At 72.0% G+C, this 57,671-nt stretch carries 46 protein-coding genes (2 of these 46 cut by a window edge); 26 read left to right on the plus strand and 20 right to left on the minus strand.

The genetic code is table 11. From position 1 onward, the window contains the following. On the minus strand, positions 1 to 284 hold the 5' portion of the coding sequence (locus ACH45N_RS07345; protein ID WP_377228863.1) for a succinate dehydrogenase hydrophobic membrane anchor subunit. It extends 181 nt beyond the left edge of the window; the window shows 284 of its 465 coding nt (coding positions 1-284); it begins with the start codon at positions 282 to 284; the stop codon falls past the left edge of the window. Then, positions 284 to 667: a succinate dehydrogenase, cytochrome b556 subunit gene (gene sdhC / locus ACH45N_RS07350; protein ID WP_285102742.1), complete on the minus strand. Its 384-nt coding sequence runs from the start codon at positions 665 to 667 to the stop codon at positions 284 to 286. Before sdhC ends, ACH45N_RS07345 begins: the two co-directional genes overlap by 1 nt. A 270-nt stretch (positions 668 to 937) precedes the next feature. Here sdhC and ACH45N_RS07355 point away from each other — a divergent pair, with 270 nt between their 5' ends. The 12 genes from ACH45N_RS07355 to deoC all read left to right on the plus strand — a co-directional run bounded on the left by ACH45N_RS07355 (position 938) and on the right by deoC (position 14,032). Further along, complete coding sequence (locus ACH45N_RS07355; protein ID WP_397392586.1) at positions 938 to 2,071, plus strand: mannose-1-phosphate guanylyltransferase; 1,134 nt, start codon at positions 938 to 940, stop codon at positions 2,069 to 2,071. 160 nt (positions 2,072 to 2,231) lie between these two features. Next, a complete protein-coding gene (locus ACH45N_RS07360) occupies positions 2,232 to 3,461 on the plus strand; it encodes an amidohydrolase (protein ID WP_397393817.1) in 1,230 nt (409 codons plus the stop codon). 154 nt (positions 3,462 to 3,615) lie between these two features. Then, positions 3,616 to 4,698, plus strand: coding sequence for a BMP family protein (locus ACH45N_RS07365; protein WP_397392588.1), 1,083 nt, complete (start codon positions 3,616 to 3,618; stop codon positions 4,696 to 4,698). 130 nt (positions 4,699 to 4,828) lie between these two features. After that, the gene (locus ACH45N_RS07370; protein ID WP_397392590.1) at positions 4,829 to 6,358 is read left to right on the plus strand and encodes an ABC transporter ATP-binding protein; all 1,530 of its coding nucleotides are present in this window, start codon (positions 4,829 to 4,831) and stop codon (positions 6,356 to 6,358) included. Next, positions 6,355 to 7,707 carry an ABC transporter permease gene (locus tag ACH45N_RS07375; protein ID WP_397392592.1) on the plus strand — a complete coding sequence of 451 codons (1,353 nt, stop codon included), beginning with the start codon at positions 6,355 to 6,357 and terminating at the stop codon, positions 7,705 to 7,707. The genes ACH45N_RS07370 and ACH45N_RS07375 overlap by 4 nt, the downstream gene beginning before the upstream one ends. Continuing rightward, the gene (locus tag ACH45N_RS07380) at positions 7,704 to 9,002 is read left to right on the plus strand and encodes an ABC transporter permease (protein ID WP_397392594.1); all 1,299 of its coding nucleotides are present in this window, start codon (positions 7,704 to 7,706) and stop codon (positions 9,000 to 9,002) included. The genes ACH45N_RS07375 and ACH45N_RS07380 overlap by 4 nt, the downstream gene beginning before the upstream one ends. An 11-nt stretch (positions 9,003 to 9,013) precedes the next feature. Beyond that, positions 9,014 to 9,451 carry a cytidine deaminase gene (locus ACH45N_RS07385; RefSeq protein WP_397392596.1) on the plus strand — a complete coding sequence of 146 codons (438 nt, stop codon included), beginning with the start codon at positions 9,014 to 9,016 and terminating at the stop codon, positions 9,449 to 9,451. Further along, positions 9,448 to 10,830 carry a thymidine phosphorylase gene (locus tag ACH45N_RS07390; RefSeq protein ID WP_397392598.1) on the plus strand — a complete coding sequence of 461 codons (1,383 nt, stop codon included), beginning with the start codon at positions 9,448 to 9,450 and terminating at the stop codon, positions 10,828 to 10,830. Before ACH45N_RS07385 ends, ACH45N_RS07390 begins: the two co-directional genes overlap by 4 nt. Positions 10,831 to 10,965: 135 nt before the next feature. After that, positions 10,966 to 11,844, plus strand: coding sequence for a hypothetical protein (locus ACH45N_RS07395; RefSeq protein ID WP_397392600.1), 879 nt, complete (start codon positions 10,966 to 10,968; stop codon positions 11,842 to 11,844). A 37-nt stretch (positions 11,845 to 11,881) separates the two neighbouring features. Then, on the plus strand, positions 11,882 to 12,091 hold the full coding sequence (locus tag ACH45N_RS07400; protein ID WP_397392602.1) for a hypothetical protein: 210 nt from the start codon (positions 11,882 to 11,884) through the stop codon (positions 12,089 to 12,091). A gap of 34 nt (positions 12,092 to 12,125) precedes the next feature. Beyond that, positions 12,126 to 13,283 (plus strand): adenosine deaminase, encoded by a 1,158-nt coding sequence (locus ACH45N_RS07405; protein ID WP_397392604.1) that lies wholly within the window; start codon positions 12,126 to 12,128, stop codon positions 13,281 to 13,283. Next, positions 13,280 to 14,032, plus strand: a complete 753-nt coding sequence (gene deoC / locus ACH45N_RS07410) for a deoxyribose-phosphate aldolase (RefSeq protein WP_397392606.1) — start codon at positions 13,280 to 13,282, stop codon at positions 14,030 to 14,032. The genes ACH45N_RS07405 and deoC overlap by 4 nt, the downstream gene beginning before the upstream one ends. 66 nt (positions 14,033 to 14,098) lie before the next feature. Here the strand turns inward: deoC and ACH45N_RS07415 are convergent, their stop codons facing one another. Then, positions 14,099 to 16,825 carry a glycosyltransferase gene (locus tag ACH45N_RS07415; protein ID WP_397392608.1) on the minus strand — a complete coding sequence of 909 codons (2,727 nt, stop codon included), beginning with the start codon at positions 16,823 to 16,825 and terminating at the stop codon, positions 14,099 to 14,101. 206 nt (positions 16,826 to 17,031) lie between these two features. Between ACH45N_RS07415 and ACH45N_RS07420 the strand changes: the two genes are divergently transcribed. Beyond that, the gene (locus tag ACH45N_RS07420; protein WP_397392610.1) at positions 17,032 to 17,571 is read left to right on the plus strand and encodes a DUF402 domain-containing protein; all 540 of its coding nucleotides are present in this window, start codon (positions 17,032 to 17,034) and stop codon (positions 17,569 to 17,571) included. A 26-nt stretch (positions 17,572 to 17,597) separates the two neighbouring features. Here ACH45N_RS07420 and ACH45N_RS07425 read toward each other — a convergent pair whose 3' ends face one another. Continuing rightward, positions 17,598 to 18,398 (minus strand): siderophore-interacting protein, encoded by an 801-nt coding sequence (locus ACH45N_RS07425; protein ID WP_397392612.1) that lies wholly within the window; start codon positions 18,396 to 18,398, stop codon positions 17,598 to 17,600. Positions 18,399 to 18,553: 155 nt separating this feature from the next. On the opposite strand from ACH45N_RS07425, the gene ACH45N_RS07430 reads away from it, so the two are divergent. Both ACH45N_RS07430 and rfbB read left to right on the plus strand, forming a co-directional pair. Further along, on the plus strand, positions 18,554 to 19,720 hold the full coding sequence (locus ACH45N_RS07430) for a nucleotide sugar dehydrogenase (RefSeq protein ID WP_397392614.1): 1,167 nt from the start codon (positions 18,554 to 18,556) through the stop codon (positions 19,718 to 19,720). Positions 19,721 to 19,723: 3 nt separating this feature from the next. Beyond that, complete coding sequence (rfbB, locus tag ACH45N_RS07435; protein ID WP_397392616.1) at positions 19,724 to 20,719, plus strand: dTDP-glucose 4,6-dehydratase; 996 nt, start codon at positions 19,724 to 19,726, stop codon at positions 20,717 to 20,719. Between the two features lie 160 nt (positions 20,720 to 20,879). Here rfbB and ACH45N_RS07440 read toward each other — a convergent pair whose 3' ends face one another. Next, positions 20,880 to 21,512, minus strand: coding sequence for a dTDP-4-dehydrorhamnose 3,5-epimerase family protein (locus tag ACH45N_RS07440; protein WP_397392618.1), 633 nt, complete (start codon positions 21,510 to 21,512; stop codon positions 20,880 to 20,882). A gap of 54 nt (positions 21,513 to 21,566) precedes the next feature. Here ACH45N_RS07440 and rfbD point away from each other — a divergent pair, with 54 nt between their 5' ends. Further along, the gene (rfbD, locus tag ACH45N_RS07445) at positions 21,567 to 22,439 is read left to right on the plus strand and encodes a dTDP-4-dehydrorhamnose reductase (RefSeq protein WP_397392620.1); all 873 of its coding nucleotides are present in this window, start codon (positions 21,567 to 21,569) and stop codon (positions 22,437 to 22,439) included. A 24-nt stretch (positions 22,440 to 22,463) separates the two neighbouring features. Here the strand turns inward: rfbD and rfbA are convergent, their stop codons facing one another. After that, complete coding sequence (gene rfbA, locus ACH45N_RS07450; RefSeq protein WP_397392622.1) at positions 22,464 to 23,327, minus strand: glucose-1-phosphate thymidylyltransferase RfbA; 864 nt, start codon at positions 23,325 to 23,327, stop codon at positions 22,464 to 22,466. Positions 23,328 to 23,571: 244 nt separating this feature from the next. Between rfbA and ACH45N_RS07455 the strand changes: the two genes are divergently transcribed. From ACH45N_RS07455 to ACH45N_RS07480, 6 genes are all read left to right on the plus strand, one after another. Continuing rightward, a complete protein-coding gene (locus ACH45N_RS07455) occupies positions 23,572 to 24,645 on the plus strand; it encodes an LCP family protein (protein ID WP_397392624.1) in 1,074 nt (357 codons plus the stop codon). Positions 24,646 to 24,886: 241 nt separating this feature from the next. Next, on the plus strand, positions 24,887 to 26,836 hold the full coding sequence (locus ACH45N_RS07460) for a glycosyltransferase (protein ID WP_397392626.1): 1,950 nt from the start codon (positions 24,887 to 24,889) through the stop codon (positions 26,834 to 26,836). Positions 26,837 to 26,856: 20 nt separating this feature from the next. After that, complete coding sequence (gene wecC / locus ACH45N_RS07465) at positions 26,857 to 28,116, plus strand: UDP-N-acetyl-D-mannosamine dehydrogenase (protein WP_397392628.1); 1,260 nt, start codon at positions 26,857 to 26,859, stop codon at positions 28,114 to 28,116. Then, on the plus strand, positions 28,113 to 31,184 hold the full coding sequence (locus tag ACH45N_RS07470) for a CDP-glycerol glycerophosphotransferase family protein (RefSeq protein ID WP_397392630.1): 3,072 nt from the start codon (positions 28,113 to 28,115) through the stop codon (positions 31,182 to 31,184). Before wecC ends, ACH45N_RS07470 begins: the two co-directional genes overlap by 4 nt. After that, positions 31,181 to 31,573 (plus strand): glycerol-3-phosphate cytidylyltransferase, encoded by a 393-nt coding sequence (tagD, locus tag ACH45N_RS07475; protein WP_397392632.1) that lies wholly within the window; start codon positions 31,181 to 31,183, stop codon positions 31,571 to 31,573. Before ACH45N_RS07470 ends, tagD begins: the two co-directional genes overlap by 4 nt. An 83-nt stretch (positions 31,574 to 31,656) precedes the next feature. Further along, complete coding sequence (locus ACH45N_RS07480; RefSeq protein ID WP_397392634.1) at positions 31,657 to 35,454, plus strand: CDP-glycerol glycerophosphotransferase family protein; 3,798 nt, start codon at positions 31,657 to 31,659, stop codon at positions 35,452 to 35,454. 90 nt (positions 35,455 to 35,544) lie between these two features. Here ACH45N_RS07480 and ACH45N_RS07485 read toward each other — a convergent pair whose 3' ends face one another. From ACH45N_RS07485 to ACH45N_RS07510, 6 genes are read right to left on the minus strand one after another with little or no spacing between them, the layout of a single operon-like run. Next, positions 35,545 to 37,488 carry an XcbB/CpsF family capsular polysaccharide biosynthesis protein gene (locus ACH45N_RS07485; RefSeq protein ID WP_397392636.1) on the minus strand — a complete coding sequence of 648 codons (1,944 nt, stop codon included), beginning with the start codon at positions 37,486 to 37,488 and terminating at the stop codon, positions 35,545 to 35,547. Continuing rightward, positions 37,485 to 38,660, minus strand: a complete 1,176-nt coding sequence (gene wecB / locus ACH45N_RS07490; protein ID WP_397393819.1) for a non-hydrolyzing UDP-N-acetylglucosamine 2-epimerase — start codon at positions 38,658 to 38,660, stop codon at positions 37,485 to 37,487. The genes ACH45N_RS07485 and wecB overlap by 4 nt, the downstream gene beginning before the upstream one ends. Positions 38,661 to 38,674: 14 nt before the next feature. Then, on the minus strand, positions 38,675 to 39,814 hold the full coding sequence (locus tag ACH45N_RS07495) for an ABC transporter ATP-binding protein (RefSeq protein WP_397392638.1): 1,140 nt from the start codon (positions 39,812 to 39,814) through the stop codon (positions 38,675 to 38,677). Continuing rightward, positions 39,804 to 40,706: an ABC transporter permease gene (locus ACH45N_RS07500; protein WP_397392640.1), complete on the minus strand. Its 903-nt coding sequence runs from the start codon at positions 40,704 to 40,706 to the stop codon at positions 39,804 to 39,806. The genes ACH45N_RS07495 and ACH45N_RS07500 overlap by 11 nt, the downstream gene beginning before the upstream one ends. After that, positions 40,703 to 42,445, minus strand: a complete 1,743-nt coding sequence (locus ACH45N_RS07505; RefSeq protein WP_397392642.1) for a glycosyltransferase — start codon at positions 42,443 to 42,445, stop codon at positions 40,703 to 40,705. The genes ACH45N_RS07500 and ACH45N_RS07505 overlap by 4 nt, the downstream gene beginning before the upstream one ends. Next, complete coding sequence (locus tag ACH45N_RS07510; protein ID WP_397392644.1) at positions 42,445 to 43,755, minus strand: glycosyltransferase family 4 protein; 1,311 nt, start codon at positions 43,753 to 43,755, stop codon at positions 42,445 to 42,447. Before ACH45N_RS07510 ends, ACH45N_RS07505 begins: the two co-directional genes overlap by 1 nt. A 122-nt stretch (positions 43,756 to 43,877) precedes the next feature. On the opposite strand from ACH45N_RS07510, the gene ACH45N_RS07515 reads away from it, so the two are divergent. Beyond that, positions 43,878 to 44,948, plus strand: a complete 1,071-nt coding sequence (locus ACH45N_RS07515) for an LCP family protein (protein ID WP_397392646.1) — start codon at positions 43,878 to 43,880, stop codon at positions 44,946 to 44,948. Between the two features lie 36 nt (positions 44,949 to 44,984). On the opposite strand, the gene ACH45N_RS07520 is transcribed toward ACH45N_RS07515, so the two are convergent. Both ACH45N_RS07520 and ACH45N_RS07525 read right to left on the minus strand, forming a co-directional pair. Continuing rightward, entirely contained in the window at positions 44,985 to 46,694 is a 1,710-nt protein-coding gene (locus ACH45N_RS07520; RefSeq protein ID WP_397393821.1) for a phospho-sugar mutase, read from the minus strand. 77 nt (positions 46,695 to 46,771) lie between these two features. Next, positions 46,772 to 47,611, minus strand: coding sequence for a purine-nucleoside phosphorylase (locus ACH45N_RS07525; RefSeq protein ID WP_397392648.1), 840 nt, complete (start codon positions 47,609 to 47,611; stop codon positions 46,772 to 46,774). An 80-nt stretch (positions 47,612 to 47,691) separates the two neighbouring features. Between ACH45N_RS07525 and ACH45N_RS07530 the strand changes: the two genes are divergently transcribed. Continuing rightward, the gene (locus ACH45N_RS07530) at positions 47,692 to 49,248 is read left to right on the plus strand and encodes an NAD(P)H-quinone dehydrogenase (RefSeq protein ID WP_397392650.1); all 1,557 of its coding nucleotides are present in this window, start codon (positions 47,692 to 47,694) and stop codon (positions 49,246 to 49,248) included. Positions 49,249 to 49,360: 112 nt separating this feature from the next. On the opposite strand, the gene ACH45N_RS07535 is transcribed toward ACH45N_RS07530, so the two are convergent. The 4 genes from ACH45N_RS07535 to ACH45N_RS07550 all read right to left on the minus strand — a co-directional run bounded on the left by ACH45N_RS07535 (position 49,361) and on the right by ACH45N_RS07550 (position 52,758). Next, on the minus strand, positions 49,361 to 49,825 hold the full coding sequence (locus ACH45N_RS07535) for a hypothetical protein (RefSeq protein ID WP_397392652.1): 465 nt from the start codon (positions 49,823 to 49,825) through the stop codon (positions 49,361 to 49,363). Positions 49,826 to 49,834: 9 nt separating this feature from the next. After that, a complete protein-coding gene (locus tag ACH45N_RS07540; RefSeq protein WP_397392654.1) occupies positions 49,835 to 50,335 on the minus strand; it encodes an NUDIX domain-containing protein in 501 nt (166 codons plus the stop codon). A gap of 48 nt (positions 50,336 to 50,383) precedes the next feature. Next, positions 50,384 to 50,854 (minus strand): hypothetical protein, encoded by a 471-nt coding sequence (locus ACH45N_RS07545; RefSeq protein ID WP_397392656.1) that lies wholly within the window; start codon positions 50,852 to 50,854, stop codon positions 50,384 to 50,386. 125 nt (positions 50,855 to 50,979) lie between these two features. Continuing rightward, the gene (locus ACH45N_RS07550) at positions 50,980 to 52,758 is read right to left on the minus strand and encodes an acetyl/propionyl/methylcrotonyl-CoA carboxylase subunit alpha (RefSeq protein WP_397393823.1); all 1,779 of its coding nucleotides are present in this window, start codon (positions 52,756 to 52,758) and stop codon (positions 50,980 to 50,982) included. Positions 52,759 to 53,306: 548 nt separating this feature from the next. Between ACH45N_RS07550 and ACH45N_RS07555 the strand changes: the two genes are divergently transcribed. Then, the gene (locus ACH45N_RS07555) at positions 53,307 to 54,302 is read left to right on the plus strand and encodes a hypothetical protein (protein ID WP_397392658.1); all 996 of its coding nucleotides are present in this window, start codon (positions 53,307 to 53,309) and stop codon (positions 54,300 to 54,302) included. A gap of 56 nt (positions 54,303 to 54,358) precedes the next feature. Here ACH45N_RS07555 and ACH45N_RS07560 read toward each other — a convergent pair whose 3' ends face one another. Then, positions 54,359 to 55,090 (minus strand): Maf family protein, encoded by a 732-nt coding sequence (locus tag ACH45N_RS07560; RefSeq protein ID WP_397392660.1) that lies wholly within the window; start codon positions 55,088 to 55,090, stop codon positions 54,359 to 54,361. Between the two features lie 123 nt (positions 55,091 to 55,213). Next, positions 55,214 to 56,911, minus strand: a complete 1,698-nt coding sequence (locus ACH45N_RS07565) for a DUF885 domain-containing protein (RefSeq protein WP_397392662.1) — start codon at positions 56,909 to 56,911, stop codon at positions 55,214 to 55,216. A gap of 144 nt (positions 56,912 to 57,055) precedes the next feature. Between ACH45N_RS07565 and ACH45N_RS07570 the strand changes: the two genes are divergently transcribed. After that, positions 57,056 to 57,671, plus strand: the start of a protein-coding gene (locus tag ACH45N_RS07570; RefSeq protein WP_397392664.1) for a glycosyltransferase family 8 protein. It continues 2,129 nt past the right edge of the window; 616 of the gene's 2,745 nt are visible here — the first part of the coding sequence; it begins with the start codon at positions 57,056 to 57,058; its stop codon lies off the right edge, out of view.

Genomic DNA, 57,671 nt, shown 5'->3' on the forward strand with positions numbered 1-57,671 from the left:
TTGGTGCCGTGGATCATCGCGAGCCACAGCATGAGGAGGTCCCAGACCTGCCACAGCGGGCTCGCCCACTTGCCGGCCACGAAGCCGAAGTCGATGGCGTGCACGCCGTCACCGACCATCAGGTTCACGAACAGGTGGCCGAAGATGAGGACGATCAGCACCACGCCGGACGCCCGCATGAAGACCCAGGAGTACAGCTCGTAGTTGCCGCGCGTCGTCTTGCGGCGCACGTACGGGGAGCGGGGGGAGTCGATCTTGGCCACCGCAGCGGTTCCGTGTGCCATCAGTGACCCCCGGTGAAGACGTTGATGAGGTGGCGCGGCAGGAAGCCCGCCATCGTCACGACGAACAGGCCGACGACGACCCACAGCATGACCTTCTGGTACTTGGGGCCCTTGGCCCAGAAGTCCACGAGGATGATGCGGATGCCGTTGAAGGCATGGAAGACGATCGCGGCCACGAGCCCGGCCTCGCCGAGCCCCATGATCGGGGTCTGGTACGTGCCGATCGCGGCGTTGTACGCCTCGGGGGACACGCGCACCAGGGCTGTGTCGAGCACGTGCACGAGCAAGAAGAAGAAGATCAGCACGCCGGTCACGCGGTGCGCGACCCACGACCACATGCCTTCGCGGCCGCGGTACAACGTGCCTGCTGGTGCGGTGGGCACTTCGGGAGCCTCCTATGGCTGTCCGGCTGGGGGGTGGCTGGTCCCCACTGTAATGACAAAGGTTCGCCTCGATCGCCGCCCGGCAGCCCTCGCGGGCATCAAGACACGGCATTTGTGACTGATCCCACAGGGGAGATGTCGTGGCTTCGGGCACCCGTCAGGTTGCTCGTGCGTTGGTGCCCGGACCCGCCCCTGGGATCAGCCAGGGTTCGCCCGGAATTCGGCGAGTTCTGGCTGCGGGAACGTGGTCCGGCTGACATCCTGCGGGGCATGACTTCGGCCGCCGCCCCATCGTCCCCGATCGACGACTTCTTCGCAGTGGTACCAGCCGGCGGGTCCGGCACGAGGCTCTGGCCGCTGTCCCGCGGGGGGGAGCCCAAGTTCCTGCACGACCTCGTGGGATCGGGCGAGTCCCTGCTCCAGTCCACGGAGCGCCGGCTGCGCCCGCTGGCGGGGCCCGACGGCGTCGTCCTGGTCACGGGCGAGCAGCACGTCGCCGCCTGCCGCGCGCAGCTCCCCGGCCTGTCGGACGACGCGGTGCTCGCGGAGCCGTCGCCGCGCGAGTCCATGGCGGCGATCGGGCTGGCGGCGGCCGTCCTGGAGAAGCGGCACGGCGACGTGGTGATCGGCTCGTTCGCCGCCGACCACGTGATCCACGGGACGCGCGCGTTCCAGCTGGCGGTGCGGGAGGCCGTGGCCGCCGCGCGCGCCGGGTACGTCACCACCGTGGGGATCGCGGCGTCGCGGCCGTCGACCGCCTTCGGGTACGTGCGCTCGGGCGAGCCGCTCGGCGTCGAGGACGCGCCGCACACGCTGCACGTGCGGGGGTTCACCGAGAAGCCCGACGCCGCCACCGCGCGCACCTACCTCGCCTCCGGCGAGTACCGCTGGAACGCGGGCATGTTCGTCTCGCGGACCTCCGTGCTGCTGGGCCACCTCGCCGAGCAGCGGCCCGCGCTGCACGACGGCCTGCGGACCGTCGCGGCCGCGTGGGACACCCCGCGCCGCGCCGCGGTGCTCGCGGAGGTGTGGCCGGGCCTGGAGAAGATCGCGATCGACCACGCGGTGGCCGAGCCGGTCGCGGCGGCCGGCGGCGTCGCCGTCGTGCCCGGGACCTTCGGGTGGGACGACGTCGGGGACTACAACTCGCTGGCCGTGCTCCTGCCGTCCGACGACGACCGTGGGGCCAAGGTGCTCGGCGACCCCGGCGACGTGCTGCGCATCGAGAGCGCCGGCTCCGTGGTGGTCCCGGCGTCCGGCCGGCTGGTGACGGTGCTGGGGCTGGACGACGTCGTCGTGGTGGACACGCCCGACGCGCTCCTGGTGACCACGCGCGCACGTGCGCAGCAGGTCAAGGACGTGGTGGCCGCGGTCCGCGAACGGGGCAGGGAGGATCTGCTCTGAATCAAGGATCTTTCCCTGATGTCTCACAGTTGTCCGCATGGTGGGACGCATCGCCCGCTGCCGTGTCTCGCGGGGCGGACGGCGCTACCGTGAGTGCGTGAACCCGACCCACGAGCCCGTCAGTATCGCCGACTTCGATCAGATCGTTTCGCACGATCAGATGCCGGTCGGGGACGTGCCCGGGGGGAACGCGACGGACGTCGTCGCAGGCCTGGCGGCCAGGGTCGGCGAGCTGGCCGACGGGTTCGACGCGGAGCTGGTCGCGTTCCGCCGCGACGTGCACCGCCACCCGGAGCTGTCGCGCCAGGAGATCCGCACCTCCGCGCTCCTGGTCGAGCGCCTGCGGGCCGCCGGGCTCGACCCGCGCCCCCTGCCGACGGGCTCCGGCCTGGTCTGCGACATCGGCCCCGACCACGGGCCCGACGGCGAGGGCCGGGTGGGCCTGCGCGCCGACCTCGACGCGCTGCCGCTGCACGAGACGAGCGGCGTGGAGTTCGCCTCGACCCGGCCGGGCGTGGCCCACGCCTGCGGGCACGACGTGCACACCACCGTGGTGCTCGGCGCGGGCCTCGTGCTCGCCCGCCTCCAGGAGGAGGGACGGCTGCGGCGCGGCGTCCGGCTCTTCTTCCAGCCCGCCGAGGAGGTCTTCCCCGGCGGTGCGGAGGACATCATCAACAAGACCTCCGAGCTGGACGGCGTGGACCGCATGGCCGCGCTGCACTGCGACCCGAAGTTCGACGTCGGCCACGTGGGTACCCGCATCGGCCCCATCACGTCGGCGAGCGACTCCGTCATGGTGACCATCTCGTCGGCCGGCGGCCACACCTCGCGTCCCCACCTCACCGGCGACGTCGTGTTCGCGCTCGGCCAGGTCATCACGCAGACGCCCGCCGTGCTGGGCCGGCGGCTGGACCCCCGCTCGGGCGTGAACCTCACGTGGGGCGCGGTCCAGGCGGGCTCGACGCCCAACGCGATCCCGTCGACCGGCATCCTCAAGGGCACGCTGCGCTGCCTCGACGTCCGCGCGTGGGAGAAGGCCGGCGAGCTGGTGCGCGAGGCCGTGGAGCAGGTCGTGGCCCCGTACCAGGTGGACATCTCGGTGACCGTGACCCACGGCGTGCCGCCCGTCGAGAACGAGGCGGAGGCCACCGGGGACCTGGAGGCAGCGATCCGCGACGCCGTCGGGCCCGATGCCGTGCAGCTCACCGAGCAGTCGATGGGCGGCGAGGACTTCGCCTGGTACCTGCGCAAGGTCCCGGGCACCATGGCGCGGCTCGGCGTGCGCACCCCGGGTGGGCGCACCTATGACCTGCACCAGGGCGACCTGGTCGTGGACGAGCGCGCGATCGGCGTCGGCGTAAGGACACTCGCCCAGTTCGCTGCCTCCTGAGCGAGAAGTGTTGCTGTCGATGACGCTTCGGTAACGACTTACTCCGGTTACCGTCTCGAAACGCGAAATGCCAGATGCGCTGGCTACCCTCGGTGCGGTATAGGGCTCCAGATCCGTCTGGAACGTCGCCCTCAGGATCATCGAAGGAGCACCAGTGAAGAAGGCTGTCTGGCTCACCGCCCTTGCGGGAGCAACGGCGCTCGCGCTCTCGGCGTGCGGCGCCGCCCCGGAGGAGTCCACGGGTGGCGAGACCGCCGCCGCCAGTGACTTCAAGCCCTGCATCGTCTCGGACGCCGGCGGGTTCGACGACAAGAGCTTCAACCAGCTCAGCTTCGAAGGCGTGAACGCTGCCGCCGACGAGCTCGGCACGAAGGCCGTCTCGGTCCAGTCCGCGTCGGAGAGCGACTACAAGGGCAACGTCGAGTCCCTCGTGGCCGAGGACTGCGACACGATCGTCACGGTCGGCTTCGCGCTGTCGGCCACCACGATCGAGTCCGCGACCGAGAACCCGGACATCGACTACATCATCATCGACGACGCGGCCGACGCGGACTTCGACGGCAAGGCCGACGCCGACAACATCAAGCCGCTGCTGTACGACACGGCGCAGGGCGCGTTCCTCGCGGGCTACCTCGCCGCGGGCTACTCGGAGGCCGGCAAGGTCGGCACCTTCGGTGGCATGGACTACCCGACCGTCACCATCTTCATGGACGGCTTCAAGCAGGGCGTCGACTACTACAACGAGACCAAGGGCGAGAACGTCGAGCTCGTCGGCTGGGACGGCAAGAAGGGCTCGTTCACGGGCGGCTTCGCCGCCGACCCGGCGGCCAAGCAGACGGCGCAGAACGTTCTGGACCAGGGCGTCGACGTGATCCTGCCTGTCGGTGGCCCGATCTACCAGTCGGCCATGGACGCGATCGCGGACTCGGGCGAGGACGTCGCCCTGATCGGCGTGGACGCCGACTTCTACGAGTCGGACCCGGCCACGCAGGACATCGTGCTGACCTCGATCCTCAAGGGGATGGACGTCTCCACGCAGGAGGCAGTCGTCGCCTCGGGCAACGACGAGTTCGACCCGACCCCGTACGTGGGTACCCTCGAGAACGGCGGCGTGGACATCGCCCCGCTGCACAACTTCGAGGACAAGGTGGACCCGGCCCTGTGGGAAGAGGTCCAGGCCCTCAAGGAGTCGATCATCGCCGGCGACGTCAAGGTGAAGTCCTACCTCGCCGAGTGACCCGCGGGTCACGGCTGCCGGCTGATCGGTCGACGGTCGATACTTGACGCAAGATGGTCCCGGGGGGCACGGCACGCGCCGTGCGCCCCGGGACCTGTCATGAGCAGGACCCCTGTCGGGAAGGATTCCTATGCGGCTCGAGCTGCGCGGCATCACCAAGCGCTTCGGCGCGCTCGTCGCGAACGACCACATCGACCTGGTGGTGCAGCCAGGTGAGATCCACTCGCTCCTGGGCGAGAACGGGGCGGGCAAGTCCACCCTGATGAACGTGCTGTACGGCCTGTACGAGGCCGACGAGGGCGAGATCCTCCTGGACGACGTCGTCCAGGACTTCGCCGGCCCGGGCGACGCCATGGGTGCGGGCATCGGCATGGTGCACCAGCACTTCATGCTCGTGCCCGTCTTCACCGTGGCCGAGAACGTCATGCTCGGTCACGAGCAGACCCGCGGCGGCGGCCGCCTCGACCTGGAGGCGGCCCGCGCCCAGGTGCGGGAGATCTCCGCCCGCTTCGGCTTCCACGTGGACCCCGACGCCGTCGTCGAGGACCTGCCCGTGGGCGTGCAGCAGCGGGTGGAGATCATCAAGGCGCTCTCCCGGAACGCCGACGTGCTGGTCTTCGACGAGCCGACGGCGGTGCTCACGCCGCAGGAGACCGACGAGCTGATGGCGATCATGCGCCAGCTGCGCGACGAGGGCTCCGCGATCGTGTTCATCACCCACAAGCTGCGCGAGGTGCGCGCCGTGGCCGACCGCATCACGGTCATCCGGCACGGCAAGGTCGTGGGCGAGGCCAGCCCGACGGCGTCCGACGCCGAGCTCGCCTCCCTGATGGTCGGTCGCTCCGTCGAGCTCACCGTGCAGAAGGAGACACCGACCCTGCGGGACAACGCGCTGCAGGTGACCGACCTGGTGGTCACCAGCGAGTCCGGCGTCGTGGTGGTCGACGGCGTCAGCTTCGAGGTGCGCGGCGGCGAGGTGCTCGTGATCGCCGGCGTGCAGGGCAACGGCCAGACCGAGCTCACCGAGGCCCTGATCGGGCTGCAGGGTGACGTGTCCGGCAGCATCGCGCTCGACGGCAAGGAGCTGGTGGGCCGCTCGGTGCGCCGCATCCTCGACCAGGGCGTGGGCTTCGTGCCCGAGGACCGCACGCTCGACGGGCTGATCGGCGAGTTCACCATCGCCGAGAACCTCATGCTCGACCGCACCGACGGGCCGCCGTTCGTGAAGGCGGGGGCGCTGCAGCTCGCACACCGCGACCGGTTCGCCGACGAGAAGGTCGCGGAGTTCGACGTCCGCACGCAGAGCATCACCACGCCGGTGGGCCGCCTGTCGGGCGGTAACCAGCAGAAGGTGGTGCTCGCCCGCGAGCTGTCCCGCGACCTGCGCCTGTTCGTGGCGGCACAGCCGACGCGCGGCGTGGACGTGGGTTCCATCGAGTTCATCCACAAGCGGATCGTCGCCACGCGCGACGCCGGGGTGCCGGTGGTCGTGGTCTCGACGGAGCTGGACGAGGCGGTGGCCCTGGCCGACCGCATCATGGTGATGTACCGCGGCAAGGTGGTGGGCATCGTGCCCGCGGACACCCCGCGCGACGTGCTGGGCCTGATGATGGCGGGTATCTCGCCTGAGGACGCGAAGGACGGAGGCGAGGCGGCATGAACGCGCCCGAACCGAGCCCGGGGAACAACCCCGAGCAGGAGCCGGGCCTCGACCCCGGCACCGCCGAGGAGCTGGAGCAGGAGCGCGCCCGCGAGCTGGGCGCACCCGACGGCGAGGAGGTGCAGGACACCGCCAGCCGCATGGCCAGGGCCCTGCAGCAGACGATGACCAGCTCCTGGACCGTAGCCGTCGGCGCCGTGCTGCTCGCCGTCCTGGCGGGCTCGATCATGATCGCCTTCACCGACGAGGAGGTGAAGACGGCAGCGGTGTACTTCTTCGCGCGGCCCGTCGACACCTTCGTCGCGATCGGGCAGGCGGTCGGCGGTGCCTACGCCGCGCTGTTCCGCGGCTCCGTGGTGAACCTGCAGGCGCCGGACCTCGTCACCGCGATCCGGCCGCTGACCGAGACGTTCAGCTACGCGACCCCGCTCATCGCGGCGGGGCTCGGCGTGGCCCTCGCGTTCCGGGCCGGCCTGTTCAACATCGGCGGCCAGGGACAGATGCTCGTGGCGGCCGCGGCGGCCGGCTGGGTGGGCTTCGGCGTCAGCGGGGTGCCGTTCCCGCTGCACCTGCTCATGGCCCTCGTGGCGGGCATCGCGGCCGGCGCCGTGTGGGCGGGCATCGCCGGCGTGCTCAAGGCCCGCACCGGGGCGCACGAGGTGATCGTCACGATCATGCTCAACTACGTCGCGTTCTACCTGATCTCCTACTTCCTGGCGACGCCGGGTCTGCTGCAGGCGCCCGGCTCGTCCAACCCGAAGACGCCGCCGACCCCCGAGTCGGCGCAGCTGCCCACCCTGCTGGGCGACCGGTTCAACGTGACCTGGGGCTTCGTGCTGGCGCTGCTGGCCGTCGTCGGCGTGTGGTGGCTGCTCAACCGCTCGTCCACCGGCTTCGCGTTCCGTGCCGTGGGCGAGAACCCGCGTGCGGCGCGCGTGGCCGGCATCGACACGGGGCGGGCCACCATCAACGTGATGCTGGTGGCCGGTGGCCTGGTCGGCCTGGCCGGTGCCTCGCAGGTGCTGGGCGGCGTGACCACGGGCTTCAGCTCCGACATCGACGCAGGCATCGGCTTCGACGCCATCACGGTCGCGCTGCTCGGCGGGTCCAACCCGTGGGGCGTGCTCGCGGCGGGCATCCTGTTCGGCGCGTTCAAGGCGGGCGGCACCACCATGCAGGCCGCCGAGGGCGTCCCGAGCGACATCGTGCTCGTGGTCCAGTCGCTCATCGTGCTGTTCATCGCCGCGCCGCCGCTGGTGCGGGCCATCTTCCGGCTGCCCGACCCGAACCGGCGTCGGACACCGAAGAAGGCCAAGGCGGCCCGGAACCGGAAGGAGGCGGCCGCGTGAGCGCCGACCACAAGACCACCCAGCTCGACGCGCCGCTGTCGGAGACGACGCGCACCGTCACGCTCGTGTCGTGGAAGACGGCGGGCGTGCTGCTCACCGTGACCGTGCTGTACGCGCTGCTGCTGCTCGCCGTGCCGCACTCGGGCGACACCCGGTTCCTGCTGTCCCAGCGGGGCGACTTCTTCCAGATCCCGGTGATCGTGGTGCCCGCGACGGTGTTCGCGTGGGTGTGCGGGGCCGTGATGCTCGCGGTGACCGCCGTCGCCTTCGCGCTCACGGCGCGCGGACGCCGCACGTCGGTCTGGCTCGTCGTGCTCTACTCCCTGGCCGGCCTGCTCGGCTTCCTGGCCTGGGCCGGCGCGGGCAGCCCCCGTGACCTGTCGATCGTGGGCCTGCTCGGCGGCGCCGTGCTGTGGTCCGTGCCGTTCGTCTACGGCGCGCTGGGCGGCGTGATCGGCGAGCGCGCGGGCGTCGTCAACATCGCGATCGAGGCGCAACTCCTCGGCGCGGCCTTCACGGCGGCGATCGTCTCGTCGATCACGAACAGCGCGGTGGCCGGCCTGGTCGCGGCCCTGTTCGCGGGCGCGCTCGTGGCGCTGGTCCTCGGCGTGTTCGCGATCACGTACCACGTGAACCAGGTGATCGTCGGTGTCGTGCTCAACGTGCTGGTGGTCGGCCTGACCAGCTTCCTGTACTCGCAGGTGCTGGTGCCGAGCGCGGAGACGCTGAACTCGACCACGCGGTTCCAGTCCATCCCGATCCCGGTGCTGTCGGACATCCCGGTGATCGGCCCGGTGCTGTTCGACCAGCCGCTGCTCATCTACCTGATGTTCGTCGCCGTGCCGACCGTCTGGTACACGCTGAACCGTACCCGCTGGGGCCTGCGCCTGCGGGCCGTGGGCGAGCACCCGAAGGCCGCCGACACCGTGGGCATCGACGTGGTGCGCACCCGGTACAACGCCGTGCTCGTGGCTGGCGCCGTGGCGGGCCTAGGCGGTGCGTTCTACACGACCGTCCAGCTCAGCCAGTTCGGCGAGAACATGACCGGCGGCGCGGGCTACATCGCCCTGGCCGCCGTCATCTTCGGCAAGTGGGACCCGGTGCGCGCCGCCTTCGCGGGCCTGCTGTTCGGCTTCGCGTCGAACCTGCAGAACGTGCTGTCCGTGGTGGGCTCGCCCGTGCCGAGCCAGTTCATGCTCATGATCCCGTACGTCGTCACCCTGCTCGCCGTCGCGGGTCTCGTCGGGCGCTCGCGCCCGCCGGCCGCGTCGGGCGAGCCGTACGTCAAGGGGTGAGGATGGTGGACGTGAGCTCTACGGAACAGGTGCGCCCGGACGGCGTCGTCGACTGGGACGGCCTGCGGGCCGCGGCCCGCGACGCGGTCGGCAAGGCCTACGCGCCCTACTCGGAGTTCAAGGTCGGCGCGGCGGCCTTCGCCGCCGACGGGCGCCTGCTGACGGGCGCCAACATCGAGAACGCGGCGTACGGGGTCACCCTGTGCGCCGAGTGCTCGCTGGTCAGCGCGCTGATCATGTCGGGCGGCGGACGGCTGGCCGCGTTCACCTGCGTGAACGCGCTCGGCGAGACGATCATGCCGTGCGGCCGGTGCCGGCAGCTCCTGTGGGAGCACGGCGGTGCCGAGCTGCTCGTGGACACCCCGCTGGGCATCGTGCCGATGACGGAAGTACTGCCCCAGGCCTTCGGGCCGGGCGACCTGGACCACGTGCGAGAGGCAACCCGATGACCGAGCCGTTCGACGCCGTCGACCTGATCCGGGTCAAGCGCGACAACACGGAGTCGCTGACCGACGAGCAGATCGACTGGCTCGTCGACGCGTACACGCGCGGCGCGGTGGCCGACGAGCAGATGTCCGCCATGACCATGGCGATCCTGCTCAACGGGATGACCCGGCAGGAGATCTCCCGGTGGACCGCCGCGATGATCCGGTCCGGCGAGCGCATGTCGTTCTCCGCGCTGTCCCGGCCCACGGCGGACAAGCACTCCACCGGCGGCGTGGGTGACAAGATCACGCTGCCCCTGGCACCGCTGGTCGCGGTGTTCGACGTCGCCGTGCCGCAGCTCTCGGGCCGCGGCCTCGGCCACACGGGTGGCACCCTGGACAAGCTGGAGGCCATCCCGGGCTGGCGGGCCTCGCTGACCAACGCCGAGATGATGGCCCAGCTCGACTCCGTGGGCGCAGTCATCTGCGCCGCGGGCGCGGGCCTCGCCCCTGCGGACAAGAAGCTGTACGCGCTGCGCGACGTCACCGCGACCGTCGAGGCGATCCCGCTCATCGCGAGCTCGATCATGTCCAAGAAGATCGCCGAGGGCACCGGCGCGCTGGTGCTCGACGTCAAGGTCGGCTCCGGCGCCTTCATGAAGACCCTGGACAGCGCGCGCGAGCTCGCCCGCACCATGGTGGACCTCGGGACCGACGCCGGCGTGCGCACCGTCGCCCTGGTCACGGACATGTCCGTACCGCTCGGCCTGACCGCCGGCAACGCCCTGGAGGTGCGGGAGTCGCTGGAGGTGCTCGCGGGCGGCGGCCCGTCCGACGTCGTCGACCTGACGGTGGCGCTCGCCGTGGAGATGCTCGCCGCGGCGGAGCGGCCCCGGCCGGAGGAGGACGTGCGGGCCGCGCTGGCCGACGGCCGTGCCATGGACAAGTGGCGGGCCATGATCGCCGCGCAGGGCGGCGACGTGGACGCGCCGCTGCCGGTCGCCAAGGAGACCGAGACGGTGGTGGCGCCCGAGTCCGGCGTGCTCACCTCGCTCGACGCGTACGCGGTGGGCGTGGCGGTCCGGCGCCTGGGCGCGGGCCGGGCCCGCAAGGAGGACGAGGTCCAGGCGGCGGCCGGCATCGAGATCCACGTGAAGCCGGGCGAGGAGGTGACCGCCGGGCAGCCCCTGCTGACCCTGCACACCGACACACCCGAGCGGTTCGCCCGGGCCCGCGAGGCGCTCGACGGCGGCTGGTCCGTCGACCCGGCCGGCAACGGCGTGCTGGGCGGAGCCCTCGGGGGCGCCGCCGGCGCTCTGGCGAGCATGGACATGGGGGCCGGTGCCCTGGTCGGCGCGGCCCTGGCGTCGCGGGGATCGGTGGTGCTCGACCGCATCGTCTGAGGTGGGAGGTAGTTTTCACCCACCGGAAGCGGGCCGGTAGCGTTCTTCAGCGTGGCGGTCCGGCGAGTCGCGGGACGTCGGCTTAGCCTGACGAACGTGCAGTCGACAATGCGCCTTTCGTCCCTGCTCGGTGCGATGCGTGCATTCGCCGGGCCCGTCCCTGCTCCGCCGCCGCGGGGTCGCTTCGAGCGGCCCGCGATCCCGGACGACGTCGAGCGCCGGCTCGAGTCGGTGACGTCGCGCGCCCGGCGGTCCGTCCTGGACCCGCTCGGGCGCGAGCGCGGCACCGGGACCGTCGGCTTCCCCCGGCGGCTGAACCTCCCGTCGCTCGACGGCGACACCGCCGCGGCCGTGCAGGTCGACGAGACCACGTGCGGGTCGGCGGTGCTCGCGATGCTGGGGCTGGCCGGCGACCCGCGGGCGGCGCTGCGGCTCGCCGGAACCGACCCCGCCGCACGGTTCGTGCGCCTGCAGCACGCCGTCCAGGCGGCCACGAACCGGCACGGGCTGGTCGTGGCGGCCTGGCCGCGCACCTACGGCACGCCCCCGTGGGGCGCCGCCCGGTTCGCCAGCTACGGCGGCGTGCGCTACACCCACCGGGTCGCGGGCTCCCGCGGGTTGCTGGAGGCGGCGGTCGCCGCCGCCCGTGCGGGCATCCCGGTGCCCCTGTACACGGGCGGCGACGTGACGAGCGGGTGGGACGCCGCCGTCCCGCGCCACGTGGTGCTGCTCACCCTGGCCGACGGCGAGGGGACCGAGGGCAACGCGGTGATCTACGAGCCGTCCGGGGCGGGGCTGCACACCGTCCCGGTGGCCGTGCTGCTCGACCCGCCGCCCGCCCTGCCGCTGGAGGCCGAGACGCAACAGACCACGGGGGACCGCACGGCCGCGCGCGTGCGCAAGGCGCTCACCGCGGCGCTCGGCGGCTGGCCGCACGTGGCCTGGGTGGTGCTGCCGGAGCGCGCGGGCCGGTGGCAGGGCGGCGGCACCGGGGCGACGATGGAAGCCTACTGACGGGCGGTCCAGGCCGGACCGCCGACGAGGAGGTCAGATGAGCACCCTGCCCGGTCCCGACTCCTGGCGCGACGCCGGGCTCGACCCGCCCGAGGACGCCGAGGTCGACCCCACGCACGAGCCGGACGAGTACGTCCCGGACGCGCCCCGCCCGGACAGCGACGGCGACGCGAACGAGGCCGACGTCGTCGAGCAGGCCCTCGACGCCTCCGCCGACGAGGACGACGAGAGCCCCGGCGCCGGCTGACGCTGGTGTCGGTGCCGGACGGTAGGTTGTCAGCATGACCACGCAAGACCACGGGGCGCGCCCCGGCGAGGCGCTGATCCGCGCCCTGCCCAAGGTAGTGCTCCACGACCACCTCGACGGGGGCCTGCGGCCACAGACCGTCCTCGAGCTCGCGGACGCCGCCGGGCACGAGCTGCCCGCGACCGACGCCGACTCCCTCGCCGCCTGGTTCCGCGACGCGGCCGACTCCGGCACGCTGGTGCGCTACCTCGAGACCTTCGAGCACACCATCGCCGTCATGCAGACGGCCGACAACCTGGCCCGGGTCGCCCGCGAGGCGGTGCTCGACCTCGCCGCCGACGGCGTCGTCTACGCCGAGCAGCGCTGGGCGCCCGAGCAGCACCTGCGCGGCGGGCTGTCGCTCGGCGAGGCCGTCGAGGCGGTGCAGGCCGGGATCGACGACGGCATCGCGGCCGCAGCGGCGGGCGGCCACCTCATCCGGGTCGGCCAGCTCGTCGGCGCGATGCGCCAGGCCGACCGCTGGCAGGAGGTCGCCGACCTGGCCGTCACGTACCGGGACCGCGGCGTGGTCGGGTTCGACATCGCGGGCCCCGAGGACGGGTTCCTGCCGTCGCGCCACCTCGGGATCTGGCGCTTCCTCGCGGAGCACGACGTCCCCGTGACCATCCACGCCGGCGAGGCCGCCGGCCTCGACTCCATCGGGCAGGCCGTGCACCTCGGGCAGGCGGACCGGCTGGGCCACGGCGCCCGGATCATCGACGACATCGCCTTCGTCACCGCCGGCGACCACGACCCGTCCGACGGCGCGCTCTCGGCCGACGGCCGCGGCGGCTCGGCCGACCTCGGCCGCCTGGCGCACTGGGTGCGCGACCACCAGATCCCGCTCGAGCTGTGCCCCGTGTCGAACCTGCAGACGGGCGTCGCCGACTCGATCGCGACGCACCCGATCACCCGCCTCAAGGAGCTCGACTTCGCCGTCACGCTCAACACCGACAACCGCCTCATGTCCCGCACGTCGATGACGCACGAGATGAAGCTGCTCGTCGACGAGGCCGGCTGGACGATCGACGACCTCGTCGACGTGACCGTCACCGCCGCCTGGGGTGCCTTCATGCACCATGACGAGCGCCGCGACCTGGTCGACCAGGTCATCATGCCCGGATTCCAGAAAGTCGAAGGTGCCCTCGTATGACCGCACAGACCCACGCGCCGCAGCCCGCCCGGGTGCCGCGCGACAAGGCGGCCCTCGCCGCGTTCGTGGACCACACCCTGCTCAAGCCGGAGACCACGGCCGCCGACGTGGCCGCGCTGGTCGAGGAGGGTGCCGACCTCGGCGTGTACTCGGTGTGCGTCTCGCCGTCGTTCGTGTCGCTCGCCGTCGAGGTCGCTGCCGGGCGGCTCGCCGTCGCGACGGTGTGCGGATTCCCGTCCGGCAAGCACATGACCGACGTGAAGGCGTTCGAGGCGGCCCGCGCCGTGGCCGACGACGCCGACGAGGTCGACATGGTGATCGACGTCGGCACCGCGCGCGCCGGCCGGTTCGACGTGGTCGAGGCCGACATCGCCGCGGTCCGCGCGGCCGTGCAGCCCGGCCGCATCCTCAAGGTGATCATCGAGTCCGCCGCCCTCACCGACGAGCAGATCGTGGGCGCGTGCAAGGCGGCCGAGGCCGCCGGCGCCGACTTCGTCAAGACCTCCACGGGCTTCCACCCGGCCGGCGGTGCCTCGGTCCACGCCGTCTCGCTCATGGCGCGCACCGTGGGCGCGGCGGGCGGCGGCCGGCTCGGTGTCAAGGCCTCGGGCGGCATCCGGGACCTCGACACGGCGCTCGCGATGATCGAGGCGGGCGCCACCCGCTTGGGCCTGTCGGGCACGGCCTCGGTCCTGGCCGGCTTCGACCGGACCGGACCTGCTCCGGCCGCCGCCCCGACCGATTACTGATCGTTGAGTGCTGGGTATCTGCGGTCCTGGGCCTGCCAGGAGCGCAGATACCCAGCACTCAACAGGTCAGCGGCGGGCGTCCAGCCACGCCTCCGCGGCCTGCCAGTGCTCCTTGAGCAGGATGTACCGGTCCTCGTGCCAGGGCTTGACCGGGCCCGCCCAGTGGATCAGGCCCGGCTCGTCCACGAGCTCCTGCGTGGGCCACGCGTTCCACCGGGCGTCCAGGACGCGGTAGCGCGACCCGGCGTAGGCGTTCAGCACGTCCTGGTCGTTGAGCCCGTACCGCTCCGCGTACGGCACGAACTCCGCGGTGAACCCGTCGGCGCGCATGACGGCGAGGTCGAGCACCAGGATGCCCGCGTTGAAGCCCTGGTAGCCGTGCCGGTGCCGCTGCATCATGGCCCGCACCAGGTCGCGCGCGGCACCCGGGTCGTGCTGGAGCAGCCGCGTGGACCGGATGACGTTGCCGACGCCGTGCCGGTAGTTGTACGAGATCGACGGGCGGGCCGCCAGCGGCGCACCGCCGAGGTCGGTGTCGTACAGCTCGGCCACGTCCACCACGCACAGCGCGTCCAGGTCGTGGTAGAGCACGCGGTCGAGGTGCGGCAGCAGATCGGGCAGCAGCAGGCGGTCCATCGTGGCGACCGTGATGTGCCGGAGCATGCCGAGCACCGGGCCGTAGTCGATCCCGTCGCAGGCGTACCACTCGAACGTGACCTCGGGGAACAGCGCCGCCAGCCGCACATGGTCCGAGTCGCCGTGGTCCCGCGTCAGCGCGATCACCCGCACCGGCCGGTCCGTGTACCGCACCACCCCGGCGACCACCACCTCCATCTGGGAACGCAGGTTGCCGTCGAGGGCCACGGCGACGTTCAGCGCCGGGCCCGTGCCGGTCCGGGGCGAGACGGCCTCGACGACGGTCCGCGTGGCGCGCACCCCGGCGATGATGCCGGCCACGTCGCAGGTGCCGGGCGGTACCAGCACGGGTGCGGCGTGCACCGCCCGCGCCAGCTCGACCTCGGGGGCCACGGTGGCGGCCCAGGTCGCGTAGACCTCGTCGCGCGTGGCCCCGGCGAGGATCCTGGCCATCGCGGGGGCGACGACGTCCCGGATCCGGCGCTGCATGGCGCGCCGGCCGGCCTCGTCGGCGTCGAGCAGCCCCGCGAACCGGATGTCGGCGTCGTTCCGCGGCCGGAAGTCGACGTCGGCCCCGATCGACCAGGCCGGCAGGAAGGCGTGCAGGCGCGAGGTGACCACGCGCGAGTACCGGCTGCGGTAGGCGTCGAGCAGGTCGACGGCGTCGCGGACGTTCCGGGCGAAGGAGTTGCGTCGCACCTCGGGGTAGAGGTGCGTGACGGACTCGCCCGCGACGTCGTGCTCCGGGACGGGAGCGTCCACGTACACCGCCGGCGCCCCGGCGGGCGCGGGGGTGAAGGCGGCCGGGAACACGGTGTCGACGGTGGTGGTGAGGCAGCCGCTGAAGAACGCGGGGACGCCGGCGTTGAGCAGCAGGTGCACCGTGGTCCAGTCCCGGCAGCCGATCGGCCCGTGGGCCCGCAGGTAGTCGACGGCGGTGGGCGTGAGGACGGCGTGCTTGTTGATGTGGAACGACACGAACAGCGGCTGCAGGTTCTCGTGGAACGGGAAGTCGAACCGCAGGTCGAACTGGCTGTGCATGTACCAGCCGTACGCCAGCATCCACGTGTTCTCGGGCACGGCGTCCAGCCGTGACATGTCCCGCTGGACCAGAGTCAGGTCGACGTCCGCGCCGGGGCCCGGTACGACGTGCTCGGGCCGCACGCGGTCGGCGAGGAGCCGCACGGGTTCGGTGACACCGGCGTCGCCGTGCAGGCGCAGCCCCTCGTGCCGCAGCAGGTGGCCCAGGCTCGCGACGGTCTGGATCGTGTCGCCGATGTTGGTGGACGCGACGTTCTCGTCGGGCGCCTTGTAGTCGAGCACGGCGAACGACACGTGCCCGGCCGGCACCCGCGCCGGCGCGGCCGGCCGGTGCGCCTTGTCGACCCAGGGCGCCAGGTGGTCGATCGAGGCATGGACCTGCTCGGTCAGGCCGGCCCCGCGGCGGGCGGCGTCGAGGGCCTCGGCGGCCAGCGCGGCCTCGTCGGCGACGAACAGCAGCCGCGCGAGGTCGAGCAGCACGGGGGCGTCGGACACGATCCCGTGCCGCACCCAGGTCGCGGCGGTGCGGGCGACGTCGGGGCTGGCCATGGCGATGCCCGCCCGGAGGTACTCCGCCGGGGCCAGGCGGGCGGCGTCGTCCGGCCCGAGCTGGCGGAGCAGGTCCCAGGCGAGCTCGCGCAGGCCCACGCGCTGCGCGATCAGCGCGGCGCCGGCGACGCCGGCCCGGCGCGTCTCGGGACGCGCCATGAGCGAGTGGCAGAGCGACCGCCACTGGGCGGTGTCCAGGCTGCCGGAGGTGCGGATCGAGGTGGTGACGGCCTCGTCGATCGGCAGGCCGCGGCGCAGGGCGGCGGTGACCACGGCGTCACCGGAGAGCGGTTCGGGGCGCTCCTGGAACGGGCGGTCCGCGGCGCGGTCCGGGGCCGACCACACCTCCCGCGGCTGGCGGCTGGGCTCCTTGGCCTGGGTCCAGGACTCCTGGTCGGGAGTCGGCACGGGCCGGGCCTCGGGTAACGGGCCCGGGTTGTCGGGATGCGGGTTGTACAGGGTCTCGGCGGTGGCGGTGAGCAGCGCCTCGGCGATCATCTCGTCGGCGGCCGGGACCTGGTGCGCAGCCTCACCGGACGCGGCGAGACGGCGGCTTGCAGGGGACATGAAGACTCCTCGTGGGGTCGACGGTTGAGCAGGAGAACCGTCGTCCCGGCGTGTGCACGGCGCCGACGGTGGCCAGAGCGTAGTGCCCTCCGGTTACGCACCGACGACGACTGGGTAGGCTCCCGGACATGTCTGCGCAACAACCTGCTGACCAGGCCTTTTCATCGTTGCGGCCGACCGAGCCGGGCACTCTCGTGGGCTGCCGCATGCGCAAGTGGGACGGCACGCCGCACTGGCGGTTCGACGCCAGGTACCTGGGGCGGGACGAGCACGGCATGTGGCTCGGCTACCCGACCGGCACCCGGTTCAGCCGGCCCGGGCGGGACTACCGCACGCGCCATCCCGGGGTCGTCCTCTTCGGCGACGGCGGGTGGGTCGCCGACCTCTACCGAGGCAACCCGCGGGGCGTACTGCTCTACATCGACCTCGCCACGGTGCCCGAGTGGCGTGCGGTGCCCGACGGCGGGGACCACCGCCGTCCGGCGTTCGAGGTGTCCGCCGTCGACATGGACCTCGACGTGCTGGCGTTGCAGCCCGGCAGCGAGCGGGCGCGGGCGCGGGGCGATTTCTTCATCGACGACGAGGACGAGTTCGCCGAGCACTCCGTGCGGTACGGGTACCCGGCGTCCGTGGTGGCACAGGTGCGAGCGGACGCCGACGCCCTGCTCGCCGCGGTGAGCGCCGGGGAACCGCCCTACGACGGTGCCACGGCGGACCGCTGGTTCGCGGTGCTCGACGCGCTCTAGGAGCTGGTGAGCCTGGTGCTCCGCGCTCAGTGTGCGGCGAGCACCAGGTCGTCCTGCTCGACGGCGGCCCGCCAGTCGGCCTTCTCCGCGCGCCAGCGCTCGTCGTCGCGGCCGAGCCGCCAGTAGCCCGACGCGGAGAGCAGCTCGCGCGGCACGCCCAGCGTCGCGCGCGCCCAGCGGCGCAGGTCGCGCACGCAGCCGGCCTCGCCGTGCAGGAACGTGTGCGGGGTGCCGTCCGGCAGCTCGGCCGCCTGCACGACGTCGGCCAGGCTCGCGCCCGTGGACCGGTGCACCCAGGTGAGGCGGAGGTTCGCCGCGCTGGTGATCTCCTGCTCCTCCGACGCGTCGGCGACCTCGACGAAGGCGTGCGCCACTGCGCCGTCGGGCAGGGCCTCGCACGCGGCCGCGATGGCGGGGAGGGCGGACTCGTCGCCGGCCAGGAGGTGCCACGGGGCCTCGGGGGAGGGCGCGTAGTCGCCGCCCGGCCCCACGAAGGAGACCTCGTCGCCGGGCCGGACCCGCTGGGCCCACGGCCCGCCGTGGCCCACGTCGCCGTGCGTGACGACGTCGATGTCCCAGCCCGCCTCCGTCACCGCGCGGATGGTGTAGGTGCGCAGGACGGGGCGGCCCTCGGGCTCGGTGGGCTCGGCCATGACCAGCTTCACGTAGCGGTCGGGGAACGGTGTGGGGTCGACGTCGGCCAGCGTCTCGCCGCCGAGCGTCACCCGGATCATGTGCGGGGTGAGCTGCCGGACCGCGGTCACGGTCGCCGTGGTGCGGGTGCCTCTGCGGGGCTTCTCGGACGGTGCGCTGGTGGTCTGTGACATGGTGAGGCAAGCCTAACCTCGGGCGCGCTCGGTCGTCGGTGTGGCGTGCGTCACTGGATGAAGCGCTTCTCGGGCGCTCCAGCGCCGGACGTACGGACCACGCGGCGCGCCTACCATGGGCGCGTTGTCGAACTCTTCCTGTCAGGAGCCTGGTCGTGAAGATCGCTGTTGTCGGTACGGGGTATGTCGGGCTGTCCAACGCGGTGCTGCTCGCGCAGAACCACGAGGTCTGGGCACTCGACGTGGACCCGGTCAAGGTCGCGCAGGTCAACGACCGGATCTCGCCGATCGTGGACCCCGAGCTGGAGGAGTACCTGGCCGGCCGGGAGCTGACGCTGACCGCGACCCTGGACAAGGAGCAGGCGTACGCGGGGGCCGGGGTCGTGGTGATCGCGACGCCGACCAACTACGACGAGGTCACGAACTTCTTCGACACGTCCTCGGTCGAGACCGTGATCGACGACGTCCTGGAGCGGGTGCCCGACGCGACGATCGTGATCAAGTCGACGATCCCCGTCGGGTTCACCGAGCGTATGCGGGCCGAGCACCCCGGGGCCGCGATCGTCTTCTCCCCGGAGTTCCTGCGCGAGGGCCGGGCGCTGTACGACAACCTGCACCCCTCGCGCATCGTGGTCGGGGACCGCAGCGACCGCGGCAAGCAGTTCGCCGACCTCCTGCTGGAGGGCGCGCTGGACGAGGACACCCCCGTCCTGCTGACCCACCCGACCGAGGCCGAGGCGATCAAGCTGTTCGCCAACACCTACCTGGCGCTGCGCGTCGCGTACTTCAACGAGCTGGATACCTACGCGGCCACGCACGGCCTGGACACCGCGCAGATCATCGAGGGCGTGGGCCTCGACCCGCGGATCGGGACGCACTACAACAACCCGTCCTTCGGGTACGGGGGGTACTGCCTGCCCAAGGACACCAAGCAGCTGCTGGCCAACTACGCCACCGTGCCGCAGAACCTGATCAACGCGGTCGTGGACGCCAACACGACCCGCAAGGACTTCGTGGCCGCGGACATCCTGCGCCGGGAGCCGAGGACGGTGGGCGTGTATCGGCTGGTGATGAAGGCCGGGTCGGACAACTTCCGGGACTCCAGCATCCAGGGCATCATGAAGCGCATCAAGGCCAAGGGTGTCGAGGTCATCGTCTACGAGCCGTCGCTGGAGGAGGACGAGTTCTTCCACTCCGAGGTGGTGCGGGACTTGGACGAGCTCAAGAGCCGGGCCGACGTCATCATCGCGAACCGGCGCACGGAGGCCCTGGACGACGTCGCGGACAAGGTCTACACCCGCGACATCTACGGGCGGGACTGACCGATGCGGGTCCTGGTCACCGGCGGCGCGGGCTTCATCGGCGCGAACTTCGTGCACCAGACGGTGCGCGAGCGCCCCGATGCGCGGGTCACCGTGCTCGACGCCCTGACGTACGCGGGCGACCGTACCTCGCTCGACCCGGTCGCGGACCGGGTGGAGCTGGTCGAGGGCTCGATCACGGACGCGCCGCTGGTCGACCGCCTGGTCGGGGACGCGGATCTGGTCGTGCACTTCGCGGCCGAGTCGCACAACGACAACTCGCTGACCGACCCGTCGCCGTTCGTGCAGACGAACCTGGTGGGCACGTTCACGCTGCTGGAGGCGGTGCGCAGGCACGAGGTGCGGTTCCACCACATCTCGACGGACGAGGTGTACGGGGACCTGCCGCTCGACACCCCGGACCGGTTCACCCCGGACACGCCGTACAACCCGTCGTCGCCCTACTCCTCGACCAAGGCGGGCTCCGACCTCCTGGTCCGCGCCTGGGTCCGGTCCTTCGGCGTGCGGGCGACCATCTCGAACTGCTCGAACAACTACGGTCCCTACCAGCACATCGAGAAGTTCATCCCGCGCCAGGTCACCAACCTGATCGACGGCGTGCGTCCCCGCCTGTACGGCGCCGGGCTCAACGTGCGCGACTGGATCCACGTCGAGGACCACAACGCGGCTGTGTGGACGATCATCGAGAAGGGCAGCATCGGCGAGACGTACCTGATCGGGGCCGACGGCGAGACCAGCAACCTCGACGTGGTGCGCACGCTCCTCGAGATCTTCGGCCGGGACGCCGACGACTTCGACCACGTGACCGACCGGCCCGGGCACGACCTGCGGTACGCGATCGACGCGAGCCGGCTCCGGGACGAGCTGGGGTGGGTGCCGCGGTACACGGACTTCCGGGCGGGGCTGGAGGCGACCGTGGGGTGGTATCGGGAGAACGAGGCCTGGTGGAGGGGCGCGAAGGCTCTGACGGAGGCCAAGTACGCGGCCTCAGGGCAGTAGCGGGGCTTGGGTCCGGCCGGGGGCGAGAGCAGTGTGCGCGCCGCCTCGCTCACGGGCCCTAGGGGGCCCTCCGCTACGGTTTTACGGCGGCGCGCACACTGCTCTCGCCCCCGGCCTCGTCGTTCGGCCGGCGGTTCTGAGGCGGCGTACTTGGCCTCCGTCAGCGACTGGTCGCTGGGGTGGCGAGAGTGGTGCGGTAGGCGTCGACGGCTTCCATGGTGGGGAGGAGGCCCTGGGTCTGGGCCTCTTTCAAGGTGGGGGCCGCCTCGTCCTTCTCCGAGAGGAGCGGGGTCAGCGGGGTGCCGTCTCGTGCTGTGGTGGGCCAGGTGATGGCCAGGTCCTTGTCCAGGGGGTGGATGCCGTGCTCGCGGCCCGGGGCGTAGCCGGCCGAGCAGAGGTAGAGGACGGTCGAGCCGTCCTCCAGGGACATGAAGGCGTGGCCCAGGCCCTCGGACAGGTAGACGGCGCGGCGGTCGACGTCGTCCAGGAGCACGGCGTCCCAGGTGCCGAAGGTGGGTGAGCCCACGCGGAGGTCCACGACGACGTCGAGCACGGCGCCGCTCACGCACATGACGTACTTGGCCTGGCCCGGCGGCACGTCGGCGAAGTGGACACCCCGGACCACCCCGGCGGCCGAGACCGAGCAGTTGGCCTGTTGGAGGTCGAACGCGTGCCCGACCGCGTCGGCGAACGGCCCCGACTTGAACGCCTCCAGGAACAGTCCGCGCGGATCCCCGAACTGCCGCGGGGTGATCTCGAACGCGCCGGGCACGGTCAGCTCGCGGTACTCCATGGAACTCCTCGCGTGGTTCGTCGGCGGTCCTGCGGCCCTGGTTAGGATCCTAGGGTGACCAGCGGACGCAGCACGGCACAGCGGTGGGTGGTCTTCGGCGCGGCCGGCATGCTCGGCCAGGACCTGGTCGCTGCCGCCCGCGGCGCGGGTCACGAGGTGGCCGGGATCCGCCGGTCCGACGTCGACATCACCGACGCGTCGCGGGTGCTCGACGCGGTGGTGGGCCACGACGTCGTCGTCAACTGCGCGGGCTGGACCGCCGTCGACGACGCCGAGACCCACGAGGCCGAGGCCTTCGCCGCCAACGCGACCGGGCCCGCGCACCTGGCGCGCGCCGCCGCGGCGTCCGGCGCGCGCCTGGTCCACGTGTCCACGGACTACGTGTTCGACGGCGGCGCGACGCAGCCCTACGCCGAGGACGCGCCGGTGGACCCCCGGTCGGCCTACGGGCGGACCAAGGCCGCCGGCGAGTGGGCCGTGCGGGCGTACGCGCCGGACGCCCTCGTGGTCCGGACCGCGTGGCTCTACGGGGCGGGCGGGAAGTGTTTCCCGCAGACCATCGCGCGCGTGGCGGGGGAGCGGGAGCGGCTGAGCGTCGTGGACGACCAGACCGGCCAGCCCACCTGGACCGCGGACCTCGCGGACCTGATCGTGCGGCTCGTGGCGGCGCGGGCGCCCGGCGGGCTGTACCACGGGACGGCGTCGGGCCAGGTGACGTGGCACGGGTTCGCCCGCGAGGTGGTCGCGGCCGCCGGGCTGACGACGCCGGTGGACCCGACCACGAGCGCCGCCTACCAGCTCCCGGCGCCCCGGCCGGCGTACTCGGTGCTGGGGCACGACCGCTTCCGGGAAGTGGGCGTCGAGCCGATCGGTGACTGGGCCGAGCGCTGGAAGGAAGCGGCACCGACGGTACTGGGGACCCGCTGAGAGCGTCGCGACCCGCCCCGGTGGTCAGGAGTCCAGGAGGCTCAGCAGGTACGTGCCGTAGCCGGACTTGGTGAGCTTCTCCGCCCGGGCGCGCAGGTCGTCGTCCGACAGGAAGCCGCGACGCCACGCGACCTCCTCCGGGGCGCCGATCTTGAGGCCCTGGCGCCGCTCGATGGTGCGGACGTAGTCCGAGGCCTCCAGCAGGGAGTCGAACGTGCCCGTGTCGAGCCAGGCGGTGCCGCGGGGCAGCACCTCGACCTGGAGCCGGTCCTGGCGCAGGTACTCGGCGTTGATGTCCGTGATCTCGTACTCGCCGCGCGCCGAGGGTTCGAGCCCTTTGGCGATGGCCACGACGTCGTTGTCGTAGAAGTACAGGCCGGGCACGGCGTAGCTCGACCTGGGCCGGGTGGGCTTCTCCTCCAGCGAGAGCGCCCTGCCGTGCTCGTCGAACTCGACCACGCCGTAGGCGGTGGGGTCGGCCACGCGGTAGGCGAAGACCGCGCCCCCGTCGAGATCGGCGAACCTCGTGAGCTGGTTGCCCAGGCCGGGGCCGTAGAAGATGTTGTCCCCCAGTACGAGCGCGGCCGACTCGGCGCCGAGGAAGTCCTCGCCGAGCACGAACGCCTGGGCGAGGCCGTCGGGCGATGCCTGCGTCGTGTAGGTGATCGAGATGCCGAACTGCGCGCCGTCGCCGAGCAGCCGCTCGAACTGGTCGGCGTCGTGCGGGGTGGTGATGACCAGGATGTCGCGGATCCCGGCCAGGATCAGGGTGGAGAGCGGGTAGTAGATCATCGGCTTGTCGTAGACGGGGACGAGCTGCTTGCTGATGCCCTGGGTGATCGGGTGGAGCCGCGTTCCTGAACCGCCGGCGAGAATGATTCCGCGCATGAGCCGGATCCTCCCACGCGACGGCCGGTCACCGAAGGGTGGAACCGGGTGGTCGGAGGGTGTTCTCCTGCTCTTCCTCCGCCGTCTTTCTCTCATCAGGAAATACCCGCAGAGAATTCACCCGGATGAAATTCCTTTCTCGCACACAGGCCGTCATCGTGCAGGTCAGGGGCAGGGTGAATCACGGGTGATCTCTTTCCCAGGGTGATGCGGCGCCGGTCGTCCGAGCTGTACTCAGATGGGTATGCATGGACCTGATGGAGTCGGCGACCTCCTGACCGCGCCACGTCCCGCCGAACCTGAGGCGGCTCCCGCGCGACGTCGTCGCCGGGGCAAGGGATTCGTCGCGCTGGTGATCGTCGGCGCCCTCGTGCTCGTCTGCGCCAGCGGCGCCATGGCGTACTACGGCTACAAGATCTCGCTCGACGAGAAGATCGAGCGCATCGAGGATCCGTTCGCCGACCTCGACGAGGCCGCCCGCCCCGAGCCGGCGCCCGTCGAGGGCCCGGCCGCCCCCGTGAACATCCTGGCACTCGGCTCCGACAGCCGGATCTCCGCCGGCGACCCCTCCGCCTGGGAGCTCGGCGCGCAGCGCACCGACGCCATCCTGCTCCTGCACCTGTCCGGGGACCGCAAGTCGGCCGCGGTCATCTCGATCCCGCGGGACTCCTGGGTGGACATCCCCGGCTTCGGCGAGGGCAAGATCAACGCGGCGTTCTCCTTCGGCGGCCCGGGCCTCATGGTCCAGACGGTCGAGGCCCTGACGGGGGTGCGCATCGACCACTTCGCGGTGAGCGACTTCGAGTCCTTCACGACGCTCACCGACACCCTCGGCGGCGTGGAGATCACGGTGCCCGACGGCGCGGGCGGCTCGGTGGAGCAGACGATGACGGGCAAGGAGGCGCTGGAGTTCACGCGTGAGCGGTATGCCCTGGCGAACGGCGACTTCGGTCGCGTGCAGCGGCAGCAGGCCTGGATGCGGGCGATCGCCTCGAAGGCCACCGAGAACAAGAGCGACCTGCTGAAGATGTCCACGTTCCTGGAGGCGGCGGTCCGGGCCGTGGCGGTCGACCCGGACCTCACGATCGACCGGATGCTGGAGCTGGCGGTCAGCGCCAAGGACCTCTCCACCAGCGACATCACGTTCCTGACCGCGCCCTACACGGGCACCGGCCGCAGCGACGACGGGCAGTCGATCGTGCTGCTCGACCGGGACACGCTCGACCCGCTCATGGCGGCCGTGGCGCGCGACGAGCTGCCCGTCTACCTGGCGGAGTCGCCCGACGGGATCGACACGCTGCCCTCCGTCGTGGAGTAGTCGCGGTGCCAGGGCTCAGACCAGGTCGTCGCGGCCACCGCGCTGCGGAAAGTTGACCGGCCGAAATATTGCCCGGGTGAATCTCTGCCCCTTTCACCCGCTATCGCAATAGGGGGACATGGGCCGCTTGTAGCATCAGTTCACCAATGGCGCATCCTGGACGTCCGGCACCTTCTCTTTCGCGCCTGGCGGGGGTGCCCATATCGCTGAATGCCTTCGGGCAGACAAGGACATTCTTGCCGTGAAGGATCGTGCGCCGGGCGTGGTGCGAGGGCTCCGTCGTGCGGTCTGGCACCTGCGACAGGGCGGCCTGGTCCAGCTCCGGACGCACCTGCGCAGGCAGCGGGTCCCGCTGGCCGGGCAGGTCGGCGGGTCGCGCCTGACGAAGGACGGGCTGACGTTCGACCCGTGGCCGGCCCGTCCGACGTCGCGCCTGGCGGCGCGCGGGACCGCGGTCGACGGCGCCGTGGCGGGGCGCGACCCGGTCGGCGGGCCGCGCGACCTGCGGGTCGGCGTCATCCTGGACGACTTCTCACGGCTCGCGTTCGCGCCCGAGTGGCACCAGGTGGCACTGACCCCAGCGACCTGGCAGGACGAGCTGACGAGCGGCCTGGACCTGCTGTTCGTGGAGTCCGCCTGGAACGGCAACGGCGGGGCGTGGCAGTACCACCTGACCGGTACGTCGGCCCCGCGACCGGCCTTCGCCGAGCTCGTCGCGGCCTGCCGTGCGGCGGGCGTGCCCACGGTGTTCTGGAACAAGGAGGACCCGGTCCACTTCGCGGACTTCCTCGACGCCGCCCGGCTCTTCGACCGGGTCTACACCACCGACGTCGACCGCGTGCCCGCCTACGTCGAGGCCCTGGGCCACGACCGCGTGGGCGTGCTGGAGTTCGCCGCGCAGCCCGCGATCCACAACCCGGTGCGGCTGCACGGCCGCGGCCCGGAGCGGGACGTCGCGTTCGCCGGCATGTACTTCGCGCACAAGTACCCGGAGCGGCGCGAGCAGATGGACCTGCTGCTCGGCGCAGCCCTGGACGTGTCGCCCAGGATGGAGCACGGGCTGGAGATCTTCAGCCGGTTCCGCGGCGACGACGAGAAGTACCAGTTCCCGGCGCCGCTGGACGAGCGCGTGGTCGGCTCGCTCGACTACGACCGGATGCTGACCGCCTACCGCGAGTACAAGGTCTTCCTCAACGTGAACTCGGTGGTCGGCTCGCCGTCGATGTGCGCGCGCCGGATCTTCGAGATCACCGCCTCTGGCACGCCCGTCGTCTCGACGCCGAGCGCGGCCGTGGGGGAGTACTTCCCGGGCGACGAGGTCTTCGTCGCCGAGACCCGCGAGGCGGGTGCGCACGCGATCCGGGCACTCGTGCGCTCGCCCGAGCTGCGTGACCGCGCGGTGCACAAGGGTCAGCGCCGCATCTGGCGGGAGCACACCTACGCCGCCCGGTCGCAGAAGGTGCTGGCCGACGTGGGCCTGGCCGGCTCGGCCGTCGTCGCACGGCCGACCGTGACCGCCCTCGTCTCCACGAACCGCCCGCGCCAGCTCGACCACGTGCTCGGCGTGCTCGGCGCCCAGGAGGACGTGGACCTGCAGGTCACGCTGCTCACGCACGGCTTCGAGGTGGACGACGCGGACCTGCGCGCCCGGGCCAAGGAAGCCGGCGTCGGCTCGCTGGAGCTGCTGACGGCGACGGCGGACGTGCCGCTGGGCGCGTGCCTGAACCTGCTGCTGGACGCGGCCGACGGCGACGTCGTGGCGAAGATCGACGACGACGACCTGTACGGGCCGCAGTACCTGTCCGACCAGCTCTACGCGCTGGCGTACTCGGGTGCGGACGTGGTGGGCAAGCAGGCGCACTACATGTACCTCGAGGGTGCGGACGCGACGATCCTGCGGTTCGCGGAGCGGGAGCACCGGTACACGGACTTCGTGATGGGGCCGACGATCGTGGCGCGGCGCGACGTGGCCGCCGCAGTGCGCTTCAAGGCCGTGAGCCGAGGCGAGGACTCACGTTTCCTCAAGGGTGTGGTGCAGGGCGGCGGGACGGTGTTCTCGGCCGACCGGTTCAACTTCGTGCAAGTGCGGTCAGCGGCAGGCGGCCACTCCTGGGACGTCGCCGACGCCGAGCTGCTCGCGAGCGGCGAGGTCAAGTTCTACGGGCGTGCGACATCGCACGTGATCTTCTGAGAGTGCGGGGAACGGGAAACATGGGTATCAGCAGCGTCGGAGTCGTCGGCCTCGGGTACATCGGGCTGCCGACGGCGGCAATCCTCGCTGCCAACGGGATGTCCGTCACCGGCATCGACGTCAACCCGGGCACGGTCGACGCCGTGAACCGTGGCGAGGTCCCGTTCGTGGAGCCGGACCTGGCCGCCTATGTCAGTGGGAGCGTTGCCAGCGGCAAGCTGCGGGCCGTCACGAGCCCCGAGCCGGCTGACTGCTTCATCGTCGCGGTGCCGACCCCGTTCCAGGGCGACCACGAGCCTGACCTGTCATACGTGCGTGCAGCGGCCCAGGCCATCGCACCGCAGCTGCGCGGCGGTGAGCTCATCATCCTGGAGTCGACCTCGCCCCCCGGGACCACGAGGAAGCTGGCCGACTGGATCATCGAGGCGCGTCCTGACCTGAGCCTGGACGGCGCCGACGGACGACTCGTGTTCCACGCGGCGCACTGCCCTGAGCGTGTGCTTCCGGGGCGGGTGATGGTCGAGCTGGTCACCAACGACCGGATCGTCGGCGGGCTCACGCACGAGGCGGCGGAGCGGGCGCGCGACCTGTACCGGGCGTTCTGCCACGGCGAGATCCTGCTGACCGATGCCAAGACCGCCGAGATGGCCAAGCTCGTCGAGAACTCGTTCCGCGACGTGAACATCGCGTTCGCCAACGAGCTCTCGGTCATCGCGGACCGCCTCGGCATCGACGTCTGGGAACTCGTCCGGCTCGCGAACCACCACCCGCGGGTGAACATCCTTCAGCCGGGGCCGGGCGTGGGCGGGCACTGCATCGCGGTGGACCCGTGGTTCATCGTCGATGCCGCGCCCGAGGAGGCGCGGCTGATCCGGACGGCGCGGGAGGTCAACGACACGAAGCCCGGCTGGGTGCTCAAGAAGGTGCGCGCCGCGGTGGACGGCACCGAGAAGCCCGTGATCGCGGCGCTGGGCCTCGCGTTCAAGCCGGACATCGACGACCTGCGCGAGTCGCCGGCGCGCCGGATCGTCGGCGAGCTGGCGGACGAGTACCCGCAGGCCGAGATCCTCGTGGTGGAGCCGCATGTGGGCGAACTGCCGAAGGAGCTGGCAAACCGGCGCAACGTCGTCCTCAGCACCATCGACGACGTCGTCGCGCGAGCGGACGTGATCGCGCTCCTCGTCGGGCACTCGGCCTTCTCGGAGATCAGGGACGGATCGCTCGCCGGTGCGAAGCGGGTGCTGAGCTTCGTCGGTCCGGTTGTGGCGTCGCCGGCATGATCGCGGCCCCCTTCCGACGGTTCCTCGGCGGCGTCGTGCGCCGGGCCAGGCGGCCGCGTCTGTCCGTCGTCATGCCCTGCAGGGACGGTGGCGAGTACCTGGAGCCGGCGATCCGCAGCGTGCTCAACCAGGACCTCCGCGACCTCGAGGTGATCGTTGTCGACGACGGGTCCACCGACGGGTCCCGCGAGCTGGTGGCGCGCCTGGGAGCCCGTGACCGCCGGTTGCGCGCCGCCCGGACCCGCGGCGGCCTGGGCCCAGGCGTCGCGCGGAACCTCGGCGTGGAGCTCGCGCGGGGTCGCTACCTCGCGTTCGTCGACGCGGACGACGTCGTCCTTCCCGGGGCGTACGACGACATGGTCCGCCGGTTGCGGCGGCCGCGCACCGACATGGTGATGGGCGGGTATCTGCGCCACGGTACGACGGGGAGCCACCGCCCCAAGGTGGTGGCCAAGGTGCACCGCGCAGAGGTGCTCGGCACCACCGCGGCCCGGACGCCCGAGGCCCTGGATGAGCCCGTCGTCTGGAACCGCATGTATCGCACCGCTTTCTGGCGGCGTGCGGTGGGACCGTTTCCCGAGACGGGCAACTACGAGGACCGTGAGCCGGCTCTGCGCGCGACGCTGCGCGCACGCCGGTTCGACGTGCTGGAACGTGACGTGTATTCGTGGCGTCTGCCCGAGGGACGGGGCTCGCGCTCGCAGGACAAGGAGGAGCTCTCGAACCTCGAGGACCGTGTCGCGGTCATCGAGCGCAAGATCCCCCTCCTCGCCGATGCCCCGGTGCAGGTCCGCGATCGGGTCTGGGCCCGCTGGCTCGGCACGGACCTCGGAATGTTCGGTGCCCACGTGCCCCAGTGCGACGACGACTACTGGGCCGTGCTGCGACGGACCGCGGCCCGGCTGGCCGCGAGCGCTACGCCGGAGATCTGGGCGCGCATCCCGGTGTCGGACCGGCTCCTGAGCTACGTGATCAGCGAGGGGGCCCGGGCCGACGCCGAGGAGCTGCTGGGCACCCGTGCCGAGGACAGCACCGCGGTGCCGCTCGTGGTGGACGGCGGGACGTTGCGGGCCGTGCCGGAGGTGCTCGGGCGGCTGACGACGCGGATCCCGGCGAGCCTGCTCACCGTCGACCCGGCGCTGCTCGAGCCGGAGGTCGGCGTCCGGCGAACCATGTGGGTCGCCCCGGGGCTGTTGTCGGTGACCGGATGGGCGTACCTTCCCGGTCTGGACCCGGCGACGGATGGACTCGTCGCCTCGGTCAGCCGCCGGAACGGAGTAGATGACGAGACCGGGTGCGAGCTGTATCCGGTCACCGACGCCGAGATCGACGTCGAGAGCGGCGATCCCTGGCGCTCGTACGCACGGTCCGGGTTCGAGGCGCTGGTGAAGACCGACGGGCTGCAGGACCGGGAGGTCACGCTCGTCGTCGCGCTCGAGCTCGGGGGACAGCGCTGGACCGCCGACCTCGCGGTGAACCTCCCTTCCTCGGGTGAGACCGCGGGTCCCTTGCCTGCGGAGATCCGCGGCAGCGGGTTCGGTCCGACGCGCGTGCGTATGGACGGGCTCCGGGTCGACGGGTCGCAGGTCGGTGTCATGGGCAGCGTGTCGCCGGTGGTGCCCCGCCTTCGGGTCGGTATCGCGACGTCGCGCCTGTCGTTCGAGACCTCGGTGGCCCCAGCTCCGGACGGCTCGTTCGAGGCCATGATCGCGCCCGCGGGCTTGGCGTTCCCGAGCGACGGCTACTTCGTGCGCTGGTCGACCAAGGATGACGGGCCGTTGGTGGGTTGGGCACGACCGGGGCGCACCCTCACGGAGGGTCCGGTCGTGGTCGACGGTGAGCTCCAGCGAGCCGCCATGAAGCGGCACGGCGAGAACTCCGTGAGCCTGACCGTGAGCGCCCCGTTGACCGCAGAGGAACGATCTCGAGCCGGGCAGCGGAAACTGCGCGACGTCTCGCCGGCAGGCGCCCTCACCCGGGCGATCGTGTTCGAGACCTTCAACGGAAAGTCGTGCGAGGGTAGCCCTCGCGCCGTGTTCGCCGCGCTGCGCGCGGCGGGCGTCGACGCTGCCATGTACTGGTCCGTGCGGGACCTCTCCGTCCCGGTCCCCGACGGTGCCAAGGCCCTCATCATCGGTTCGGCCGAATGGCACCGCGTGCTGGGGGCCGCCAGGGTGCTGGTGAACAACAACAACTTTCCGCACTGGTTCGTCAAGCGGCCGGGCCAGTTCTTCCTCCAGACCTGGCACGGTACGCCGATCAAGCGACTGCTGTTCGACCTGCCGAACGCCGCGTCGCCGCTGACCTACCGACGGATGATGCGACGCCAGGTGCCGATGTGGGACCTGCTGCTGGCGCAGACTCCGGCAGCCGAGCGGAACCTGCGAACGGGTCTCGGGTACGACGGCGAGGCATGGGTCGTGGAGCAGCCGGCCAACGGTGTGCTGTACGAGAGCGGGGGTGTCCGCGAGCGTGTTCGCGAGCGGCTCGGGATCGGTTCGGACGAGCGGGTGGTGCTCTACGCCCCGACGTGGCGCGAGGCGCACAGGAACCGGTCCCGCGCGGGGAGCTGGGCCGAGGCGCTCGACCCGGCCGGCCTCGCGGCGGCTGTCGATGCGCGGGTGCTGGTCCGCAGCCACCACGTCACGGCCCGGGCCGCCGCCATGGGCGCGGGGGTGCTCGACGTCAGTGAGTACCCGTCGGTCGAGGAACTGATGCTCGCAGCCGACCTGCTGGTCAGCGACTACTCGTCGGTGCTGCACGACTGGTCGGTCACCCGGCGGCCCGCGATCCTCTTCGCGCCGGACCTCGAGTGGTACCGCGACGTCGAGCGCGGTTTCTACGGGGACTGGCCTGCTACCTCGCCCTGGCCCCTCACCGAGACGCCGGACGACCTGGCCGCCGCCGTGCGCGCGGCGTTCGAGAGCGGCACGGCGGGTGCGGCGCCACCGCTGGACGGGGCGCGCGTCCGCGACGAGCGGCGTCGGCTCGTCGAAAAGATCTCCCGCCACCTGGACCTCACGGTCGCAGGCGAGGCGGAACACGTCGGTACCAAGGAGATTCGATGAAGCGCGTCATCACGTACGGAACGTTCGACATGCTGCACTACGGGCACATCGAGCTGCTGCGCCGGGCGCGAGCGCTCGGCGACTACTTGATCGTCGCCCTGTCCAGCGACGAGTTCAACGCGGGCAAGGGCAAGAACGCCTACTTCTCGTACGCGGATCGCAAGCGGATGCTCGAGGCGATCCGACACGTGGACCTGGTGATCCCCGAGCACACCTGGGAGCAGAAGGCCTCGGACATCGGCCTGTACCAGGTGGACACGTTCGTGATCGGAGACGACTGGGTCGGCAAGTTCGACGAGCTCAAGGCCCAGTGCGAGGTGGTGTACCTGGCTCGGACACCCGAGATCTCCACCACGCAGATCAAGGCAGAGCTGACGAAGGCGTCTTGAGCGACCTGGTCAGGAAGACGGAGAAAATGGGGCGTCAGGTGAAGACGGGGGTATCCCAGCAGGTTCGCGAGGTCGGCCTGAAGGTGGCAGCAGGTGGACAGGGTTCCGCCGCGGCGGCGGCGCACTACCGGCTCGCGGTGCTCGACATCGCCGCCGACCGGCTCGCCGGTGCTCAGTCGAGGCTCGAACGCGCGCTGGCGATCGACGACAGCCAGGCGACGTGGCACCACCGGCTCGGGTTCGTCCAGGAGCGCCGCAAGCGCTATGCCGACGCGCTGGCGTCCTACGAGCGGGCACTGGCGATCGACCCCACGGTCGCGGAGCGCCACTACCGCGCCGGCCGATGCCTCCAGGCACTCCGCAACCGCGGCCAGGCCATGCAGCGGTTCGAGACGGCTGTCGTGCTCGACCCGAAGCACGTCAGGGCTGCCACGGCACTGTTCGAGATGCTGGACAACAGCGTGCCGCTGTGGCGCAAGCACGAGATCCTCGACCTCGTCGCGCCCATCCTGGACAGCCCCGACGGATACACGCAGCAGGTGCAGGCCGCGCACGACCTGGGGCGGGACGAGGACGTGCTGCGGGTCGTGGCCCGGCTCGAGACGTCCCACCAGGCCGACTCCCGGACCTACCTCCTCGCCGGGCTCGCAGCGGAGAAGCTCGGCCGTACGGCGCAGGCCAGGCGCGAGCTGGAGAAGGCGTGCCGCCTGGACAACGATCCCCGCACGATGATCGTGGGCCCGGGAATCTTCTTCGAGCGTCAGGGGGACTGGCGCGAGGCGGCAGCCCGGTTCGTCGCCCGCTGGGACGAGGGCGTCCGTGATGCGGAGCTGGCGTTCAAGGCCGGCTACGCGTTCGAGCGCCAGTACCTGTGGCAAGAGGCGGTCCGGTGGTTCGACATCGCGCTCGGGCTCGACGCGCGCCTCCCGTACCGGCACTACAAGAGGGCCCTTGCCTTGGAACGGGGCGGCCACCGCTCGGCCGCCATCGACGGGTACGCGGCTGCGCTCGAGCTCGGCGGGCGCTCGCAGCGTGACTGGTTCTACCGGCTCGGTCGTTGCCTGCTCGACGACGGCCGTCCGGGGGAGGCGCTCGACGCGCTGCTCCGGTTTGCCGGTGCGGACGACCTTGCCGCCGAGCTGCTGCCCGCAAACGATCTCCACGACGAGCCGGCCGGGGAACGGCCGGAGGTGCGGGACCTGATCCAGGACCGTTCTGCGGCCGCACAGCTGGCCTATGCCCGGTCCGGCGTCGACATCCTGCCCACCGATCCCGCGCTGTGGTTGCGGCTCGCGGAGACGTTGTCGACCGCGGGCGACCTCGGTGCGGCCGACGAGGCCTACCGCGAGTACGAACGGCGTGCACCGGAGATCGACCTGCGCAACCGCGCACGCCATGCGCTCGTCCTGGCACGCCTCGGGCGGGAGGCGGCGGGCGCCCGCCTGCTGCTCGACGGGCGCGAGTTCGCACTGCCGGACGGCCTCCCGCTCGGGGTGATCACCGGAACGGACCACGCCCGGCGTCGGGCCCTGTACGTCGAGTACTGCGAGCGGTACGAGGTGGTCGAGGAGTCGGTGCTCTTCGAGTCGTACTGGGGCGACAAGGTTGCCTGCAACCCGTTGGCCATCTACCGGGCCATGCTGCAGGACGCGCGATTCCGGGACCACACGTTCGTCTGGGTGGTCAAGGCGGACACCGACATCCCCGTCGACGTCCGGTCCGACCGCCGGACCGTCCTCGCCACGTACGGCAGCGAGCTGCACGTGCGGAGTCTTGCGACCGCGGGCACGCTCGTGAACAACACGTCCTTCGTGGACTACGTCACCCGTCGCGACGGCCAGCTCTACCTCAACACCTGGCACGGCACGCCGCTCAAGACCCTCGGCAAGCGCATCGGTACGGGTGTGGCCGAGTACGCCAACGTGGCGCGGAACCTGCGCAACACGACGCACATCGTCGCTCCCAACGTGCACACCCGGGACGTGCTCGTGCACGACTACGACCTCGACGTCACCTATCGAGGGGCGGCGGACGCGCTCGGATCGCCCCGCCTGGACGCGCTGGTCGTCGCCGGCGAGGCGGAGCGTCAGGCGGCGCTGGACCGGCTGGGCCTGCGGGTCGGCGCCGGCGAACGGGTGGTGTTCTACGCCCCGACCTGGCGCGGCGGCGGTGAGAACCGCACCATGGACGCCGATTCGGTCGTCCGGGACCTCACGGAGATGGGCTCGGTGCCCGGCACGATCGTCCTCTACCGGATGCACCACATGGTCGAGGCGGTCGTGGGCGACATCGAGGTGCCGGCGATCAAGGTCCCTGCCGACATCGACACGTACGACGTCCTACCCTGCGTCGACGTGATGGTCACGGACTATTCGAGCCTCATGTTCGACTTCCTCGTCACCGGTCGTCGGGTGATCCTGTACACGCCCGACCTCGACGAGTACGTCGCGGAACGTGGCGTGTACTTCCGGCCCGACGAGGTCTTCGACGACGTCGTCCGGACCCGGGCCGAGCTCCGGGAAGAGCTCGGCCGGACCGAGCCTTTCGAGCCGGGCCCCCGGTACCAGGAGTCGCGACGGCGTTTCACCGGCGCGGAGGACGGGAAGGCGGCGGCTCGCTGCCTCGACCTGATCGTTCGCCGCCGCGACGACACGTCCTCCACCCCGGGGGCAGGGGTGGAGGACGAGGCGGAGGCGGTTGTCTTCTTTTCCTCGCTCATCCCCAACGGGATCTCGACGTCGCTGCTCAACTTGCTCGCGAACCTCGACCGGTCGCGGTACCAGCCGGCGCTCCTCATGGAGCCCGCGATCGTCGAGCGGTACCCGGACCGGCTGGAGACGTTGGCGAAGGTACCGTCCGACGTCTCCCTGATCACCAGGAACGGTGCGATGGTGGTGTCGGTCGAGGAGCGTTGGCTCATCGACCGGTTCACGAAGCACTCCTACCTGTCGGAGCCGCAGTGGGAGCTCGTCCGCAAGGGCTACCGGCGCGAGCTCCGACGGCTTCTCGGTACGACGCGTCCGATCACGCTCGTCGAGTTCGAGGGGTACTCGACGTTCTGGATGTCGCTCCTCGCCGCCGCCGAGGGTTCGGGACACCGGTCCTACGCCTTTCTCCACAACGAGATGCTCGCGGAGAAGGAGACCAAGTACCCGTCCCTGGAAGCGGTCTTCCAGCAGTACCGGGACTTCACGGGCCTGGCCAGCGTCTCCGGTGCGACGGCCGAGCTGAACGGGTCGGAGCTCGAGGCAGCCGGCTATCTGCGCGGCAAGCCGATGGTCGCGGTGCACAACGCTCTCGACCACGAGCAGGTGATCGCTCGCGCCGCGCAGGAGATCGACCTCCCGGCCGAGCTCGGGGCGCACGAGGGGCCGCTCGTGGCCGTCGTGGGGCGCTTCTCACGGGAGAAGAACCAGGTCGACGCCATCCTGGCGATGAAGCAGGTCCTGGGGCAGCGACCCGACGCGAAGCTCGTGGTCGTCGGCTCGGGTCCCCTGGAAGGGTTCCTCAAGACGGCGGTGGTGGAGGCGGGGATCGCGTCGTCCGTCGTGTTCACCGGGCAGCTCGCCAACCCGATGCCGCTGATGAGGCGTGCTGACGTCTTCATGATGACCTCGACGCACGAGGGACAGCCGCAGGTCCTGTTCGAGGCGATGATCCTCGGGACCCCGATCGTCACCTATCCGACCCCGGGTATCAGGGAGGCGGTCGAGCTCGGGTACGGCCGCATCGTCGAACCCTCCCCGCAGGCGCTGGCGGCGGCAGTGCTGGAGACCCTTGACGGCACGGGTGACGCCGTCGGCGTGTTCGACGCGGAGGCCTTCAACAGGCGGGCGCAGACCGAGTTCGATGACCTGATCCAATTGGTTCCCCGGCCATAACGGTTCCGTATGCCCGAAAGAGGGGGGCCTTGAGACCTGATCAGGTCTCAAGGCCCCCCTCTTTCAACCGCGTTGCGCGGCACTGACCTGTCAGGCGACCTGGTGAACTCCCACAGGAAGACCGAACCCGGAGAGCAGCGCGTTGAGGGCCATCGCCTGGTGCTGGATCGTCTGTCCGGGAACGTCGGAGTGTGTCTTGATCTTCTGGTTGTCCGAATCGAGGAAAGTGATGTGGTCGCCGATCGGCGCGAGCGTCGTGCCGATGTACTCGTATTGAGGTGATCGGTGCGAGGTGACGACCACCGGGTGATACCACTCCGGGTACTGAACTCCGCGGGCGTACTGGGCCAGGCGGCCGAAGACCGACTCCTTGGTCTCGGGAAAGATCCCTCCCGAGGTGAAGTGCACGTCATCATGGTTCTGCTCGTAGTGGGCGTCGTTCAGAATGGGGTCGACGGCCACGAAGTTCCAGGCATTGAGCAGGCCCTGGTGCAATGCGCCAGATCCACCCTTCGAGGGCCCGTACAGAACCACGTTCTCCTGTGCGATCGCGTTCTCGGCTATGAACTCGCTGATGAATCGGCTGATCCGCTCGCTGTTCCCTGGGAGATAGGTCGTGTTGAGGTAGAACGCTCCTCGTACGCCACCGAGGTCGGCGATCCGCAGGACGCCCGTCCCCGGGACCAGGTGTTTCTGGATCGCCTTGTACGTCTGGAAGAAGTGACGGTTGATGCTTGTCTCAAGCCGGTCGGTCATCGGGGAGAAGACGACCACGAGCTTGGTAGTCCTGCCGTTGGTCGCCGGCGAGAAGTGGTAGACGACATTGTTGTCCGGCGTGATCTTGTAGGTCCCGCTCTTCACTGCCTGCCAGAGATTCTTCAGCTCGTCGTGCTGGACCAGCCGCGTAGTGCCGGCATCGACCTTGTAGATGTAGAAGCCGTTGTTGGTGAGGTAGTTGAGAGCATCGCGAGCGCGCGGGTCCTGCCGCGCTGCCTGCATCAGGTTCCTCCCGTCCGGGACGACTCCGAGCAGGTCGAGATGAAGGTACTTCGGCAGTGCCCCGTTGCGCTCGATCTGCGCGGCGACACCGGCCGCGCCGTCGGCGATGGTCGCCTTGACCACGGCCGTGCTCTTCGGCTTCGACGCCGCGCCGGGTCCACCCGCACCGTTGGCGGTGTGTGCCGGGACGGCGCTGCGGGAGCCGGTCTGCGGGCCGGCCGGGTTCATGACACGCGGTACGTCCGCGCTCGGCATACGGTGGCCGCCGGTGACGGGCTGTGCCCCCGGCCCCCACACCACGCGCCCCTCGATACCGGTGAGCTGACGCACGACGTCCAGGTACACGTGCTCCGCGTAGTGGAACGGCGCATCGCCCCACGGGTGGTGCGGGCCGGACACCACGGTGGCGGGGTCCACGGTCACGACGTGAGCGCCGAGAGCCTGTGCCGCGGCGTCCACATACGGCCGGAACACCGGGTTGGCCTGCGCAGCGGAGACGCCGAACGAGTCCGGTGTGGGCTGCCCGCTCTCCGACCACTCGGCCCAGGGGAGGTCGAGCAGGGCGATACCCACGTGCGGCATGATGCCCCGGATCGACTCGCCGAGCGCTCGGATGGCCCCCTGCCAGTACTCGAAGTGCTGCTGGGTGCCGAACGCGAGGTGGCGGGTGCCCTGGGGCAGGTGGTTCTCGGCGCCCGACTGGATGAGCTCCACCGAGCGCGTCAGCACGGTGCCGTCGGGCAGCAGGTAGACGCCCAGGCGTTCGTCGGTCAGGTCGACCAGGAGCACGTCGACGTGTTCGGCGAACTCGGGAAGCATCCTCCGCAGGCTCGACCCGAAGTCCCCGGCGATCATCCGTTGCTGGAACCGCGACTCCAGCGTGGGCGGCGCCATCAGCTCGACGGGCCGGGTCGTCGCGCTCAGGGCGGACTGCCGCGCCACGTACTGGACCAGCTCGAACTGCTCCGGATCGAAGTGCTCGAACGTGTCCCGCGACACGCACGAGCCATAGATAAAGACCCTGGTCTTGCTCATGCTCCACCCTCTGCAGTAGCGGCAGTGAATTCTTCGTCCAGCACGAGGTCCGGCAGCAGGCCGGGCAGCGCGGGCGCGAGCATACGTGCCGTCGCGTCCAGCACCCGGCTCGCGCTGCGCCCGTCGCCGTACGGGTTGATGGCCTGCGCCATGAGCTCGTAGGCGGCGCCGTCGGTCATCAGCCGGTGCACCTCGGCCACGATGCGGTCCTCGGCGGTGCCGATCAGGCGGGCGGTACCGGCCTCGACCGCCTCGGGTCGTTCTGTGTTCTCCCGCATGACGAGCACCGGCTTGCCCAGGCTGGGCGCCTCCTCCTGGAGCCCGCCCGAGTCCGTCAGCACCAGCGTGGACAGCGACAGGAGGTGCGTGAACTCGCCGTAGCCGAGCGGCTCGGTCACGGTCACGTTGGCCAGCCCCTCGAGGTGCGGCAGGACGGCGTCGCGCACCACGGGGTTGCGATGCACCGGCAGCACGATCGCGGCCTCGGGGAACCGTCGCGCGATCCGCGCCAGCGCGCGGCCGACGCCCTCCATCGCCGTGCCCCAGTTCTCCCGGCGGTGCGTCGTCACGAGCACGATCCGGCGGCCCGATGCCGCGACGCGCGCGAGAGCAGGGTCGGTGAACGCCGTCCGGCGTTCCACGGCGAGGTACAGGGCGTCGATGACGCTGTTGCCGGTCACCACGATGTTCTCCAGCGGCACACCCTCGGCCACCAGATTGGCCAGGCTGCGCAGGGTCGGCGCGAGGTGCAGCGAGGCGATCTGCGACGTGATCTTGCGGTTCGCCTCCTCCGGGAACGGCGACTGGATGTCGCCGCTGCGCAGGCCCGCTTCCAGGTGCACCACCGGGATCTGCCGGTAGAAGGCGGCCAGCGCGGCGGCCGTCGACGTCGAGGTGTCGCCCTGCACGATGACGGCGTCGGGTCGGCGAGCCTCCAGGATCGGGTCGAGCCGGGCCATGACGCGCGCGAAGATCTGCCCGAGCGTCTGGCCGTGGCTCATGATGTCGAGGTCGTGGTCGGGCACGATGCCGAAGACCTCGTTGACCTGGTCGAGCATCTCGCGGTGCTGGCCGGTCACCACCGTCACGGAGTCGAACCGGTCGTCGGCCTCGAGCGCCGCGATGACGGGGGCGACCTTGATGGCCTCCGGGCGCGTCCCGTAGATCGTCATGACGAGGGGGCGGCTCACAGGTCGCTCCTTTCCGCACGGATGGCTGCGGCACGCTCGGCGGCGGCCCTGGCCTGCTTGGCGTCGCGGCCGGTCGGTCGTGCGTGCCGTTCCCGCACCCGCCCCTTGGGCGGTTCCGGCGCGTCGATTCGAACCTGGGTCTCCCGGCGCTCGGCGAACGCCTCCTCGAGGATCCGCCGGGCCTCGTCCGGCTGGTCCTTGGCGAAGGCCCAGGCCCACTTGCGGTAGCGGACGGCGACGTCCTGCGCCTCGCCGTCGAGCACCAGACGTCCGTGGTGCAGCCAGATGGCGCGGGTGCAGGACTCCTCGATGGTCTGTGCCGCGTGGCTCACCAGGAACACCGTTCCCGCCTGCTCCCGGAGCCTGGTCATCCGGGCCTCGCTGCGCTCCTTGAACGCGGCGTCGCCGGTGGCCAGGGCCTCGTCGATGAGCAGGATGTGCGGGCGCGCCGCCGTCGCGATGGCGAAGCGGAGACGCGCCGCCATACCCGACGAGTAGGTGCGCATGGGCAGGTAGATGGACTTGCCCAGGCCGGCCAGCTCGATGACGTCCGGGATCGCGGCCTCGGCCTCGGCCGGGGAGAGCCCCATGGCCAGGCAGCCCAGCCGCACGTTCTCCTCGCCGGGCAGGTCGGGCACCAGGGCGGCGTTCACGCCGATCAGCACGGGCGTGCTCTCGGCGAGCACCTGTCCCTTCGTGGGCTTCTCCAGGCCGGCGATGATGCGCAGCAGGGTGCTCTTGCCGGAGCCGTTCTGCCCCACGAGGCCGATCTGCTCGCCGGAGTTCGCGACGAACGAGATGTCCGTCAGGGCGCGCACCGTCACCTTGGGCTCCTGGCCCAGCACGTTGAGCACCGCGCGCTTCACCTTGGCGCGCCGGCCGTTGCTCGTGTCCGTGGACGGCGTCCGGTAGAACATCCGCAGGCCCTGCACGGCCACGGTGGGCCACAGCACGGGCGTGCTCCCGGACCTCGGCCCGACGGCGGCGAACTGTCCGGTGTGCGGCGGGGCCTGCACGGACATCGGGACAGCGCCTGTCATCGGCCGCTGGGCGGCCTGGGCGGGCAGCGGCATCGACGCGGGGCCGTTCTGGCCGATCGGCGACGGCGGCATGGGGTAGTCGAGATCAGCGGCCATAGCTCTCCTCCGCCCGCCAGAAGACGACGAACCCGACCACGAGCAGACCCACGCTCCAGCCGCCGAGCACTGCCCAGCGCATGGGGTCGGGCGTGGTCGCGTACAGGACGCAGTCCCGCACGATGTCGAGCACGATGAACATGGGGTTCGCCTCGAGCCACACCTTCAGGTCCGGGTTGTCGGACAGCAGGTGGTCGAACGAGAAGAACACCGCGGACCCGTAGAGCCAGACCCGCATCACCATGCCGATGAGGTTGGTGATGTCCGGCAGCGCGGCGGCCCACCGGGCCACCAGGAGCGACAGGCCCGTGGTGAACATGACCTGGAGCGCCAGGGCGCCGGCCACCAGCGCGAGGCGCCAGGTGTACTCCTCGGCCGGAGGTATGAAGTAGATCAGCGCGGCGAGCGTGACCAGGGTCGGGCCCAGGTTGAGCAGGTTGCGCAGCACCACGGAGATCGGCAGCGCCGCGCGCGGGAACGTGAACGCCCGGATCAGGTTCTTGCCCTGCTGCACGGAGCGCGCGCCGCCGTTGATCGACTGCGTGGTGAACTGGAACAGGAACACGCCGATCAGCAGGTACCCGAGGAAGTTGTCGATGCCGCGCTGGTTGTTCATCAGCAGCCCGAACACCAGGTAGTAGACGGCGCCGTCGATCAGCGGGTTGAGCACCAGCCACGCCTTGCCCAGCAGGCTCTGCCGGGTCCCGCTGGCGACCTTGGCGCGCGCGTCCGCCCACAGGAAGTGCCGGCGCTCCCACAGGAGCCGCACGTACTGCCCCAGCGGCGGTCGCGCTCCCACGCGCGACAGGTTGCCGAGCGTCACCAGCTTCGTCGTCGTCGGTGAGGCGTCGAACAGGGCCGCGTACGACCCGGTCTCGGGACCCGCGCTCATGCCGTCACCCCCAGGCAGTTCCGGTAGACGCCCAGGTAGGTCTCCGCGTTACGCACCCATGTCCTCTCCGTAGCCACCCCGTGGCCCAGCTCCACCAGCTCGGCCCGCCGTCCGGCGTCGCCCAGGAGCGAGCCGACGGCGTCGGCCCAGCCCTCCAGGTCGCCGGCGTCGACGTGCAGTCCTGCGCCCCCCACGGCCTCGACGAGCGCGGGCAGCGCGCTCGCCACCACCGGCCGTCCCACCGCCATGGCCTCGACCGGCTTGAGCGGTGTCACCAGGCGCGTCACCTCGTGGTCGCGCCGCGGCACGAGCACGACGTCGAGCGCGGCCAGCCACGTCAGCGCGACGGCGGGCGGCACGCGGCCCGGGAGCACCACGTGGTCGGCCACGCCGAGCTCGCGCGCGAGCCGCGCCAGACCGGGCCGCGAGACGCCGTCGCCGACCAGCAGTCCCGTCACGTCGTGGCCCCGCGCGCGGAGCGTCGCGACCGTGCGGACCACGGTCTCCAGGCCCTCGTAGTCGACCAGGCTGCTCACGGTCCCGATGGCGGGACCGGCGGGCAGGCCCAGGGCCGCGCGCGCCGCCTCGGGTGTGGGGTGGTGCGCGGTGAGCAGCGCGTCGGGCACCGCGTTCGGCACCACCGTGACGTGCCCGGCGGGCACGCCCCGCGCCACGAGCGCGTCGCGCATCGTGCCGCTGAGCGTCACCACCGCGTCCGCGGCCAGCGCCAGCTCGGTCTCCTTCGCCTGCATCAGCGCCCGACGGCGGGACGCCGCCGCCCGCGACCGGGCCTCCGCCGTGCCGTGCGCCGCCACCCAGGTCTCCTCGGGCAGCCCGCGGACCTCGTAGACCCACGGGATCCCGGCCCGGCGCGCCGCGGCCCGGGCCAGCGAGCCGACGGCGGACGGCGTGGTGGTGTGCAGCACGTCCGCACCGACCTCACGCACGGCCGCGACCAGCAGCTCTGTCTCCTGGGCAGCGCGGCGCGCCGGGTCGGACGTCGCACGCGCCGGGACCAGCCGGCGGTAGGCGACGCCGTCCACGACGTCGGTCCCGCGCGCCGCGAGCGAGCCGATGGTCAGGGGGTAGCCCGGCCGCGTCGTCGCCGACGCCGCGAGCCCGTGGGCCCGCTGGGCCACGAGGATCGCGTGCGAGCGCAGCGTGTAGCCGCTCTGGGTGTGCGGCAGGGAGTTGGTCAGGTGGTGCAGCACGGTGACGGGGCGCTCGCCGCGCGCGCTCCCGGCCGGCTGCGGCTCGGCCGTCCGGGGCTCGGCCGCCCCGGGGTCCTGCGGACCCGGCCGCAGCTCGGCCACCTGCGCGCGCAGCCCGGCCGGCGCGTCCGGCCCGATCGATTCGACGTCGCCCAGCAGCCAGGCCGCGCGGTAGCGCGCGGGTCCCGCCGCGGCGACGCCGTCGACCAGCTCGGGGCGGCCCACCGCCACCGCGACCTCGGCCGCGATGCGGCGGCTGCGGCCCGCGGGGCGTGCCAGCAGCGACTCCGCCTCGGTGGCGGCGCCCGTGGCGTCGCCCGCGAGCATGCTCCCGAGGGCGTGCCGCGCGGACGGCGCCGGCGCGAGGCGCAGGGCACCCACCAGCGGGCGCCGCATCCGCTCGGGCGCCCGCCGGGCGGCCTGGACGGCGAGCCACAGCGGGTCCTCGACCACGGTGCGGGCCACGAAGGACGTGGTGAAGCGCAGGTTGCGCGCGAGCTCGCCCGCGCGCCGGAACGGTCGTGCCATCAGTACCGGGCCCCTCGGTCGGCGGGCTCGGGCCGCAGCGGGTGGGGGAGCAGCTCGTCGAGCAGCTCCGCGTAGCGGTGGCCCAGCACCTCGTCGCTCGCGTGCTCGGCGACCCACGCGGCGGCCTCGGGCGAGGCGGCGGGCACCACGCCGTCGGACAGCCAGCCGCACCACAGGTCGGCGAGGCCCTCCACGTCGCCGGGGCGCACGACGGCGCCCGCGCCGTTCGCCGAGACGAGGCTCGCCGCCTCGCCGGCGAGGCATGCGGAGGCCACGACGCCCGAGGCCATGACCTCGTACAGCTTGGACGGGACGGTCCACTCGAACGGGGCCCAGTCCCGCAGGGACACGATCACGGTGTCGGCCCAGGCGTACAGCTCGCGCACCTGGGTGGACGGCACAGACGGCTCCACGCGCACGGGGGCGCCGAGCTCCGCGGCCAGCCGGCGCAGCGGCTCCAACTCGTTGCCGTGGCCCACGATCCGGACGTCGATCCCGTACCCGCGCTCCTGGACCAGGGCTGCGGCGCGGACCGCGACGTCCAGGCCCTGCGACCGGCCGACGGTGCCCGCGTACACGACGCGCAGGGGACGGTCGCCGAGGACGACGGGGGCGTGCTCCCGGACCGGCTCGAACGCCGTGCCGTTGCGCACCACCGCGACGTTCCGCACGCCGCGGGAGCGCAGCACCTCGGCGAACGCGGCGGTCGTGGTGACCACGAGGTCCGCCCGGGCCTGCAGCCGGGTGACGGTGCGGTGCACCACGCGCGCCGCGAGGTCGCGGACCACGCGGCGCAGGTCGCCCGTCCGGCCCCGGCGCAGCAGGATGCCGCTGGGCTCGATCAGGTCGGGCCAGGCGTCACGCATCTCCACGATCAGCCGGGCCCGGTGCCAGCGGGCGAGGGCCCAGCCGGCCACGACGCTCGGGATGCCCGGGACGGTGGCGATCACGACCGCGGGCCGGCCCGCGGACGGCCGCACCCCGCGCAGCACCGAGCTGACGGCGGCGACCACCTGGTCCGCGACGCGCGAGCCGAGCCCGTGGGAATGCTCGCGGAAATTCACCCGGATGATTTTCTCGCCATGGGTACCGGTGGTTACCGAGCCGGGCAGGAATGCGGGTGAATTATGGGTGATCTTTCCCGAGGGGTAGTGCGGCGGCGGCGTCAGGACCGTCACCGGATAACCGGCCGGGACCAGGTGCCCGGCCAGGGCACCCCAGCGCCTCTGCGGGGCTCCTGACTCGGGCGCGTAGTGGTGCGTGACGAGGAGAATCGCGCGGTTCTGCGGGCGTCGGACGCGTGCGACCACGCGGGCTCTCCTCTCTCTGCGGCGGCTGGCCGGGGTTTATCGGAATTCACCCGCAAGCGCTTTCTCCGGTTGCGGTGCACGCATAAGAGTAGTAGTCGAAAACGCGACTAAGATCATCGGCCATGGCCGCACCCGATCGAATGAACGACTTTCTCTCCGCACCCAACCCGGTGGACGGGGGTCTGCGTCATGCGCGGCGCAGCCGGCGGGGCAAGGGTTTCGTGGCCGGGATCGTCGTCGGCGCCCTGCTGCTCGTGGGTGGCGGCGCGACCGCCGCCTGGTTCGGCTACCGGGCCTCGCTCGACGGCAACGTGGAGCGGCTCGACGCGTTCGAGGGCATCGACCCCTCGACCCGGCCCAGCGCGGCCCCCGTGGAGGGGCCCACAGCCCCCGTGAACATCCTGGTGCTCGGCTCCGACAGCCGGATCTCCGCCGGCGACCCGTCCGCCTGGGAGGCCGGCGCCCAGCGCACCGACGCGATCATGCTCGTGCACCTGTCGGCCGACCGGCAGAGCGCCGCGGCCATCTCCATCCCGCGCGACTCGTGGGTGCCCATCCCCGGCTACGGCGAGGCCAAGATCAACGCCGCGTTCTCCTACGGCGGCCCGAGCCTGATGATCCAGACCGTCGAGGACCTCACAGGCGTGCGCATCGACCACTTCGCGGTGACCGACTTCGAGTCCTTCACCACGCTGACCGACTCGCTCGACGGCGTCGAGATCACCGTGCCCGACGGCGCGGGCGGCTCCGTGCGCCAGGCCATGACGGGCGAGGAGGCGCTCGCCTTCGCCCGTGAGCGCCACGCCCTGGCCAACGGCGACTTCGGCCGCGTGCAGCGCCAGCAGGCCTGGATGCGGGCGATCGTGGCCAAGGCCAACAACAACCGCAGCGACCCGCTGAAGATGGCCTCGTTCCTCGGGGCCGTCACCAGCTCGGTGGCCGTGGACGAGGGGTTCACCTTCGACCGCATGCAGGAGCTGTTCCAGAGCGCGCAGGACATCTCGACCAACGACATCACGTTCATGACCGCCCCCTACTCGGGGACGGGGCGCAGCGCCGACGGGCAGTCGATCGTGGTGCTTGACCGCGCGAAGTTCGACCCGCTCATGGATGCCGTGGCCGCGGACGGGCTGCCCGACTTCATGGCCGCGAACGAGGGCACGATGGACGTCCTGCCCGCCGTCGTGAAGTAGCGGACCGCCTGCCCGCCCGCACGGGCGGGCAGGCCGTCAGAGGCCCAGGATCGAGCGGAGATCCGCCTGCACCAGGGCGAGGCGCCCACGCGCCGCCACGCGCGCCGTGGACAGCTCCTCGGCGGACGCCGCGGGGTCGATCGGCGCGACGACCTCGATGTAGCACTTGATCTTGGGCTCGGTGCCGCTGGGGCGCACGATCACCCGGGTGTCGTCCACGGTGAGCAGCACCACGCCGTCCGTGGGCGGCAGGCCGTTCAGGCCTTCGGCGAGGTCCCGGACGGAGTTCACGGGCGAGCCCGCCAGCTCCGACGGCGGCGCGTTGCGCAGCCACGTCATGGTCGTCTCGATCCGGGCGAGGTCCTCGAACCGCGCCGACACCTGTCCCGTGACGTGCAGCCCGCAGGCCCGCGCGATGTCGTCGAGCTGGTCGAGCAGCGTGCGGCCCTCGTTCTTGAGCCGGTTGGCCAGCTGGGCGACGGCGACCGCCGTGGACAACCCGTCCTTGTCCCGCACGTGCACGGGGTCGACGCAGTAGCCCAGCGCCTCCTCGTACCCGAACACGAGGCCCGGGCTGCGCGAGATCCACTTGAACCCGGTCAGGGTCGTGGCGTGCTGCAGGCCGTGGTGGTTCGCGATGGCGGCCAGCGCGCGCGACGACACGATCGAGCAGGCCAGCGTGCCACCTGTCGTGGCACGCACGGCCCGTTCGGCCGCGTCCCAGCCCAGCAGCATGCCGACCTCGTCGCCGTGGAGCATGCGCCAGCCCTGCGACCCCGCCGTCTCGGCGCCCTGGTAGGTGCCGTACTGCGGGTCGAACACGGCGACGGCGCAGCGGTCGGCGTCCGGGTCGTTGGCGATCACGAGGTTCGCGTGGGCGTCCTGCGCCAGGGCGAGCGCCATGTCGATCGCGCCCGGCTCCTCCGGGTTGGGGAAGGCCACGGTGGGGAAGTCCGGGTCGGGTGCGACCTGCTCCTCCACGGGCACGACGTCGTCGAAGCCCGCCTCCGCGAGCACGCGGGCGATCGCGACGCCGCCCACGCCGTGCAGCGAGGTGGTGACGATGCGGAGCCTGGTGCGCGGCTCGCCGTCGTGCAGCGTGGCCACCGCGCGGTGGTACTCGTCGGTGATCTCCGGGCCGAGCACGGTCCAGCCCGACTCCGCGCGCGGCACGTCCTTCGCGGCGCCCACGCGGGCGATCTCGCCTGCGATCCGGGCGTCGTACGGCGGGACGATCTGGGCGCCCTGCCCGGGCCCCGCGACGACCCGTCCGCCCAGGTACACCTTGTAGCCGTTGTCGGCGGCCGGGTTGTGGCTCGCGGTGACCATGACGCCGGCGTCGGCGGCCAGGTGGCGGACGGCGAACGCGAGCACCGGGGTGGGTCCCGGCGCCGGCATGAGCAGCACCTCGGCCCCGGCCGCGACCAGCACGGCCGCGGTGTCGCGGGCGAAGTCGGCGGAGCGGTGGCGGGCGTCGTAACCCACCACGACACGCGGCGGCACGCCGGCCGCCTCCGCCTGCAGGAACGCGCCGAGCCCCGCCGCGGCGGCGATCACCACGGCGCGGTTCATGCGGTTCGGCCCGGCGGCCATCGCGCCGCGCAGGCCCGCCGTCCCGAACTGGAGGGGGCCCGAGAACCGGTCGGCGAGCTCGGCGACGGCCAGGTGGCCCATGTTCTCGTCGCCGGTCCGGGCGACGAGCGCGCGCAGCTCCTCGACGTCGGACTCGTCGACGTCGGCGGCCATCCAGGCCTCGGCGCGCGCGACGAGATCGCGGGCCGAGGGGGCTCCGGTGGTGGTCGGCAGGTCGGTGGCCACGGGCGTCAGATCTGCTTGATCACTCGGGCGAGCAGGTCGCTGATGCGCGGCCCAGCCTCCCTGCCCGCCTCCAGCACCTCCTCGTGCGAGAGCGGGTGGGGGCTGATCCCCGCGGCCAGGTTGGTGGCCAGGGAGATGCCGAGCACGTCCATCCGGCAGTGCCGCGCGGCGATGGCCTCCAGCGCGGTGGACATGCCGACCAGGTCGGCGCCCATCAGGGAGGCCATCTTCACCTCGGCCGGCGTCTCGTACTGCGGGCCGTGGAACTGCGCGTACACGCCCTCGGGCAGGTCCGGGTCGACCGTCCGCGCGACGTCGCGCAGGCGCGGCGTGTACACGTCCGTCATGTCGGCGAACTTGGCGCCCTCCAGCGGCGTCTGCCCCGTGAGGTTCAGGTGGTCCTTGATGAGGACCGGCTGGCCGGGACGCCAGCCGATGTGCACGCTGCCGCAGCCGTTGGTCAGGATGACCGTCTCGCAGCCGGCGGCCGCGGCGGTCCGGACGCCGTGCACCACGCGGCGGGGCCCGAGACCCTCGTAGAGGTGCGTGCGCGAGCCGAGGACGAGCGCGTACCGGACGGCGCCGTCCGGCCGCTCCACGCGGATGGAGCGCGTGGTGGACCGGTGGCCCTCGACGGCGGGCTTGACGAAGCCGGGGATCTCCGCGGTGGGGATCTCCGCGACGACGTCGCCGATCAGCTCGGCCGCACCGCCCCACCCGGACCCGAGCACGAGGGCGATGTCGTGGCTCGGCACCCCGGTCTTGGCCGCGATGTACTCGGCGGCGGCGGCGGCGACGTCGAACGGGTCGGTCGTGGGGTCGTCCAGATCTGGCTCCGTACTCATGGTCCGAGGTTATCGCCACTTTCCCCCCGGCACGCGCCCACCGGGACGGCGGATCCGGCGCACCTCCCGGCGATGCGAGAATGGACCCCGTGACCCCCCTCGATCCCGCAGCTGTCCCGCACCGTGTCGTCGTCGTGGGAGGTGGCCCCGGTGGTTACGAGGCGGCGCTCGTGGCCCGCAGCCTGGGCGCACAGGTCACGGTCGTGGAGCAGCAGGGTCTGGGCGGCGCGGCGGTCCTGACCGACGTCGTCCCCTCCAAGACGCTCATCGCGACCGCCGAGTGGATGACCATCGCCGACCGCGCCCCCGAGCTCGGCATCCGCATGCCCGACGACGTCGTGGACCCGCTGTCCGACGTCGACGTCTCGCTGGCCACGGGCGGCATCCCCGTCGTCTCCGCCTACGCCGTCCCCGCGCTGAGCGGTGCGGGCGTGCAGGCGGCGGCGTCCGCGGCCGCGACCGCGGAGAAGCGCAAGCACTTCGTGGACCTGCAGGCCGTGAACAAGCGCGTGCTGGCGCTGGCGCGGGCACAGAGCGCCGACATCCGCGGCCGCCTGGAGCGCGAGGGCATCCGGATCGTCGCGGGCAAGGGGCGGCTGGACGGCCCATCGCGCGTGGTCGCGGAGCTTGCGGACGGCGCCACCGAGGTGCTGGAGGCCGACTCCGTGCTCCTCGCGCTCGGCGCCACCCCGCGGACCCTGCCCACCGCGGTGCCGGACGGCGAGCGCATCCTCACCTGGACGCAGATGTACAACCTGCGGGAGCTCCCCGAGCGGCTGATCGTGGTCGGCTCGGGCGTCACGGGCGCCGAGTTCGCGGGCGCGTACAACGCGCTGGGCTCCGACGTCGTGCTGGTCTCCAGCCGCGACCGGGTGCTGCCCGGGGAGGACGAGGACGCCGCCGAGCTGCTGGAGGGCGTGTTCCGCTCCCGCGGCATGACGGTGCTGTCCCGCTCGCGCGCGGCGTCCGCGGTGCGTACCGACGCCGGCGTCGAGGTCACGCTGTCCGACGGACGCGTGGTGCACGGCTCGCACGTGCTCGTCGCGGTCGGCGGCGTGCCGTCGACGTCGGGCATCGGGCTGGAGGAGGCGGGCGTCCGGCTGTCGGACGGCGGCCACGTCGTGGTCGACCGGGTCTCGCGGACCTCGGTGCGCGGCGTCTACGCGTCCGGCGACTGCACCGGCGTGCTCCCGCTCGCGTCGGTGGCCGCGATGCAGGGCCGGATCGCGATGGCGCACGCCCTGGGCGACGCCGTCCAGCCGCTGGCGCTGCGAACCGTCGCGTCCAACATCTTCACGGCCCCCGAGATCGCGACCGTGGGCTACAGCGAGGAGAAGCTGCGCGCGCAGAACTCCCGCTACATCACCACCACGCTGCCGCTCGCGCGCAACCCGCGCGCCAAGATGCTCGGCGTCAAGGACGGCTTCGTGAAGCTGTTCGCGCACCCCGAGGCCGGCGTGGTGCTCGGCGGCGTGGTCGTGGCGCCGCGGGCGTCCGAGCTGATCTTCCCGATCACGCTGGCGGTGCAGCACCGGCTCACGGTGGAGAACGTGGCGTCCGCGTTCACGATCTACCCGTCGCTGTCGGGCTCGATCGCGGAGGGCGCGCGGGTGCTGGACGCGCGGGTCGGCAAGTAGGGCCGGGGCGCCGTTTCAGACGGAGGCTCTGCTTGTCTGTCGCCTGAGCCTGCGGCTCCGCGCAGGGCGCGTGCCTCGTTCCTCGGCCCCCACCCTGCGCTGCACCTCCGGCTCAGGCGACGGAGGCGTCCAGGACGATCTGGCCGCCCTCGACCTTCGCGCCGGTGACGGTGACGCCCGGGAACTTGGCCTCCAGCAGGCGCTCGACGTCGACGGCGATCCGCGCGTCGGGCTGCACGTCCACGACGCCCGGCGGCAGGCCCTGCTTGGCGACCTCCTGCTCGATCGGCGCCGCGGCCAGGCTGAGCAGCCGGTGCGCAGGCAGACCCGCCGCGTTCACCTCGACGGCGAGCGTGGCGACCCCGCGCTCGAACGAGGCGAGCTTGACGTCGCCCCGCACGATCGGCGCGATCTTGACGGCCAGCTTGAGCGGGCCGGGCAGGGTCTCGAGGCGGCGCAGGTCCGCGACCACACGAATCACGTCCCCGTCGCCGACGACGGAGCTGATGACGGGCGGAGCCTGCTTGGCGATCCTCGCCAGGCCGAGCGCCTCTTCGGGAGCGATCCGGATATGCACGATTCGACCCTAACCCAGCAACGCGAGCAGGCGAGGCAGGGCGTGACCGAACGCGGGCAGCAGGGTCAGCCCGTCCAGCTCGTCGAGCCCGACCCAGCGCACCTCGAGGCTCTCGGGATCGGCGGCGCGGGGCTCGACGGCGTGGCCGGGGGCGACGTCGGCCACGACGGTCGTGTACGTCCACGCCGGGTGCTCCAGCACGTGGGTGCCCACGACGTGCACCGCGGCGGGCTCGATCGCCGCCTCCTCGGCGGCCTCGCGCAGGGCGCCGTCCTCGGGCTTCTCGTCCGGGGCGAGGGCGCCGCCGGGAATGCCCCAGGTGCCGCCCATGTGGGACCACAGGGCGCGGTGCTGGAGCACCATGGCGGACGGCGCCCCCGCGACGTCCCGGCGCACGAGGAACAGCCCCGCCGCGCCGAACAGACCCCAGTGCCGGTGGTCCCCGCAGGTCACCCAGCCGTCGCCGTCGTGCCGGTGGAGGTCTGTGGGAGGCACTGTCGGGTTCGGCACGGCGTCAGTCTCTCAGGTCCGGACGCGGGCTGTCAGCGAACGGTGCGGTCAGTCCTCCGCGGGGACGCCCTCGACGACGACCTTGCCGCCCTCGAACCGGAAGCCCGTCACCTCGGTGAACTGGCCGCGCATCAGCGCGCGCAGGTCGAGCGAGACCGTGCCGTCCTTGCGGAGCTGCACGGCGTGGTCCGGCAGGCCGCTCTTGCGGGCCATTTTCTCGATGGTGCCGGAGGCGAGGGGGAGCAGCTTGGTGGCGGGCAGGCCGGCGGCGTCCGCCTCGACCTGGAGCACCGCGATGTTCTGCCACACCGACGTGATCCGCGCCGACGCGTGCATGACCGGGACGGCCTTGGCCGCGATCTTGACGGGCAGCGGGGCATACGTCAGGCGGCGCAGGTCCGCGGTGACGGCGATGACGCCGTCCTCGCAGGTCAGCTCGCTGACGAACGACGGAAGGCTCTTGCGAGGACGGACGAGGGCGATGGCCTCTTCGGGGCTGAGAACTACGACGCGTGTCACGTCGCAGAACCTAGCCGATCACACGGGGCCTGATGGGCGCGGGTGGCACCTATCAGGCCTCGTGAGCCGCTTTTCACCCGGTTTGATGCCGGAAATCACCCGATGAGTTCCGGTGACGGCTCTGGTCAGTCGACGATCTCGCACAGCGGGGCGCCCGCTGTCACGCCCGCCCCCGGCGTCGCCGACAGGGAGCGCACGGTCCCCGCGCGGTGGGCCAGGATCGGCTGCTCCATCTTCATGGCCTCCAGCACGACGACGAGGTCGCCCTCGGCCACCTGAGCGCCGTCCTCGACCGCGACCTTGACGATGGTGCCCTGCATGGGCGAGGCGAGCGTGTTGCCCGTGGAGGCGCTCGACGCCTTGCCGCCCCCCGCGCGCCGGGCGGGGCGCCGGGCGGCGTTCGCGGTCCGGGCGCGGCCGGCGGCCACACCGAGGCCCGCGGGCAGCACGACCTCCAGGCGGCGTCCGCCCACCTCGACGACGACGCGCTCGGCCGTGACCTCCTCGACCTCGTCCTCGGGGGCCGGCGCAGGCGCCGGCGCGAGGGCCTTGAGCTCGTCGGCGAACTCCGTCTCGATCCAGCGGGTGTGCACGCGGAACGGCGAACCGTCCGTCGGGACGAACGCCTCGGCGTCGAGCACGGCCTTGTGGAACGGGACCACCGTGGGGATGCCCTCGACCACGAGCTCGCGCAGGGCCCGGCGGGCGCGCTCGACGGCCTGGGTGCGCGTGGCGCCCGTGACGATGAGCTTGGCGATCATGGAGTCGAAGGCGCCGGAGACGGTGTCGCCCGCGACGACGCCGGTGTCGACGCGCACGCCCGGGCCCGACGGCCACGTGATCGTGTTCAGGCGGCCCGGAGCCGGCAGGAAGCCCGCCGCCGGGTCCTCGCCGTTGATGCGGAACTCGAGGGAGTGCCCGCGGATCGCGGGGGAGTCGTAGCCGAGCGGCTCGCCGGCGGCGATGCGCAGCTGCTCGCGGACCAGGTCGATCCCCGTGACCTCCTCGGTCACCGGGTGCTCGACCTGGAGGCGGGTATTCACCTCGAGGAAGGAGATGGTGCCGTCGAGGCCCACCAGGAACTCGCAGGTGCCGGCGCCGACGTACCCGGCCTCGCGCAGGATGGCCTCGGAGGCCATGTAGAGCGACTTCTCCTGCTCCGGCGTGAGGAACGGCGCGGGCGCCTCCTCGACGAGCTTCTGGTGGCGGCGCTGCAGGGAGCAGTCGCGCGTGGACACCACGACGACGTTGCCGTGGGTGTCCGCGAGGCACTGGGTCTCGACGTGGCGCGGCTTGTCGAGGTAGCGCTCCACGAAGCACTCGCCGCGACCGAACGCCGCCGTCGCCTCGCGGACCGCCGAGTCGAACAGCTCGTCGATCTCGTCGAAGGTGCGCGCGACCTTGAGGCCGCGGCCGCCGCCGCCGAACGCCGCCTTGATGGCGATGGGCAGGCCGAACTCCTCGGCGAAGGCCCGCACCTCGCTGCTGTCCTTGACCGGGTCGGGCGTGCCGGGCACCAGCGGCGCGCCGGCGCGCTGCGCGATGTGCCGTGCGCTCACCTTGTCGCCCAGCGCGTCGATGGCCGACGGCGGCGGGCCGATCCAGACCAGCCCGGCGTCGAGCACGGCCTGGGCGAACGCCGCGTTCTCGGACAGGAAGCCGTAGCCCGGGTGCACGGCGTCGGCGCCGGACCGGCGGGCGACGTCGAGCAGCTTGGCGGGGTCGAGGTAGGTGTCCGCGGCGCGGGCGCCGCCGAGGGCGAACGCCTCGTCGGCGATCCGCACGTGCATGGCCTCGCGGTCCTGGTCGGCGTAGACGGCGACGGACGCCAGCCCCGCATCGGCGCATCCGCGGGCCACGCGGACGGCGATCTCACCACGGTTGGCGATGAGCACCTTCGAGATGGTTCGGGGCAGGCTGGAACTAGGCACGGCTCACCGTAACCCGCGTATCCAGGACCTATGTACCGGCTCCGGCCACGCGGCGGAAAGTCTGGCGGCCAGACCAACCCCGGAGCGGGCCGTTTGTGGGGTTCAGACATGGCGTCGGCACTGTTCAGTCCACTGAGCCGCCCGGCCTTGTGGGTATCAGGTAAACGGGCGCTGCTGCCGACGGGCGGCTGCGGGCGGCTGCGGGCGTCGGCGGGCGTCGGCGGGCGTCGGCGGGCGTCGGCGTCGAACGTAGGGTTCGTCGGTTCATCAGCGCTCACATGCCGACGGAGCCTACGTTCGACTGCCTGGCGCCGGGGTGTGGGGTGTGGGGTGTGGGCGGCGCTGGCGCGGGGTGCGGGCGCGTTGGCGCGGGGCCCCGAAAGCTGTTGGCATGGGCGACCTGCACGCCGGACGGCGATTGCTGGCAGCGAGCGCGACCACAGGGGGCGTCCCGGGCGGTTCGTCCACAGCGGTGCTGTCCGGGGCATGGTCGTGGGGGCTCGCCGGGGTGGGATCGACGCATGAGACCCTGGCGAACCCTCCCGCAGCGGCTCCTGTCGGTTGCTGGGGCCCAGGAGGGGCTCGTGAGCAAGGCGCAGTGCGACGCGTCAGGGCTCGACAAGGACGCCGTGGCCCTGCTCGTCAGGCAGGGCCGGTGGTGCCGTGTCGTCCGAGGTGTCTACGACACCGACCCGACGCCGGCCGGGCAGCGCCGGCGGGACGGCCGTCACGACCACGTCCGGCGTCGTGCCGCCTGGACCGCGATGCTCGCCGTGGGGAACGGGATCGCCACCGGCGCCTGCGCGCTCGCGCTGCTCGGCGTCGACGGTCTCGTCGCCCCGCTGGCACCCGAGGCGGCGCGAGCAGGTGGGATGCATGCGGCGGTCGACGGTGTGACGCTGCGCCGTTACCGGGACTTCGCCGACGAGGCGTACCGGGGCCGGCGGATCGCGTCGGTCGTCCCGGCGCTGGCGCAGGCGCTCCCGTACCTGACTCGCGGCGAGGTCGTGGCGGTGCTCAGCGGCGCCCTGCGGGAGGGGCGCATGGACCAGAGCGGCCTCGGCGACGTGCGCGCGGTGCTGCGCGGGCGCCGAGGTGCCGCGCGAGCGCAGGGTCTGCTCGACCTGGCCGAGGCGCTGGACGGATCGACAGCAGAGTCGTTCGCGCGCCTGTCCTTCGTCGACTCGGGCGTTCCCCCGGACGGGCAGCAGGTCATGTTCACGCTGGACGGTGTGTTCCTGGCGCGGGTCGACTTCGTCTGGTGCCTGCCGGGCGGCCGGTACGTCGTGGCCGAGATCGACGGTCGTGCCTTCCACTCCGGGGAGGCGATGCTCGCCGACGACTCGGAGCGGCAGAACCGGCTGGTCGCGACGGGCAGCGTGATCGTGATCAGGTTCCCGGCGGCCCGAGCACTGAGCGATGAAACGCCCACGGTAGGCACGGAGATGGCGACCCGCCTGAAAGCTCTGGGCTGGCGCCGCGCACCGGGGCCGAACGTAGGGTTCGTCGCACTCTGAGCGCTCACAGGCCGACGAACCCTACGTTCGACCGACCACCGGTCCGGCAGTCGAGCTCACGCCTCGCGGAGGGTGCGCCACGGGACGTTGAGCTCGCCCAGGAGCTCGCGGAGGAGGGGGAGGCTGATGCCGACCACGCCGTGGTGGTCGCCCTCGATGCGCTCGACGTACGGGCCGCCGAGGCCGTCGATCGTGAAGGCGCCGGCCACGTGCAGCGGCTCGTCGGTCGCCACGTAGGCGTCGATCTCGTCGTCGTCGATGTCGGCGAACCAGATCGTGGTCGAGCTGGTCGAGCCGAGGGTGCCGCCGGTGCCGCCCGCGGCGTCGTCGCGCAGGTCGACCACCCAGTGGCCCGTGTGCAGCACGCCCTTGCTGCCGCGCATGGCTCGCCAGCGCTCGCGCGCGGTGGCGGCGTCCGCGGGCTTGCCCACGATGGTGCCGTCGATCTCCAGCATGGAGTCGCAGCCGACGACGATCACGTCGGCGGGCGCACCCTCGCCCGCGGCCTCGGTGGCGGGCGCACCCTCGCCCGCGGCCTCGGCATCGGGCCCACCGTCGGCCGCGGCGTCGGCCCAGGACTCCTCCAGCCGGGACGCCACCTCCTCGGCCTTGGCCTGGGCCAGGACGAGCACGGCGTCGGCGGGGTCGAGCTCGCCGAACCGTTCCGTGGCGTCGGCGAGGACCTTGTCCTCGTCCACGCCGGACACGACGACTTCCGGCGCGACTCCGGCGGACTTCAGCGTCGCGAGTCGGGCGGGGGACTGGGAGGCGAGGACCAGGCGTGGCACGCGCGACACAGTAACGAGAATGCGGGCGGACGAAACAGCAAATACGAGATCTGCCGAAAGTGACCCCCGTCACGTGTCAGACGGACAGGTCACCCGAGGGACCTGTCCGCCTGGCACGCGGGTTCAGGAGAGCGCCTCGCGGAGGGTGTCCAGGCCCACGGAGCCGAGGTTGAGCGCCCGGGCGTGGAACGCCTTCGCGTCGAACTCCTGGCCCGCCGGCACGGCCGCCTTCGCGGCGTCGCGCGTCTGCTCCCAGAGGCGCTGCCCCACCTTGTACGACGGCGCCTGCCCCGGCCAGCCGAGGTACCGGTTGAACTCGAACCGCACGAACTGCTCGGGCATGTTCACGTTGGCCAGCAGGAACGGCCAGCCCTTCTCGGCGGTCCACGTGCCGCCGCCCCACTCCTCGGGGGCGGGCAGGCCGAGGTGCACGCCGATGTCGAACACCACGCGGGCCGCCCGCAGGCGCTGCGCGTCGAGCATGCCGAGGCGGTCGCCCGGGTCGTCCATGTAGCCGAGGTCGGCCATGAGGCGCTCCGCGTACAGGGCCCAGCCCTCGCCGTGGCCGGACACCCAGCAGGCCAGCCGCCGCCAGGTGTTCAGCGTCTCGCGCGCGAACACGGCCTGGCCGCACTGGAGGTGATGGCCCGGGACGCCCTCGTGGTAGACGGTCGTCTTCTCGCGCCACGTGTTGAACTCCGTGACGCCAGCCGGCACGGCCCACCACATGCGGCCGGGCCGGGACCAGTCGTCGCTCGGCGGGGTGTAGTAGATGCCGCCCGACTGGGTCGGCGCGATCATGCACTCCAGGTCGAGCACGGGTTCGGGGACGTCGAAGTGGGTGCCGTTCAGCGCGGTGATCGCGGCGTCCGACGTCTCCTGCATCCAGGCCTTGAGGGCGTCCGTGCCGAGGAGCTTGCGGGCGGGGTCGGCGTCGAGCACCGCCACCGCCTGCTCGACGGTGGCGCCCGGTCCGGCGATCTGGGCGGCCACCTGCTCCTGCTCGGCGACGACGCGAGCCAGCTCGTCGAGCCCCCACTGGTACGTCTCGTCGAGGTCCACCTGCGCGCCCAGGAAGTGCCGCGAGAACAGGGCGTAGCGCTCGCGGCCCACGGCGTCGGCCTCGGGGGCCCGCGGCGCGAGGTCGCGCTCCAGGAACTCCGCCAGCTTCCCGTAGGCCGCGCGGGCGGTGGTCGCGCCGTGCTCCAGCTCCTTGCGGACCAGGCTGCACGCGGCCGACTCGTCCAGCACCGCGTCGACGGCGGCGCCGCGCGTGAACGACGTGAAGAAGGAGTCGCCCCCGGCCAGCTCGCGCGCCTGGTCGACGCACTCGCGCACCTGGCGGATCGCGGCGACGTTCCCCTGGGCGGCCGCCGCCGTCAGCGACTCGATGTACCCGTCGACGGCGTCCGGCAGGCCGTTGAGGCGGGACGCGATGTTCTCCCAGGCCTCGACCGAGTCCGTGGCCATGATGTCGAAGACGTCGCGCAGACCCTGCACGGGCGAGGCAATGTTGTTCAGGTCGCGCAGGCCCTCGCCGGCCGCGTGGAGCTCGAGGTCGAGCCCGACCCGCTCGCGCATCGCCGACAGCGTGACGCGGTCGACGTCGTCGGCGGGCTGCACGCCGTCGAGCCGGGCCAGGACGTCCCGCCCGGCCTGGGCCAGCGCGTCGTGGCCGGCGGGCGAGAGGTCACCGATCTCGTGGTCGTGTCCGGGCAGGCCCATGGCTGTGGCGGACAAAGGGGCGAGTTCAGTGAGACGCTTGACGTAGTCATCGGCGATGACGTCGATCTGCGTGGATGTGCGCACAGGGCTGGTCATGTCGGCCGAGCCTACGTGCCTCGCCGATGACAAACGAGAAGTTAACGTGCTATGTGGCGCTCGTGGGGCCTCTGGATCGGCCTGGACGGTACGATCGTCCCCGGCTTGAGCGCCCAGCTCGCCGACCCCGAGAAAGGTATATGGATGAACGTTCGAGGCCGGAGCCTGCGCCGTCGCGCACTTCGCAAAATCGCCAGGACGGCTGATCGCTGGGCCGGCACCAGCGCGCCGCAACCCAAGAAGTCCGCCGAGGCAGCTGCGAAGGCACCGTCCTCGGGGTCGTCGGCCAAGCCGACGGTCAACGAGAAGGCCGCCGCGCGCCTGCGCGGCTCGTACCGCCAGATGACCGAGGTCGTGCTCGGCCTGGAGCCCGGCAGCCTGCCCGAGGAGGAGGTGCGGGCGAAGCGCCAGTACGTCCACGCCGCCAAGCGCCTGGCCGCCGACGCCGAGCTCACGCGCAGCCTGCGGTCCGGCATGCCGCTGACCGACGCCGTGGTCAAGCTGATCCGCGGCCGGTTCACGCGCAAGCTGAACGCCGAGGTCCTCGTGGGCGCCCGCGCGCTGTGCCACTCGCTGCACAGCCAGCCCGAGACCCGCGTCGCCGGCGCGCTCGGTGGAGCGCTCGTCGCCCGCCACGCCGGGACCTACGACCTCGCCTGGGACCTGTTCTCCGAGGTGCCGCGCGACGCCGTGGCCCGGAACGCGCCGGTCGAGTTCCTCCGCACCGCCGCCCAGGTGGGCCAGCTCGGCGTGGTGGACG

The organism is Promicromonospora sp. NPDC019610 (assembly GCF_044389365.1).
GTDB lineage: Bacteria > Actinomycetota > Actinomycetes > Actinomycetales > Cellulomonadaceae > Promicromonospora.

Bases quoted from the DNA above. Each gene is read 5' to 3' on its own strand.
- ACH45N_RS07355 (WP_397392586.1), top strand. From the start codon at position 938: ATGACTTCGGCCGCCGCCCCATCGTCCCCGATCGACGACTTCTTCGCA.
- ACH45N_RS07360 (WP_397393817.1), top strand. From the start codon at position 2,232: ATGCCGGTCGGGGACGTGCCCGGGGGGAACGCGACGGACGTCGTCGCA.
- ACH45N_RS07370 (WP_397392590.1), top strand. From the start codon at position 4,829: ATGCGGCTCGAGCTGCGCGGCATCACCAAGCGCTTCGGCGCGCTCGTC.
- ACH45N_RS07375 (WP_397392592.1), top strand. From the start codon at position 6,355: ATGAACGCGCCCGAACCGAGCCCGGGGAACAACCCCGAGCAGGAGCCG.
- ACH45N_RS07390 (WP_397392598.1), top strand. From the start codon at position 9,448: ATGACCGAGCCGTTCGACGCCGTCGACCTGATCCGGGTCAAGCGCGAC.
- ACH45N_RS07395 (WP_397392600.1), top strand. From the start codon at position 10,966: ATGCGTGCATTCGCCGGGCCCGTCCCTGCTCCGCCGCCGCGGGGTCGC.
- ACH45N_RS07400 (WP_397392602.1), top strand. From the start codon at position 11,882: ATGAGCACCCTGCCCGGTCCCGACTCCTGGCGCGACGCCGGGCTCGAC.
- ACH45N_RS07405 (WP_397392604.1), top strand. From the start codon at position 12,126: ATGACCACGCAAGACCACGGGGCGCGCCCCGGCGAGGCGCTGATCCGC.
- deoC (WP_397392606.1), top strand. From the start codon at position 13,280: ATGACCGCACAGACCCACGCGCCGCAGCCCGCCCGGGTGCCGCGCGAC.
- ACH45N_RS07415 (WP_397392608.1), bottom strand. From the start codon at position 16,825: ATGTCCCCTGCAAGCCGCCGTCTCGCCGCGTCCGGTGAGGCTGCGCAC.
- ACH45N_RS07420 (WP_397392610.1), top strand. From the start codon at position 17,032: ATGCGCAAGTGGGACGGCACGCCGCACTGGCGGTTCGACGCCAGGTAC.
- ACH45N_RS07425 (WP_397392612.1), bottom strand. From the start codon at position 18,398: ATGTCACAGACCACCAGCGCACCGTCCGAGAAGCCCCGCAGAGGCACC.
- rfbB (WP_397392616.1), top strand. From the start codon at position 19,724: ATGCGGGTCCTGGTCACCGGCGGCGCGGGCTTCATCGGCGCGAACTTC.
- ACH45N_RS07440 (WP_397392618.1), bottom strand. From the start codon at position 21,512: ATGGAGTACCGCGAGCTGACCGTGCCCGGCGCGTTCGAGATCACCCCG.
- rfbA (WP_397392622.1), bottom strand. From the start codon at position 23,327: ATGCGCGGAATCATTCTCGCCGGCGGTTCAGGAACGCGGCTCCACCCG.
- ACH45N_RS07455 (WP_397392624.1), top strand. From the start codon at position 23,572: ATGCATGGACCTGATGGAGTCGGCGACCTCCTGACCGCGCCACGTCCC.
- wecC (WP_397392628.1), top strand. From the start codon at position 26,857: ATGGGTATCAGCAGCGTCGGAGTCGTCGGCCTCGGGTACATCGGGCTG.
- ACH45N_RS07470 (WP_397392630.1), top strand. From the start codon at position 28,113: ATGATCGCGGCCCCCTTCCGACGGTTCCTCGGCGGCGTCGTGCGCCGG.
- tagD (WP_397392632.1), top strand. From the start codon at position 31,181: ATGAAGCGCGTCATCACGTACGGAACGTTCGACATGCTGCACTACGGG.
- ACH45N_RS07485 (WP_397392636.1), bottom strand. From the start codon at position 37,488: ATGAGCAAGACCAGGGTCTTTATCTATGGCTCGTGCGTGTCGCGGGAC.
- wecB (WP_397393819.1), bottom strand. From the start codon at position 38,660: ATGACGATCTACGGGACGCGCCCGGAGGCCATCAAGGTCGCCCCCGTC.
- ACH45N_RS07495 (WP_397392638.1), bottom strand. From the start codon at position 39,814: ATGGCCGCTGATCTCGACTACCCCATGCCGCCGTCGCCGATCGGCCAG.
- ACH45N_RS07500 (WP_397392640.1), bottom strand. From the start codon at position 40,706: ATGAGCGCGGGTCCCGAGACCGGGTCGTACGCGGCCCTGTTCGACGCC.
- ACH45N_RS07505 (WP_397392642.1), bottom strand. From the start codon at position 42,445: ATGGCACGACCGTTCCGGCGCGCGGGCGAGCTCGCGCGCAACCTGCGC.
- ACH45N_RS07515 (WP_397392646.1), top strand. From the start codon at position 43,878: ATGGCCGCACCCGATCGAATGAACGACTTTCTCTCCGCACCCAACCCG.
- ACH45N_RS07520 (WP_397393821.1), bottom strand. From the start codon at position 46,694: ATGGCCGCCGACGTCGACGAGTCCGACGTCGAGGAGCTGCGCGCGCTC.
- ACH45N_RS07525 (WP_397392648.1), bottom strand. From the start codon at position 47,611: ATGAGTACGGAGCCAGATCTGGACGACCCCACGACCGACCCGTTCGAC.
- ACH45N_RS07530 (WP_397392650.1), top strand. From the start codon at position 47,692: ATGGACCCCGTGACCCCCCTCGATCCCGCAGCTGTCCCGCACCGTGTC.
- ACH45N_RS07555 (WP_397392658.1), top strand. From the start codon at position 53,307: ATGAGACCCTGGCGAACCCTCCCGCAGCGGCTCCTGTCGGTTGCTGGG.
- ACH45N_RS07565 (WP_397392662.1), bottom strand. From the start codon at position 56,911: ATGACCAGCCCTGTGCGCACATCCACGCAGATCGACGTCATCGCCGAT.